The sequence below is a fragment of the Paracoccus caeni genome, from assembly GCF_016629665.1.
Lineage (GTDB): Bacteria > Pseudomonadota > Alphaproteobacteria > Rhodobacterales > Rhodobacteraceae > Paracoccus > Paracoccus caeni.
The window spans coordinates 1-54,933 of record NZ_JAEPRQ010000007.1; the positions used below are offsets into that span (position 1 = coordinate 1).

A 54,933-nucleotide genomic window follows, 5' to 3' on the forward strand; every position below is an offset into this window, starting at 1 on the left:
GGGGGCAAAGGCGCATTTCTCGTTCACGCCGGAACATGCGGTGGTGCTGGCCGATGACTGAACTGTTCCAACGCTTCGGGGGCTGGCTGGCCTCGTTTTTCATCATCCTCGTGGCGATCTGGCTGGTCGGCATGGTGGTCGCGCCGAACCTGATGACGCTGGACTATGCGCTGCGCCCGAACCTGCCGCCCGCGCAGATCGGTGGGCCGGATGACAGCTATTCGCTGTCGAACTTCGCCTATCTGGCGAATGAGGCGGTCCATCGCAGCATCTTCTTCAAAACTATCTGGGCCAGCGGGGTGGTGACGCTGACCACTTTTGTCGTCTGCTACCCGATCGCCTTCTGGATGGCCCAACGCGCCACGCGGACGCAATTGTCGCTGGCGCTGATGGCGCTGATCATTCCGTTCTTCGTGAACGAGGTGCTGCGGACCCTTGGCTGGTATATCATCCTTGCCTATCGCGGCCCGTTGAACGCGGCGCTTCTGGGCATCGGGATGATCGACCGCCCGATCCGCTGGCAGGGCGATTTTGGCGTCCTTGCGGGGATGGTCTATGCCTATATCCTGTTCATGCTGCTGCCGATCTACAACGCCATCGAAAGCCTTGAAAAAGCGCAGCTAGAGGCCGCCCGCGACCTTGGCGCGCCGGTCTGGCGAACGCATCTGCGGGTGGTGATCCCCCATGCCAAGGCCGGCATCGCCACCGGCTGCGTCTTCACCTTCATGCTGGCGGCGGGGTCTTATGTTGCGCCCGCGCTGCTTGGATCGCCCGGCAGCCGATGGTTCACCGAGATCATCTATAACTGGTTCTTCGAGGGCGGCGACTGGAACCGGGGGGCGGCCTATGCGCTGGTGCTGCTGCTGCTTTGTTTGGCGGTCGTCCTGATCACGCTGCGGCTTTTCCGCGTCAATCTGGCGGATGTGGCGAAATGAGCGGGGCGGATCGGATCTTCAAGGCGCTGTTCGTCTTCTACATCGCGGCCTTCGCCTTCTATCTCTTCGCGCCGCTGTTGATCATGAGCGCGGCCTCGTTCAACACCAGCCGCTTCCCGACCGTGGTGCCGTGGCAGGGCACGACGCTGGAATGGTTCAAGGCGATGTGGGCCGACCGGGCGATGTGGGAGGCGTTGTGGACATCCGCAGTGATCGCCTTCTTCGTCGTTCTCATCTCGGTCCCCGTCGGCACGGCGGCGGCCTTGGTGCTGACCACGCTGCATGCGCGGGCGCGCAGCTTCTTCTATGCGCTGATGGTGTCGCCCCTGTTGACGCCGGGCGTGGTCATCGGCATCGCTACGCTGATCCTGTGGCGGCAGGTCGGCGTGGGCGGCGGCCTGATTCTGGTCGTGGTGGCACAGTCGAGCTTTATCATCTGCTATGTCATGCTGATGGTGGTCGCGCGCCTGCAACGCTTCGACCGCACGCAGGAAGAGGCAGCACTTGGCCTTGGCGCATCTCGGGTGATGGTGTTCCGCCGGGTGCTGCTGCCGTTCCTGCGGCCTGCTTTGCTGGCCTCTGCCGGGCTGGCGGTGCTGCAATCTTTTGAGAATTACAACACCACCCTGTTCGTGCGGGGATTTGAAACCCCGCTGACGGTCTTCATCGCCACCAAGGTCCGCACCGGCCTGACGCCAGCGGTCAATGCGCTGGCCCTGATCATGATCGCTGCGACGATCATCGGTGCCATCGCCTATGAGATCGCCCGGCGCAGAAAGGCGAAGGCCGCGGCAGAGTGACAGCTTAAGGCGTCGCCGCCTGAATTTTCCGGGTCAGAAGGTCAACCACCGTCTGGCCCGGCAGCCGCGAGGTCATGGCGTTCGCGCTGCCGTCGTCGCCGTAGTTCGAGAACCAGCTCATCACATAGGCCTGCCCGTCGTTCCAGACGATCACCGCGTCCAGCGTCCCGGCCTGCTGACCGTCCTTGTCCTTAACATCGTAGCGTATCGTTTTTGCCGCAACGCTCGCCCAATCCGGCATTGAAGTTGTCACCTGTGATGCAGGTTCAAGGCTTAGCACGTCATTCGTCTGCAACATGAATTGCTGGGTCAGCAGTTCAAGCGAGGCTTCAATCGGGGGTTCTGTCGGGGCTGGTGATGACACCATCCAGACCAGATTGCGCACGATCTTGTCGGGCTGGTGAAGCAGATACAGTTCCTTCAAACCAGTCCGTCCGTCGAAATCGTTGAAGACCACTTCGAACGCCGTCGGCACCGGCAATTCGCTGCGCGTGCCATTGATGACCAGCGGAACCATCTCTGCCGCCTCGGCATAGCCGTCCGCCCGACCATCCGTAAAACGGATATTGCCGATGACGGGGGCAAGACGCTCGGCGGTGTCCTTTGCAAGCACCTCAAGATCATCCAGCGTCGCCTCCGCAGGGATCGGGCGCAGGAAATGCTGGGCCAGAATGGTATGGCCGCGGGTCCGGCAATCACTGAAGGCAATCTCGTTCGGCGTGCCATCCGGTCCGGGGCGAAAGGACAGGATTTGCGTATGCGTCCCGTCGGCCGCCGCATCGACCGCCCGCATCCCGTAGCCAGCGCTGGTCACGGCAAAGACACATAGCCGCTGGGCCGAGCCGGTATAGCGAAGCTCATAAGCAACAATACTGCCATCAATGACTTCGCCCGGCACCGGGATCGTATATTTGCCCGCGATGATCATTCGCCCCAGATTTTCGCTGGCGGGCTGGTCCGGCAAATGGATCGATTCCGTCGTCGCGTCTTTGGGAAGATAGGTTCGGAAGATGAGGTTTGGCGGCCCCAGATCGAACTCGACCGGCGTCCAGCGCTGCTCTGCCGCCTGCTTGTCGTTCCAGCGAACCGGCGGAACCACATCGCCCCGCAGATCCGCAAGCGCGACAGAGGCAGAGGCCGCGCAGAACAAGCCGATGACGAAGCCTGCCTTGCCAATGCCGATCATCCGCCGCCTCTTTTGCCTTGCTGCCAAAACGAGCCTAGCGGCTCGTGGGCGTCCCGTCAGTCCTTTAATGACACCGCTTCAGCCGGTGCGAAGTGTCTGCCGCAGCCAGTCCGGTGCAAAGGTCAGTTCCTGAACTCCGGCCAGTGGCATGATCCGCTGACATTCGGCCTCGATCGCCGCTTGCCGGGCTTTGCCCATGCGAACCCCCTGTTCCGGCCAGAAGGCGCGCACGGCCAGCGTGCCGCCTTCGCGTTTGACATCCATCCTGCCGATCAGACGGTCGCCCTGCATGATCGGGAAAACATAATAGCCATACTGACGTTTCGGCGCGGGCACGAAGATCTCGATGCGGTAGGTGAAGCCGAACAGCCGTTCGGCCCGTGCGCGGTCGCGCAGCGCCGGATCGAAGGGCGACAGCAGGCGAACCCGGGATGTGGGCGGCGGCAGGGTGGCCGCCTCTTCGACAAGCCCGGGGCGGGCGAAGCTGCGGCGAACTGCGCCGTCTGCCGTTTCCACATCGATCTCGATGATCCGGCCCTCGGCCAGTGCGCGGGCGCACCATGCCTTTGCCTCGTCGCGGGTGGCGATTTCAAAGAATGCCGCTAATTCGCCGCTGGTGGCAAAGCCAAGCCGGTCCAGCGCGGCATTCATCGTCCAGTCAATGATTTCGGCCTCGCTCATTCGCGTGTCGCGCCATGTGGCGGGGATCACCCTGTCGCAGAGGTCATAGTATTTGCGAAACCCCTCGCGGTGACAGATCGCCAACTCGCCCGCGCGCCACAGATATTCCAGCGCGGTTTTCGACGGATGCCAGTCCCACCATCCGGTCGAGCCACGCGGCTCGCCTTCGCCGACATCCATCGAACAGGCCGGGCCATGCGCCGCGACATGGGCGCGCACCGACTCGATTTCGGCATCCCATCCTTCGCGACGCCATGCGGGCCAGCGCTGATGCATCCGCGCCCGGTCACGGTCGAATTTCAACCGCCACATCGGATAGAACTGCATCGGCACGATGGCGGCATCATGGGTCCAATGCTCGAAAGCGGTGCGATGGCGGGCGACCAGATGTTGCAGCGCCTTGGGCCGATAGCGCCCGCGCCGCGACCACAGGATCAGGTCGTGGGATCGGGCGAGGGTGTTGACGCTGTCCACCTGAACAAAACCAAGCGCGGTCAGAACCTCCATCAGATCATCGCCCCGGCCCGCTCCTCCGCCCGGCTGCAACAGCAGGTGGCGGTCCAGAAACAGGCGGCGGGCGGCGGGGTTGGTGAGCAGGGGGCGGGTCATGTGGAAAGACTAACCGGCGGTGCGGAACTTGCAATCGGGGCCGGTGCGCGTCAGACAGGGGCGGTTCACGGTGCGGGCAGCGATGCCAATCCGCTCTTGCCCAGTGACATGTTGTCGTGATTGGCTCTGCCAACGCGAGTCTCGCGCGACGGGCAGGGAAGGAAAGTCGATGCAGAATCAGGAAGGGACCGGAAGGGTGGAGCGTCCCGAGCCGGTCCCGCGGACGCCCTATGGAAGGCTTCCCCTGATCAGCGATATCTCGGCCGCGCGCTGGCTTCTGGTCTTCGTGATCGGCGCGGCGATCTATTTCTTCCACGGCTTCCTTGTCCCGGTTCTGGCGGCGATGATCATCGCCTTTGCAAGCTGGCCGCTGTTCCGGTGGGTGCAGGAAAACACCAGTATCGGGCGGCTTGGCGCGGCCTCGCTGTTCGTTCTCGTGATCGTGATGTTTCTGGTCGTGCCGATCAGCATGGCGATGATCTTCGCCTTCGAGGAACTGCGGAACTGGATCGGCTGGGCTTTCGAGGTCAACGCCCTGGGCGCAGCGACGCCCGAATGGCTGGCCGAACTGCCCCGCATCGGCGACTGGATCGACGAGCAGTGGATGAAGTTCGTGGGCCGACCGGGTGCGATTGCCGAATTCGTGCAACTGACCAGCGGCAACACCATCGCTTCGATCTATCGCAGCATCTTTGCCGCCGGAAACATCGCGTTTCACCTGCTGCTGAACCTGCTGTTCATGCTGATCGCGCTTTTCGTCTTCTACAAGGATGGCGATAAAATCACCGCGCAGATCGATCTTGTCGGCGCCAGGATACTGCCCCTTCGGTGGGAACGGTTGTCGCGCGTGGTGCCGCTGACCATCAGCTCGACCGTGACCGGGATGACCCTGATCGCCCTTGGCGAGGGCGTCATTCTGGGCATCGCCTATTGGATCGCCGGGGTGCCGTCGCCGGTTCTTCTGGGGATCATCACCGGCTTCATGGCGCTGATTCCCGGCGGCGCACCTTTGTCCTTCACGCTGGTTTCGCTGTATCTGGTGGCCAGCGGGTCGCCGCTGAACGGGGTGCTGCTGTTCATGTGGGGCGCGATCGAGCTGTTCATTGTGGACAAGACCATCCGGCCAGTTCTGGTCGGCGGGCCGGTGAAGCTGCCGTTTCTGCCGACCTTCTTCGGGCTGGTTGGCGGGGTGAAGACCATGGGCATCGTCGGGCTGTTCGTCGGGCCGGTGCTGATGGCGCTGCTGGTCGCGATGTGGCGTGAATGGCTGCGTGAGATCCGCGAGCATCCAAGGATGCCGCGACAATAGACGCAACGCCTGCGGGCGTTGCATCGGCTGTTTTCGCAACAAAATCGCACAGGTGCGGATTGTGCCAGCAAATGCTGGGATTGCGGTTGCACAAGGCGTACACCGGCGGAGCACAGCATGTGCACAGGCTGTACACCGCTTGCGAACGGTGGGTGTTGCGTTGAGGGATTCGGTGCGTGCGGAGCACGCACCCTACCGTGGTTTTGTCGGGGGAGTGGTGGGCCGGAAGCCGGTCTATCCGCGGCCACCCATTCTTGGGGCGCCGAAGACGCGGGTTCGGGCGAAAATGTCTTCAAGCTGGTTCAGGCGCTCTTGCACCTGATCGGGAAGGTGGCCCTGAACTTGGGCCAGAAGCGCCTCGACTACGACCATCAGGGTGGCGGTGGAATCCCAAGTGGCGGGCATCTCGATCCGGCAGGGCAGGCTGTGGCGGGCATGGGCGGCAGCGGGGGAAAGCCAGCGGTCGGTGATCAGGATCACCTCGGCCCCCTGACCCGCGGCAAGTTCGGCCAGATGGACGGCGTTCGTCTCATAGCGGCGGATGTCGAAGATCACCACCACGTCGCCCGCGCGCATGTCCAGCAGCGCCTGTTGCCAGTCGGTCAGATGGTCCGCCAGATAGGTCACGTCCGGGCGGATCACCCGCAGCAGCGTTGCCATATAATCGGCATGGGCATGGGTCAGCCGCCCGCCCATCACCGCCACCTTTCGCGAAGGATCGGCCAGCATCGCCGCCGCGCCGTTGAAATCTTGCGCCGGGATTTGGCCGATGGTGGCCTCGATATTGGCGACGACCTGCGCGGCGAAGGATTGCAGCGGATGGGCCTGCGGTTCGCGGGCGCCTTCGGGCAGCGAAAGTGGCGCGACCAGCAGGCGTTCAACCTCGGCCCGCAGCGCCGCCTGATAATCCGAATAGCCGCGAAAGCCCAGCTTTTGGACCAGCCGGACGATGGTGGGTGACGACACCTCGGCGGCCCGCGCCAGTGTGGTGATGGATCCAAGCGCCGACATCGGGAAATGCGACAGGATATGGGTCGCGGCCTGACGCTCGGCCCGGGTCAGATCGCCCAGAGAGGCGCGCATCTTCTGTTCGATGTTCATGGCTGACAGCCTTCCGATTCACACAGAAACGTTTGTAACAGAAATTATTGTTCAGAAAAATTCTTGACAGAAGCGGTGAAGGAAGCCGACGCTGATCCAAAAAACAGGGAGACGAGTCGAATGATGACATCGATTGCGTCGGGGGCCTTTCCTGAGGGATCTGTCCCGCGACAAGCTCCGTTCGGACCCGTGGTGGCGCGATGAGCATGCCGCGCGCTGCCGTCGCTTTCGTTCATATCGTCGAGACGGTGAATACCCGCATCGGGCGTGTCGCCATGTATCTGATCTTCGTTCTGGCGGGCGTGCTGTTATGGTCTGTCATCAGCAAGGCGTTCTTCCGGCCTGCCTTGTGGACGCAGGAAATGGCCCAGTTCACCATGGTCGGCTATTTCGTCCTTGGCGGGGCCTATTCACTGATCCTTGGCGCGAATGTGCGGATGGACCTGCTTTACGGGCGCTGGTCGCCGAAGATGCAGGCGGCGGTCGATTGCATCACCATTTTCGCGCTGATCTTTTTTCTGGCCGTCATGCTGTGGGGCGGAATCGAAAGCACGATCTATGCCTTCGAGGTGAACGAACGCTCTCGCACCGTCTGGCGGCCCTATATGGCGCCGATCAAGATCGTGATCTGCGTCGGCGTGTTCCTGATGCTGCTGCAAAGCATCGCCTTTTTGATCCGTGACATTGCCACTTTGCGCGGGGAGCGGATCTGATGCCCTATGAATATATCGCGATTGCCATGTTCGCGGGCATGATGGCGATGCTGTTGACCGGGCAGAGGGTCTTTGCCGGGATCGGCTTTGTCGCCGTGGTCGCGGCGATCATGCTGTGGGGTGATCGAGGCGGGCATGACATCGCCTTCACCAGCACGATCAAGCTGATGAACTGGTATCCGATGCTGACCCTGCCGATGTTCGTCTGGATGGGTTACGTCATGTCGGAAACCCGGCTGGCCGACGATCTTTACCGGATGTTCCATGTCTGGTTCGGACCCGTTCCCGGCGGTCTGGCGATTGGAACGATCCTGCTGATGGTCCTGGTTTCGGCGATGAACGGGCTTTCCGTGGCGGGGCTTGCCATCGGCGCGACCATCGCCCTGCCCGAACTGTTGAAGCGCGGCTATGACAAGCGGATGGTGACGGGGATCATTCAGGGCGGCTCGTCGCTGGGCATCCTTGTGCCGCCCTCTATCGTGCTGGTGCTTTATGCGATGATCGCGCGGCAGCCGGTGGGGCAGCTTTGGCTGGCGGGGATTTTCCCCGGTCTGCTGATGGCGGGACTGTTCCTGCTTTATGTGGTGATCCGCTGCCGGATCAATCCGGCGCTTGGCCCGGCCTTGCCGAAATCGGAATTGGCCAGCATCTCTCGCGCCGAGAAATACCGGCTGCTGACGGCAGGGGTCCTGCCGGTGGTGATCTTCCTGTCGATGATGGGGCCGTTCGTTCTGGGCTATGTCAGCCTTGTCGAAAGCTCGGTCATCGGGGCGGCCATCGCCACGCTGGTTGCGCTGGTCAAGCGGCGGCTGACCCGCGAAGTCTGGGAGAAATGCATCGTCAGCACCCTTGGCGTGTCCTGCATGTTCATGTGGATCCTGCTGGCGGCGCTGGCCTTTGGTGCGGTCTTTGACGGACTGGGCGCGGTGCGAGCCATCGAGGCGTTCTTCCTTGAGGATCTGGGCCTGTCGCGGTGGGAAATCATGATCCTGATGCAGGTCTCTTTCCTGCTGATGGGGATGTTTCTGGACGATACCGCCATGCTGGTCATCGTCGCGCCGCTGTATATCCCGCTGGTCCGGGCGCTGGAGTTTGATCTGATCTGGTATGGCATCCTTTACACGATCACCTGTCAGGTCGCCTATATCACCCCGCCCTTCGGCTATAACCTGTTCCTGATGCGGGCGATGGCGCCGGATCAGGTTTCGCTGACCGATATCTACCGCTCGATCGTGCCGATCGTCGGGATCATGATCCTGACGCTGATCATCATCATGATCTTCCCGCAGATCGCGCTGTGGCTGCCCAATCAGGTTTACGGACAATGACACCATAAGGCGCGGCCCGAACCGCGCCACCACTCAACGGAGGTAACAATGACCACGACCAGACGGAAATTCCTGTCCACCGGCGCGCTTGCCGGGGCAGGGGTGCTTGCCGCCCCCGCCGTTCATGCACAAGCCGCGCCGATCAAATGGCGGATGCAGACCTATGCCGGCGCCGCCCTGGGCGAGCATGTCTGCAAGCCCGCCATCGACCAGTTCAACAAGATCGCCGCCGGGCAGATGGAGATCGAGCTTTACTATGCCGACCAGCTTGTCCCCACGTCCGAGTTGTTCCGCGCCATGCAGAACGGCACCATCGACGCGGTGCAATCGGACGACGATTCCATGCAATCCCCGACCGAGGTGACTGTCTTCGGCGGCTATTTCCCGTTTGCGTCCCGCTATAGCCTCGATGTGCCGGTGCTGTTCAACCAATACGGTCTGAAAGAGATCTGGGAACAGGAATATGGCGCGGTGGGCATTCAGCACATCTCGGCCGGGGCATGGGATCCTTGCCATTTCGCCACGAAAGACCCGATCAACAGCCTTGCCGATCTGGACGGCAAGCGCGTCTTTACCTTCCCGACTGCGGGCCGGTTCCTGGCGCAGTTCGGCGTCGTGCCGATGCAATTGCCGTGGGAGGATATTCAGGTCGCCTTGCAGACCGGCGAGCTGGACGGCATCGCATGGTCCGGCATCACCGAGGATTACACAGTCGGTTGGGCGGATGTGACCAAGTATTTCCTGACCAACAATATCTCGGGCGCGTGGATCGGGCATTTCTTTGCCAATGCCGACCGCTGGAACGAGGTGCCGGATAATCTGAAACTGCTGATGCAGGTCTGCTTCGAGCAGTCCCATTATTACCGGCAATGGTGGTATTGGGGCGGCGAGGCGGATCTGCGGGTGAACGGGCCGAAGCTGGAACTGACCTCGATCCCCGATGCCGAATGGGCGACGGTCGAAGAAAAGGCCCGCGAATTCTGGGACGAGATCGCCGCAGAATCCGAGGTCAAGGCCAAGGTGGTCGAAATCGTCAAGAAATACAATGATGTGATGGCCAAAGCCGGGCGACCCTACCGCTACGGCTGATAGCCTGCACATGCGCCTGCCGGGCCGGAAACGCCCGGCAGGCTGCCTGAACATCCATTTCAGTTGACGAGATTCACATGCCCGCAAACCTGACCCTCAAGGCGCTGCAAAAGGCCTTCGACGCCGGAGAGATCGACACCGTTCTGGTCGTCGCCCCCGACATGCAGGGTCGCCTGATCGGCAAACGCTTCCACGCCGCCTTTTTCCTCAACGGCGGGCACGAGGAAACCCATTGCTGCAACTACCTGCTGGCGCTGGATATGGAAATGAACACCGTTCCCGGCTATCGCAGCGCCGGGTGGTCGCAGGGCTATGGCGATTACGTCATGAAGCCCGATCTTTCGACCTTGCGCCTGCTGCCGTGGCTGCCGGGCACCGCGATGGTGATGTGCGATCTGCTGGATCACCACACGCATGAGGAAATCGCCATCTCGCCCCGCGCCATTCTAAAGCGTCAGGTGGCCCGCGCCCGCAAGATGGGGTTCGAGCCGATGATGGCGACCGAGCTGGAATTCTATCTGTTTGAAAATAGCTATGAAAGTTTCCGCGATCAGGGTTTTGGCAATCTGACCGCCGTATCGGCCTATAACGAGGATTACCACATCTTCCAGACCACCAAGGAAGAGGATGTGATGCGCGCGATTCGCAACGGCCTGCACGGCGCGGGCATCCCGGTCGAGAATACCAAGGGCGAAGCCGATAGCGGGCAGGCCGAGGTGAATTACCGCTATTCCGACGCGCTCGACACCGCCGACAATCACACGATCATCAAACAGGCGGTCAAGGAAATCGCCTGGGCGCGCGGCAAGTCGGTCACCTTCATGGCGAAATATGACACCGCCAAGGCCGGATCGGCGGCGCATGTCCACCAATCGCTGTGGACAGCCGACGGCAAGCCCGCCTTCCACGACCCGAAGGACGAACACGGCATGTCCGCGCTGATGAAGCATTTCGTGGCCGGGCAACTGGCGGCGGCGGCGGATATGACGGCGTTTCTGGCGCCCTATGTGAACAGCTATAAACGCTTCACCGTGGGACAATTCGCGCCGACCAAGGCGGTCTGGTCCATCGACAACCGCACCGCGGGCTACCGGGTCTGCGGCGCGGGCACCAAGGCTGTGCGCATCGAATGCCGCATCCCCGGATCGGATGCCAATCCCTATCTGGCTTGCGCCGCGCTGCTGGCGGCGGGTCTGGACGGGATCGAACGCAAGCTGGACCTGCCCGCCCCGGCGGCGGGCGACATGTATCACACCGATGGGCTGGCCGAGATTCCGCGCAATCTGCGTGACGCGGCGGCGGTCTTGAAGGCGTCCGACACCTATCGCAAAGCCTTTGGCGATGAGGTGGTTGACCATTACCACCACGCCGCCGAATGGGAGATTGCCGAGACCGACCGCGTGGTCACCGATTTCGAACTTCAGCGCCTGTTTGAACGCTCATAGGCGTTTCCCCAAGAGGATAAGATGACATCGATCAAACTGATTTCCCCCGTGGATGGCTCGGTCTATGCCGAGCGGGTTCCGCTGACCCTTGATGCGGCGCGGGCAGCGGTGGCGCGCGCCAAGGCGGCGCAACCTGCATGGGCCGCGCGCCCGCTGGACGACCGGATTGCGCTGGTCAAGGCGGGCGTGGCCAAACTGACCGCGATGCAGGACCGGATTGCCGCCGATCTGGCCGGTCAGATGGGCCGCCCGATCCGCTTCGGCAAGGGAGAGATGGGCGGCGTCAATGCCCGCACCGATTATATGGCCGGGATCGCCGCCGAAACGCTGGCCCCGAAAATGGTCGAGGACAACGATGCCTTTCGCCGCTATCTGGCGCGCGAGGCGCTTGGCGTCGTCTTTGTCATCGCGCCGTGGAATTACCCCTATCTGACCGCGATCAACACCATCGTCCCGGCCCTGATCGCCGGAAATACCGTGGTGTTGAAACATGCCAGCCAGACCCTGCTGGCCGGTGAGCATCTGGCCGAAGCCTTTCACGCGGCGGGCATCCCCGAGGATGTGTTCCAGAACGTCGTGCTGGATCATGCCACGACCGAGACCCTGATCGCCGAACGGTCCTTTGGCTTCATCAACTTCACCGGCTCTGTCACCGGCGGTCAGGCGATCGAGCGGGCGGCGGCGGGCACTTTTGTGCCACTTGGGCTGGAGCTTGGCGGCAAGGATCCGGGCTATGTCCGCGAGGATGCCAATCTGGACGCGGCGGTCGATACGCTGATGGACGGGGCGATGTTCAATTCCGGCCAATGCTGCTGCGGGATCGAGCGGATATATGTCCATGACAGCCTTTATGACGCCTTTGTCGAAAAGGCCGTGGCATGGGTCAATGCGCTGAAGCTGGGCAACCCGAATGACGAGGCGACCACGCTTGGCCCGATGGCGAATACGCGCTTTGCAAAAACCGTTCGCGATCAGGTGGCCGAGGCTCTGGCCAATGGTGCCAAACCGCTGATCGATGCGGCGGGTTTTCCTGCCGATGATGGCGGGGCCTATCTGGCACCGCAGATCCTGATCGATGTGGACCATTCGATGCGGGTGATGACCGAGGAAAGCTTTGGCCCGGTGGTCGGGATCATGAAGGTCTCGGACGACGAAGAGGCATTGCGGCTGATGAATGACAGCCCCTATGGCCTGACCGCCAGCATCTGGACCGAAGATTACGACAAGGCCGCCGAAATCGGTGCCCGGATCGAGACCGGTACCGTCTTCATGAACCGTGCCGATTATCTGGACCCGGCTTTGTGCTGGACCGGCTGCAAGGATACCGGACGCGGCGGATCGCTGTCCTATCTGGGTTTCCTGTCGGTCACCCGCCCGAAATCATATCATCTCAAGAAGGTCTGACATGAGCGACAATCACGGCGTTCCCAGCCGGAACTGGACTTACCCGACCGCGATCAAGTTCGGCGTCGGGCGTATCGCCGAACTGGCCGAACATGCACAGGCCGCCGGGCTGAAAAAGCCGCTGCTGGTCACCGACAAGGCGCTGGCCAGCCTGCCGATCACTTCGACGGCGCTGGACGTGCTGGAGGCGGCGGGGCTTGGCCGGGCGGTGTTCTCGGAGGTCGATCCGAACCCGAACGAGGCGAATATGGCGGCGGGGATCGCGGTCTATCGGGCGGGCGGGCATGACGGGGTGATCTGCTTTGGCGGCGGCTCGGCGCTTGATCTGGGCAAGATGATCGCGCTGATGGCGGGGCAGCGGGCCGATCTATCGGTCTGGGATCTGGAGGATGTGGACGATTGGTTCACCCGCGCCGATGCCGATGCGATCGCGCCGATCATCGCGGTCCCGACCACGGCAGGCACCGGGTCCGAGGTGGGGCGCGCGGGCGTTTTGACCAATTCGGACACCCACAAGAAGAAGATCATCTTCCATCCCAAACTGATGCCGGTGGTGACGATCTGCGATCCGGCGCTGACTGTCGGCATGCCGAAATTCATCACCGCAGGCACCGGCATGGACGCGCTGGCGCATTGTCTGGAGGCCTATAGCTCGCCCATCTACCACCCAATGTCGCAGGGCATCGCGCTGGAAGGGATGCGGCTGGTGTTCGAGAACCTGCCGGTCGTCTATCGCGAGCCGGACAATCTGATGGCGCGCGGCCACATGATGTCGGCGGCGGCAATGGGCGCTGTGGCGTTCCAGAAGGGACTGGGCGCGATCCATTCGCTGTCCCATCCGGTCGGTGCGGTCTATGGCACGCATCACGGCACCACCAATGCCGTGGTCATGCCGATGGTGCTGGATTTCAACCGCCCGGCCATCGAGGACCGGATCGCGGCGGCGGCAGCCTATCTGGGCATCGCCGGCGGCTTTGACGGCTTCCGCGCCCGGATCATGGATCTGCGGGCCGAGCTGTCGATCCCGTCGAACCTGACCGCGATGGGCGTCGATCCGGCACGTCTGGACGAGCTGACCGAAATGGCACTGGAAGATCCGTCCTGCGGCGGTAATCCTGTCACCATGACGCGCGAGAACACCCGCGCGCTGTTCGACGCCTGCATGTAGAGAGGCGAGGGGATAGACCGCTTGACCTTATTGCGGGGCGATGTCGCTCTCTAGGGCGGCATCGATGTCGGGCTGATCGGTGCCGCAGGTGAAATCCGCAGCCTTCGCATCGGCCAGTTCACGGGCACGCTCATTCACGTTCTGGCCGCTCAGATAGCCGATGGTGCAGGCGCCGCCCTCGGCAGGTTGGCCGACGCGATAGACGGCCAGCAGTTCCGTGGTCCACTCACCTTCGGCATCTGCCAGAAACCAGCGCTGGATGGCGGCGTAGGGACGGTCTTTCGCGCCGTTGCGATCGATCCGCCATTCGATCTTGTCGCCAGCGTAGTTGAAGCGGCTAAAGGTCGGCATGCCGCGATCATTGGCAAAGCCAACCGTCACCGTCTGCCGTCCGTCGGTATCGGTCAGGAACACCGGATAATTGCCATATCCCTTGCAGACCCGATCAGAGGTCGGGCCTTCATCGCTCTGCGCAATCACATGGCAGTCTGCGGTCGGGTCAAATGAGGTGTATTCGCTGACGATCTCTGCCTGTGCGGGCAGCGCGATAAGCGTCAGGGCGCCAACGAGAAGGGTCTTATGCATCGTATTGAGGTCCGGTTCCTGCTTCAGATCAATCCCTTAACGCATCGCCCAAGCTTGGGGTTCAGCGGTTGGGGTTTTGTTGTTCACCCGCACGCGCATGGTCAGAGACGCCCGAAATGTCACGGTACCGAATGTTAATCTTCATGAAACCGACAAACGCCAAGGGTAGGGTGTCGCCCATAAGCTCAGTGAAAGCACATTTTTAGAGCCTAATCGCCGCGCCCCTCATCGGGCGCGGTTTTTCATTCGAGTGAGCAGAGATGATCTTAGAAGAAATTTATGATTCACTTATCAGCTTTATGAAAATAAATAAAAATATGATCATGCCGCCATGTTCTCCGCCGCATCTTGCGAGTGTCAGGCCTGACCGCAGACTGCGCAGGTCCGCCCGTGCCTCGTCACTCACGGCATACGCATAAATAACATTATGATATTCATTTAATTAATTGATTATCATTATAAATATAAGAAATGCGAGCGAGGTCTCCCTCGCCCGCATCCATCTTCAAGCGCTGCAAGCCACCGCCGGGACCGCCTTCCGGCGACCCAACCAGACCAGAGCCAACCCGACCGCTGCCAGCAACCCACCGGCAACCGGCACCGCAGCATAACCAAGTCCAAGACTGATGACCGCCCCGCCGACCGCTGCACCCACAGCGTTACCCAGATTGAACGCGCCGATATTGATCGACGAGGCCAGCCCCGGCGCCTCGGACGCCGCCTGCATCACCCGCATCTGCACCGGCGGCACGATGGCGAAAGCCGCAGCGCCCCAGATCAACAGCGTCACCGCAGCGCCCACATGGCTGCCGATCAGCAATGGTGCCGCCAGCATGATCACCGCCAGCGCCGCCAGAAAGATAGCCGCGGCCCCGTCCAGTGACCAGTCAGCCACCCGACCGCCCAGCCAGTTGCCCGCCGTAAAGCCAAGGCCGATCAGCATCAGCGACAGCGTGACGAACCCGCCCGAAGCCGCCGTCAACGTCTCAAGCATCGGCGCGACATAGGTGTAGAGCGTGAACATCGCGCTTGCCCCCAGCATCGTCGTCAGCATGGCGACGACCACTTCGGGCCGGATCAGCACTTTCAGCTCGCGCCGCACATCGGGACGCTGGCCGGGCTCGCCCTTGGGCAAGGCCATCCACAGCGCGGCAATCGCCAGCAGGCCCAGAACGGCGGTCGCGGCAAAGGACATCCGCCAGCCGATCTGTTGCCCCAACCAGGTCGCGGCCGGCACGCCACCGACATTGGCGATGGTCAGGCCCATGAACATCGTCGCAACCGCACTGGCCGCCTTGTCACGCGGCACCACGCTGGCCGCCACGACCGCGCCAAGGCCAAAGAATGCGCCGTGGTTCAGACTGGTCACCAGCCGCGCCAGCAGCAGCGTCCAGTAATCTGGCGCCATCGCCGACATCAGGTTGCCGATGGTGAAAATCGCCATCAGCGCCATCAGCGCAGTCCGCTTGCCGAACCGGCTGAACAGGAGTGTCATCACGGGCGCGCCAATCATCACGCCAAGCGCATAGGCGCTGACCAGCATCCCCGCCGTCGGGATCGACACATCGACCCCGTCCGCGATCACCGGCAACAGCCCCATCGGCGAAAATTCGGTCGTGCCGATCCCGAACGCTCCGATCGCCAGCGCCAGAAGCGGCCAGCGCGATCCCTGTTTCATGTCCTGCATTGTCGTCTCTCATCTGCAACCCGTTTCACAGGCGGACAGATACGCACCGACTGCGATCTTGATAATCACTCCGAAAACCACATTATCTGTGAAGCTATTTCATCAATCGAAGGCTGCGCGATGGATAACCGGATTGGCGAGATGCAGGTCTTTCAGCGCGTCGTGGATACCGGCAGCTTTTCCGAAACGGCTCGTCAGCTTCTGATGACTCCCTCGACCGTCAGCAAACTGATCGCCCGGATCGAGGCGCGGCTGGGCGTGCGTCTTCTGGAACGGTCAACCCGGCGGCTGTCGCTGACGCAAGAGGGGCAAATCTATTACGACCGCAGCCGGGCGCTGCTGGTCGATCTGGAAGAGATCGAGCATGACCTGTCCACCGGCGCGACCAGCATCAGCGGCACCGTCCGGGTAAGCAGTTCGGTCGGCTTCGGCATCGTCGCGGTCGAGCCGCTGCTGCCCGCCTTCTGGGAGGCGCATCCGAATATCGTCATCGACCTGTCGCTGTCGGATGAGGTCATCGACCTTTACCTTGACCATACCGATGTGGCCTTCCGCGTCGGCAGATTGCCCGATTCCAGCCTGACCGCGCTGAAGCTGGGCACGGCACAGCGGCTCATGGTGGCCTCGCCCGATTATCTCGCGCGTCACGGCACGCCGCAAACCGTGGAAGATTTGGCCCATCATTCCTGCCTAGGCCTTAATTTCCGCCGCTCCGGCCCGATCTGGCCACTACAGGACAGCGGGCGGGTTCAGGATCGCAACCTCTCCGGCCCGCTGATCGCGAATAACGGTGGCACGGTGCAGCGGCTGGCGCTGGCAGGGGCGGGAATCGGGCGGATCGGTGAGTTCCACATCCGCGAGGATCTGCGGGAAGGTCGGCTGATCGAAATCCTGCCCGAGGCGACACGGGGCGATACCGAGGATATTCACGCCCTCTTCATCGGCGGCGACAATATCCCGCACCGCATCCGCGCCTTTCTGGATTTCATGGTCCCGCGCCTGCGCGCGTTCCTTGTCGCGCCCTAGCGCAGCACCTTGCGGATAAAGATGCTCAGCGCCACACGCGCGGCGTCACGGTCATGTCGACCCGGCAGCCATCGCGCCAGATCGCCGACCAGCATCTTGCTGGCAACGCCGTAAGCATAGGTGTGGGCAATCGCGACCAGCGAATGCAAATCCTCGGTTTCGGCAAGCATCTGCTTGGCCTGCGCCCGCCGCAGCAGCTTCAGCATCAGATCATGGATCGACTTTTCGTAGCGCACCAGCTTTTCGCTGCCCTCGAACTGCGTCGCGGGCATGGCGCCGATGATCCGAAACTCTCGCGGATAGGTATAGGCCCATTCGACATAGGCACAGGCCAGCGCCTCGAACTGCGCAACCGGGTCTTCGGAATCGGCCTCGACCACGATGCGGATGCACAGGTCCTGAAGCAACATCAGCGCGCTTTCGGCCATCGCGCCGATCAGATGCGTCATGTCGGGAAAAAGCTGGATCAGCTCGGTCTCGGGCACATCGATCGAGCTCGCGACTTCGCCGACCGAAGGCATCTGCCCGGTCTCTGAAATCAACGTCGTCGTAGCCTCGACGGCCTTGGAATAGATACTGCCGCCTCGGCGCTGCACGGGTGTCATCTCTACCATTGATCCACAAGTCTTGCGGCGCGCCTTCATAAATCGCGACACGAAAACCGTTAATCAGCGAGCACTTCCAATGATTAGCACGAAATCGCCGCTATTCCCAACGGCGAACCGGCCAGCCTGTCTAAAAAGACGGTTCGATGCCCGCGTTCTAATCGCGCGGGCGCTTTGGCGCGACATCACGCAGATCGCCTGAACTCAGCACCGGCGCCGCGTCGATCCCACCTGCATCCAGCATCGCAGCGACCTGTTGAAGCGAGGCCAGAAGCTGCGATTGCACCGCCTCGTCCAGCCGCTCGAACGCCCTGACATAGCGTTGCTGCAGGGCATCCGGCGCGTCCTGCACCGCCGTTTCCCCGGCAGGCGTCAGGGTCACATTGGTCTGCCGTCCGTCAAGCTCGGACCGCATCCGGCTGACCATGCCGCGCGCAACGACCCGGTCCACAAGCGCGGTGACAGTCGCCTGACTGACGCCCATCTGCAGCGCCAGCGCCTTTGGGGTGGCGCTGCCGCCCTTGGCCGCCACGATTTGCAGAACCCGCAGTTGCGAAGGGGTAAGGCCCGCCGAATGCGCCAGTTCCCGCGAATAAAGCTCTGTCGCGCGCAGAATGCGGCGTAGCGCGATCAGGCTCTGATCGGTTCGGTCGCGGGATGTTCCGGTCATGGCATAACGGTGCCACATGCGGGGGCACGCTTCAATGATGAAGCGCGGCAACGTCGCGAACGCCGTGGCTTTACTGATCCCGCAACGTCTCTTTCTGGGTAATCAGCCGGGCCGAGTTCTGCCCCGACAGGAAGCTCCACAGCCAGCTTAGCGCCACGACCAGACGTGACCGCGTGCCGATCAGGAAATAGATATGCGCCAGTCCCCAGATCCACCAGGCCAGCCGCCCCCGCAACTGGAAGCGCCCGAAATCGATCACCGCCGAGTTCGGGCCGATCGTCGCCAGATTGCCCATATGGCGATAGCGGAACGGGCCGGGCAGGGGCTTTCCTGCCAGATCGGCCCGGATCATCGCGGCCACATGCTTGCCCTGCTGCTTGGCCGCAGGCGCGACGCCCGGCACCATCTTTCCGTCGGTCTCGACATGGGCGGTGTCGCCCAGCACGAAGATATGCGGATCATCGGGCAGGGTCAGCCGGTCTGAGACCATCACCCGCCCGGCGCGGTCGGTCTCGACCCCCAGCCATGTCCCGGCGGCAGAGGCTTGCACCCCCGCAGCCCAGATCACCGTGCGGCAGGGAATGGGCTTGTCGCCAATGACAACGCCGGCCTCACCCAGATCTGTCACGGGTGAGCCTGTCTGCACCTCGACGCCCAGCCGTTCCAACGACCGGGTCGCGTGGGCTGACAGCTTTTCTGGAAACGCCGCAAGAATACGCGGACCTGCCTCGATCAGCAGAACACGCGCCTTGGTCGTGTCGATGCGGCGAAACTCTCTGGGCAGGATACGGTGCGCCAGATCCGCGATGATCCCGGCTAGTTCGACCCCGGTCGGACCGGCACCGATGACGGCGAAAGTCAGAAATGCCTCGCGCTCGGCGGGATCGTCGGACAATTCGGCCGCCTCGAAGGCCAGCAGCAGACGGCGGCGGATCGTCGTCGCATCCTCCAGCGTCTTCAAGCCGGGGGCGTCTTTTTCCCAATCGTCACGCCCGAAATAGGCATGCGTCGCGCCGGTCGCCAAAACCAGATCGTCATAGGGCACCCGCCCGCCATCCTTCAGCAGCACCTCGCGGCGCTCGCGGTCGATGCCGGTCACCGTTGCCAGCAGCGTGGTCACATCGGGACGGTTCCTCAGCAGCCGACGGATCGGCCATGCGATTTCCGAGGTCGCCAGCAGAGTGGTCGCAACCTGATACAGCAGCGGCTGAAACAGGTGATGATTGCGCTGGTCGATCAGGGTGATCTCGCAACCGGCTCCCTTCAGGTCCTGCACCACTTGCAACCCGCCGAAACCCGCGCCCACGATGACGACTTTGCGTGTCATGCCTGTCTCCTGCTTTGACGGGCCGGTCTTGGGCCCGGTGGCGGGCCATGGATGGCAGTCCGGAAGAGAAAGGTCCAGCCGTGGCGTGGATCGGCTCTATATTCCGTGGTGTCTCAAGCCCGGTAACGGCAGCAAGCCGTCACGAACAAACATGTTCCATAATCTTGCTTATGTCAGGTTTCGATATGCCGCCGATCAATGCTCATGTTCCCGCATATCCGCGCAGGCTTCAGGAGGCTCGATCTCGATGGTCGCATGGTCGATCTGGAACTGCTCGGCCAGCATCTCCTTGGCCCGTCGGGTAATGGCGAAGTAATCTTCGCCCTCGACCACCAGATGAACCGAGGCAGCGTTTCGTTTTTCATCGATCTGCCACAGATGCAGGTGATGCGCGTCGCGCACGCCCGGCACAGATTTCAGCGCGGTCATAACGCCTGCCGGATCGCTGCCCGGCGGCGCAGCCAGCATCAGCGTGCGGAAGACCGGGCCGATTTCCGTTCCGACATGCCACAGGATTACCACCGAAATCGCCAGCGTCAGCAGCGGATCGGCAAGGTTCCAGCCAAAGGCCCAGATCAGCGCGCCGCCAAGGATCACCGCGACCGAGACGCCCGCATCCGCTAGATTGTGCAGGAAGGCCGCGCGGATATTCACGCTTTCCTTGGCCAGCCGCCAGACCAGCGCTGCCGTTCCCAGATCGACGATCAGCGCGAATCCGGCCAGCAGCATCACCAGCCCGCCCGCGACCTGAGGTGGCTCACCCAGACGGCCCACCGCTTCCGCCATCAGCCAGACCGACACCGCGATCAGCGCCAGATAATTGACGAAGGCCGCGACGACCTCGACCCGGCCCCAGCCAAAGCTCCAATCCGGGGTGGCGGCGCGGCGGGCAAGACGGCGGGCACCGAAGGCCAGAACCAACGCCATCGCATCCGACAGGTTATGGATGCCGTCCGCAATCAGCGCGGTCGAATCGGCGGCGATCCCGCCGATGATCTGCACCGCCGTCAGCCCCAGATTGACGACCACCGCCCAGCCGATTGCCGCATCGCCACCAAGCCCGTGCGAATGCCCGTGACCTTGGTGGTGATGCGAATGGCTCATCAGTGTGCCTCTGCCCAGTTCATCCCCTGCCCTGCATCAACGACCAAAGGCACAGACAGTTTCACCGCAGGATCGGCCGCGTTCTCCATCACGTCGCGGGCCACGGAAATCAGCTCATCCACGGCGCCGTCTTCGACCTCGAAGACCAGTTCGTCATGGACCTGCAACAGCATTGTCGCGGGCAGATGCGCGATGGCGGCAGGCATGCGGATCATCGCCCGGCGGATGATATCCGCCGCAGCCCCCTGAATCGGCGCGTTGATCGCGGCGCGGCGGGCACCACCGGCGGCGGGACCGCTTTGATTGATACCGGGGGTGTTGATCCGGCGACCGAATAAAGTGCGGACCGAGCCTTCGGCCTTCGCATCCGCCACCGTCCGGGCCATATAGGCGCGGATTTCCGGGAAACGCTCGAAATAGGTGTCGATGAAGGCCTGCGCTTCGGCCCGCGGAATGCGCAGATTGCGCGACAGGCCAAAGCCCGAGATGCCATAGATCACCCCGAAATTGATCGCCTTGGCCCGGCGGCGGATCATCGGATCCATGCCTTCAACCGGGACGTTGAACATCTGGCTGGCGGTCATGGCGTGAATGTCGATCCCGTCGCGAAACGCCTGTTTCAACGCCGGAATATCGGCGACATGCGCCAGAATCCGCAGCTCAATCTGGCTGTAATCAAGGCTGACCAGCTTATGCCCAGGCGTGGCGATAAAGGCTTCGCGGATGCGGCGCCCCTCGTCGCTGCGCACCGGGATGTTCTGCAGGTTCGGATCGGTCGAGGCCAGACGCCCGGTCTGCGCCCCGGCAATCGAATAGCTGGTATGGACCCGCTTGGTGTCCGGATTCACATAGGTTGGCAGCGCGTCGGTATAGGTCGATTTCAGCTTCGAGACCTGCCGCCAGTCAAGGATCCGCGCCGGCAGGTCATGCCCTTCCGCCGCCAGATCCTCCAGCACATCGGCGCTGGTCGAATAGGCGCCGGTCTTGCCGGTCTTGCCACCCGCCATGCCCATCTTGTCGAACAGAATTTCCCCCAGTTGCTTCGGGCTGCCGACATTGAATTTCTCACCCGCAAGCGCGTGAATTTCATCCTCAAGCTGGGCCAGCTTCTGCGCGAAGGCGTTCGACATCCGCTTCAGCACATCGCCATCGATGCGGATGCCCGCCATCTCCATCCCGGCAAGCACCGGCACCATCGGACGCTCCAGCGTCTCGTAAACCGTGGTGACCCGCTCGGACGGCAGCATCGGTGCGAAATGCTGCCACAGGCGCAAGGTTACATCGGCATCTTCGGCGGCATAGGGCGCGGCCTTGTCGATCGGCACCTGCGCGAAGGTGATCTGCGATTTGCCGCTGCCGATCAGATCCTTGATCGGGATGGTGCGATGGCCCAGATAGCGTTCGGCCAGTTCGTCCATGCCGTGATTATGGGTGCCCGCATTCAGCGCATAGGACATCAGCATCGTATCGGCGACCGGGGCCATGCGGATGCCGTGGCGGGCAAGGATCTTCCAGTCATATTTCAGGTTCTGGCCGATCTTCAGGATCGCCGGGTCTTCCAGCACCGGCTTCAGCGCCGCCAGTACCTCGTCCATCGGCAATTGCCCGGCGACACGCTGCGTCTGCCCGAAAAGGTCGTCGCCACCCTCGACATGGCCGACCGGCACATAGCAGGCCTTGCCCGGCGCGACCGCCAGACAGATGCCCGCCAACTCGGCCTGCATTTCGTCAAGGCTGGTGGTTTCGGTGTCGATGGCGACATGGCCGGTATCACGGATCGCCGCAATCCACGCCTCAAGCGCGGCCATATCCGTCACCGTCTCATAGCTGGCAGTATCGATGGGCAGGGCGGCAGGCGCGGCGGGTGCCTCGGACGGGGGTGCCGAGACCACCGCCGGAGCCTCTGCCCCCAGACGTTCGGCAACCCGGTTGGTCAGCGTGCGGAACTCCATCTCGGCCAGGAAGGTCAGAAGCTGATCCGCCACCGGCTCCTGCATCTCAAGGCTTTCCAGCGTGAAATCCAGCGGCGTATCGCAATCCAGCGTCACCAGTTGCTTCGAGATGCGGATCTGGTCGGCATTATCGATCAGGGTCTGACGACGCTTGGGCTGCTTGATCTCGCCCGCGCGTTCCAGAAGCGTTTCCAGATCGCCATATTCGTTGATAAGCTGCGCGGCGGTCTTGATGCCGATGCCCGGCGCGCCCGGCACGTTATCGACCGAATCGCCCGCCAATGCCTGCACGTCGATCACCCGGTCGGGACCGACGCCGAATTTCTCGACCACCTCATCGGGACCGATATCCTTGCCCTTGATCGGGTCCAGCATGGTGACGCCATTGCCGATCAACTGCATCAGATCCTTGTCGCTGCTGACGATGGTGACGCGACCGCCCGCATCGCGCGCCTTGCAGGACAGGGCGGCGATGATGTCATCGGCCTCGTAACCCTCGGTTTCGATGCTGGCGATGTTGAAGGCGCGGGTGGCGTCGCGGGTCAGCGGGAATTGCGGGCGCAGATCCTCGGGCAGTTCGGGGCGGTTGGCCTTGTAGGCGGGATAGATTTCGTTGCGAAAGGTCTTGGCCGAATGGTCAAAGATCACCGCCGCATGGGTCGGCGCATCGCTGCCGCGTTCGTCGGTGACGTATTTCCACAGCATATTGCAAAAGCCCGCCACCGCGCCGATGGGCAAGCCATCCGATTTCCGCGTCAGAGGCGGCAGGGCATGATAGGCCCGGAAAATGAAGGCCGAGCCGTCGATGAGATGCAGGTGGCTGCCCTTGCCGAAGCTCATGTCATGTCCTTTCGCGCTGTCGGCCTTTGTTGTGGCAGAAACAGCGGGCGGGGGCAAAGGGGCATCTTGCAGGGGGCGGCTGCCCGCCTTGCCAGATTTGTCCCGCGACAAATCTGGCCGCGCCTGCCTGCCCTTTGGCAGGCGCGTTACCGCGCCAGCCCAGTCAGGCGCGGCCAGATTGCTGCTGTTCGGCCTTGTGGCGCGCCACTTGCCCTTCGCCTTGCGGCTCCGGGCAATCGGTCTGGGAAACTGTCCACTGGACAGTTTCCTGCCAGACCTCTGGCCTCTGCGAACCGCAGCGAGGCTATCGGAGTTTCAACGCAGTTTCAGTGATCGTCGTGCGCGTGGTCGCGGTCGATCACGAAGCGCTTGTCGCAATAGCCGCAATCGACAAAGCCGGTCTCGGGCGAGATCGCCAGCCAGACACGCGGATGGCCCAGACCGATGGCATCGTCGCCGTCGCAGGCGACCTTCCACTTGGTCACGGTGACAGTCTCGGGCGCGGGCAACCGCATCTCGGCCGGATCCTGTCCGGTGGAGAGAGAGTTCTCGGGGGTCACGATATGCGTCATGGCTGGCCTTCTTGTCGCGGCGGGCATCATCTGGTCTAACCCAATACCGCAGCGCCGCCTGCCTTCGCAAGCTCTGCCGGGAATGCAAGCTATGACAAATGCCATCGAAATCGCCGGTCTGCGCAAGACCTATGCCGCTCAGGGCCGCGCGCCCGCGAAAGAGGCGCTGAAGGGGATCGACCTCGATATCCCCGCAGGCGGCATCTTTGGCCTGCTTGGCCCGAACGGCGCGGGCAAATCGACGCTGATCAACATCATGGCCGGGCTGGTCAACAAAAGCGCGGGCAAGGTCACGATCTGGGGCTTCGATCAGGACGTGAACCCGCGCCAGTCCCGCGCCGCCATCGGCGTCATGCCACAAGAGCTGAACATGGACCCGTTCTTCACCCCCCGTGCCAGTCTTGAGGTGCAGGCGGGGCTTTACGGGGTGCCGAAATCCGAGCGCTGGACCGATGAATTGCTGGCGCTGGTCGGGCTGACCGATCAGGCCAATGCCTATGCCCGCAACCTGTCGGGCGGGATGCGCCGCCGTTTGCTGCTGGCGAAGGCGCTGGTCCACCGCCCGCAAATCCTTGTGCTGGACGAACCGACGGCGGGCGTGGACATCACGCTTCGCGAGATGCTGTGGACCAATGTGCGCAAGCTGAACGAACAGGGGATGACGATCATCCTGACCACGCATTATCTGGAAGAAGCCGAACAGATGTGCGACGAAATCGCCATCATCAACCACGGCGAACTGGTGATCCGCCAGAACACCCGTGACCTGCTGGCCGGCAAGGACGGCAAGACGCTGGTGCTGGATACCGGAGGCAGCCGCGACCTGCCCACCCTGCCCGAAGGCGCAAAGCCCGAATGGCGCGCCGACGGGCGGCTGGCGATCAGCTACCCGCCGTCACGCATCCGCGCCGATCAACTGCTGGATGCACTTCGCGGCGCGGGCGTGCCGATTCTGGACGTGGCCAGCGAACAGCCCGATCTTGAGGATGTCTTCGTCGAAATGACCCGAGGCTAGGCCAACCGCCCTGCCCGGCCAAAGCCTGAACCCTCAGTCGCGCAGCAAGACCATCGGCCCCATCATCCGCCCGCCCATGATGTGCAGGTGGTAATGAGGCACCTCTTGCACGCCATCCGGCCCGGCATTGGTGATCGCCCGGAACCCGGCATTCCCGGCATCCAGTCCAACCCCTTCCTTCGCGCAAACTTCGGCGCAAAGCCGCGAGAAACCCGCAATCTCGGCATCCGAGGCATTGGCGCTGAAATCGTCGAAGCTGACATATTTGCCCTTCGGAATCACCAGCACATGAACCGGCGCCTTGGGCGCAATATCGCGAAAGGCCAAGGCCACGTCATTTTCGGCCACGGTATTGTTCGGAATCTCGCCGCGCAGGATCTTGGCGAAAATGTTGTTGTCGTCATAGTCGAAAGCCATCGGCAGTCCCCGGTCTAGTCACTGAACAAATGCGGCGTCGCCGCAAGATCATGGGCGATTTCATCGGGAACATCCAGAAACCGCATGATCGCTGCGGTGTTCAGTCCCGGACTCGCATGTTCCGAGATGACGTGGAAATTCGCGAACTCCATATCCCGCAGCCGCTCGGCTTCATGCTCCAGATCGCTGCGCACCACAGGAATAAGCCGCCTGACCACCTCTTCCGGCATCCCCTTGCTGGACAGACCGATCCGCTGCATGTGGCCGCGCAGATAATCCTCATCAAAGCGGCTATCGACGAACAGGATTCGCGTCTGCGCCCGATCCCCGGCGAAATCGCCGATCAGCGACAGCGCCGACGGGTCAATGCACATCACCAGCTGCCGGGTCTCGAATTCCTCGAACATCAGGCGGATCAGCGCCCGCCGATGCCGCTCTCGCTTCGACAGTGACGAGGCGATGCCCCCCAGATCCGGCAGATGCGCCGCATGCTCGTTAAACAGATAATCGACCGCCGGAATCGCCGTCAGCGCCCGGATCCGCGCAGTCAGCCGCTTGGCGACATGCCATTTCTTCGCCACGATCAGACAGACCACATTCTGCCGCCCCAGACTGCCATCCGTCTCCCAGAAGCGGGCCGCAAAGCGCCGCCCGACCCGGCCACGCTCGGTCAGGAAGCGGAACAGACGCGGCCCCTCGTTCGAGATCGCAAATTCCATCCCCTCGGCCTGCCAGACCGCGCCCAGCTTGGCCCGCAATTCCTGCGCCTCGGGGCTGATCTTGCGGGCGAACAGATAATCCTGACGCAGAAGCAGATCATAGTGGTCGTTGTAGAAGGTCACCGGCATGCCGTAATCGGTGAACATCAGGAAGGTCGGAGACCGCCGCCTGATCTGTGTCTTCGGCACGACATGGCTGACCAGCGTCTGAAAGAAGGTCTCATCGGGGATCCATGTGGTGCGGAAGAACCGGACCAGCTCTGGCCGCAGATCGATCAGGTTCAGCACCGCCTCGACCGTCTGCCGCCTCAGACACCACCATTGAGAGCCGATCATCACCTGCACGCCCTTCGGCGCGGACCGGGTGATGCGCAGCCGCTTCTGCAGATCCATGCTTTGATAGAACAGCCATTTCTGGGTTCGCTCGTTGAACCAATGGCGAAAGATCAGCCGCTCTTCGCGCAGCCCGGTCTTGATCCAGTTGCCGGTATGGAAATCGACGGCCTCGACATAGTCGCAATCGTCGTTCTCCAGAAAGGCATGGGTATGTTCCGCCGATTTGATCGGCATGCAGTCGCCCGACAGCATGTAGAAATGCGTCGCCTGCGGAAAACTGCGCTCGGCCTGCCGCAATGCCTCAAGACTGGCCGCGACCAGCGACCATTCGCCCCAACCGCATTTGTAACGGCGACGGGCAAAGGTGACGCCGGGATTGTCCGACAGGGCGGCCTCGATCGTGCGATATTCCTCGTCGCGGGCGCGCCTGTCGTAATGGATCGCGACATAGTCCCCCGAAGCCGTCAGCCGCTTCGCCTGATCGATAACACCCTGGGGATCCTTGTGCGTCAGCAGGATAAAGGCGATACGGGCCATGTGGCGGGCGCTACCTCCGTTATGCAGCGGCGACATTCCGCACGGCGAGACGTTAAAAAGGCTTTCTGCTTCCTTGTTTTGTCTCTAATCATTTTTAGCGCGCGGGCAAGCAGTGACTGCTTCCGCTTGCATTGCAGGAGAGGCAAGGCATGGGTTTTCCCGGCACCTGGATGACCGAAAGTCAAAGCATGATCTACCGGGTCGTGCCAAAATGCGCCTGTTCGACAATAGGCCAGATCATGTTCTATTCCGATCATGGCCGCTTCTTTGACGGCGATATTCACGATGCCACCAGCGGACTGCACAAATGGGCGCTGGACGACAGCCAGAAGCTGATCGAAACCGCCGTGCGCGACCATGCCGCCTTGACCTTTACCTGTGTGCGCAATCCCTATGCCCGCATCCTGTCATCCTTCTTCGACAAGATCGCGGGGATTCAGCGCAACGGCAAACGCTATCGCGGCAATCTGGTGCCGCAATTGGTGCAAAGCTACGGCATCGACGTGGGCAACCCCGATGACGGGTTCGATTTCGACCAGATCGCCAGCTTTCGCCGCTTTCTGCTGTTCGCACGCGACACCATCCGCTGGCGCCGCCCGATGGAGCCGGACATCCACTGGTCCGCGATGTCGGGCCATATCTCGACCTTCATCGTCAATGGCGGCCGCTACGACCAGATTTTCTTTACCGAGACCTTCAACGACGGGATCAGCAAGGTTCTGGCCGATGTCTCGACCCCGGTTCCGGTCGATGTCGAGGACGTCCCGCGTTTCAACGAATCCGAAGGTCACGGGCCCAAGCGCGCCTTCAAGGTCAGCGATTATTTCGACGATCTGTCACGGCATCTGATCTGGGAAATCTACAAGGACGATTTCCAGCTTTTCCGCTATGATTTCGACGATCCCGACAACAAGATGCCAACCGGCGAAATCGATCTGGCAGAGGTTCACGCCAAACTGGGCCGTTGACCCCGGACCCGGATGGTGGGCGTCCAGCAGCCCACCATGCGCACCCTGTTACCTATTCCAGATGGCTTTCCAGAAACCACAAATCCTTGTCCACCGTCCGTGATGCTGCGGTGAACAGATCCGCCGTATCGGCATCCCCCGCCTCATCGACGGTATCGATGGCGGTTCTTAGCTTCTCACCATAATCCCGAATCCGCTCGCAAACTGCCTTGATATGGTCAGCGGATTTGGTCAGATCGGTCGGATAGGCCTTCAGCGTGCTGGCCTTGGCCACCGTCTCGACGGTGCCCACGGCAACGCCGTCCAGAATCTGCACCCGCTCGGCAATATCGTCCACATGGACCTGCAACCGCGCCAACACCGCATCGAACAGCTCATGCACGGCGATGAAATTCGGGCCCTTCACGTTCCAATGCGCCTGCTTCAGCGCAAGGCTCAGCGCGATACCATCGGCCAGCCGGGCATTCAGTTCCGAGATCGCGGTCTTGCGGGCATTATCGGTCAGCCCTTTGACGTTCACGGCCATTTTCCGCTCCATGTCTGATTGCTACGATCGACCAACCCACCCGCGTCACCGCCGGTTCCACAGCCCCGCCATGCGCCCCGCGCAACACCACCGTTCGCAAGCTGTGTACAGGCTGTGCATATCCGGTGCATGCGCGGTGGACGCTCTGTGCAGCCAAATTTCCAGCATTTGCTGACATATCCGACCGGCGCACCACCACGTCGCTTCTTCGTTGCACAAATACCGATAGCAACGCCCGCAGCCCGTTGCGCGACCCGCCAAAAGGAAAACGGCGCCTCCCTTGGGGAGACGCCGTTTCCTATTCCTCGCAAGGCGAGATTGCGGCTCAGACCGCGCCTTTGATGAAGCTCACCGCATCACCAACGGTCTGGATGGTCTCGGCAGCGTCGTCCGGGATTTCGATGCCGAACTCTTCTTCGAAAGCCATCACCAGCTCGACGGTGTCGAGGCTGTCGGCGCCCAGATCGTCGATGAACGAAGCGGCTTCGACCACTTTGTCCTCTTCGACGCCCAGATGCTCAACAACGATCTTCTTCACGCGATCAGCGATATCGCTCATGTCACATCCTCATTCTCGCGGGCATCCGCCCTTAGGATTTTCACGGGCACGGCCCGCTCTCGCACAGGGCGGTTCCCCTGCAGCTAAAGGCGGGGATATAGCACTGAATACGCTTCATGCAACCGCTTTTGAGCCAAGTTTTCACCGAAGCGTGACGTAAACCCCGTGTTTTCAGACCATCGCCATGCCGCCATTGACGTGCAAAGTTGCGCCGGTAACATAACCCGCCTCGGCGCTCGACAGATACAGAACCGCCGCCGCGATGTCTTCCGGCGAACCCATTTGCCCCGCAGGAATCTGGGTCAGGATTTTGCCCTTCTGCTCGTCATTCAGCTTGTCGGTCATCGCCGTCGCGATAAAGCCCGGAGCCACGCAATTCACGGTGATTCCCCGGCTGGCGACCTCATAGGCCAGCGATTTCGACATGCCGACCAGCCCAGCCTTGGCGGCGGCGTAATTGCCCTGCCCCGGATTGCCCGTCGTTCCCACGACCGAGGTGATATTTACGATCCGCCCCCACCGCGCCTTCATCATCCCGCGCAGCACCGCCCGGCTCAACCGGAATACACTGGTCAGGTTCACTTCCAGCACCTGCGCCCATTCCTCATCCGACATCCGCATGAACAGATTGTCCCGCGTGATCCCGGCATTGTTGACCAGCACATCGACCGAGCCCATCGCCTCTGCCGCATCCTTCGGCAATTGCGCCGCAGCCTCGGGGTCCGACAGATTCGCGGGCACCACAAAGGCCCGCTCGCCCAGCTTATCGGCCAGTTCGCGCAGCGGAGCCTCGCGCGTGCCGGACAGCGCGACATTCGCGCCCGCCGCATGCAGCGCCTCGGCGATGGCACCGCCGATGCCACCCGATGCGCCGGTCACCAGCGCGTTCTTGCCCGTCAGATCAAACATTTGCCTCTCCTGTCCTGCTTAGCGCCGCTTCTATCGCCGCGCGGCAATGCAATTCAACCGTGTCGAAAACCGGCACCGGAACATTGTGCTGCCCCAGCAGAAGGCCCACCTCGGTGCAGCCAAGGATCAGACAATCCGCCCCCTGCCCGGCCAGTTCCCGCGCCGCAGCCTCGAAGGCGGCACGGCTGGTGTCGCTCACCACATCCTTGCACAATTCATCGAAAATGATGCGGTGAATATCGGCTCTTGCGGCCGTGTCGGGTATCAATGGCTGCAATCCAAATGCCTGCAACCTGTCGATATAAAACGGCTTTTCCATGGTGAAGCCGGTCGCGATCAACCCCGGACGGCTCAGGCCCTGTGCCTTGATCGCCGCCCCGGTCGCATCGGCGATATGGATAAAAGGCACGCTGATCGCCGCCTCGATCTGGGGCGCGACCAGATGCATCGTGTTGGTGGCAAGGATCATCACCTCGGCACCGGCACGCTGTAGCCCCGCCGCCGCATCGGCCAGAATCGCCCCGGCCTCGTCCCACCGATCCGCCTTTTGCAGCGCCGCGATCTCGGCGAAATCCACCGAATGCAGCAGGATCGGCGCGGACGACAGCCCGCCCCCGGCCTCTGCCGCAAGCCGGTTCAGGCGGTCATAATAATGCGCGGTCGAGACCCACGACATCCCGCCAAGGACCCCGATCATCCGCATGGGTCTAGCCCCTCAGCGCGATCACATCCGAAGGCAGGCCGATATTGCGGACGGCCACCTCTTTCGCGGTGCGCTTGATCATGCCGGACAAAGTCTTGCCCGCCCCGATCTCCCAGAAATCGGTCACGCCAGCTTCGGCCATATTGGCAATCGATTCGCGCCAGCGCACGGTGCCCGTCACCTGTTCGACCAGCAGACGGCGGATCGCGCCCGGCTCGATAACCGCTTCAGCGCGGACATTGGCGATCAGCGGCACGGCAGGCGGCTGAATATCCACCCCCGCCAGCGCATCGGCCATCACCGCAGCCGCGGGCTGCATCAGCACCGAATGGAACGGCGCCGAGACCGGCAGCATCAGCGCCCGCTTGGCCCCCGCCTCTTTCAGCGCGGCAGCGGCGCGTTCGACTGCTTCCTTATGCCCCGAGATCACCACCTGCGAGGGGTCATTGTCGTTCGCGGCCTGCACAACCTCGTCCTGCGCCACTTCGCGGACGATCCGGTCCACCGTCTCGTAATCAAGCCCAAGGATCGCGGCCATCGCACCCTGCCCGACCGGCACCGCCTCTTGCATGGCCTGCCCGCGCAGGCGCAGAAGGCGCGCGGTATCCTCAAGGCTCAGCGCCCCGGCGGCACAAAGCGCCGAATACTCGCCCAGCGAGTGACCGGCGACGAAATTGGCGTCCTGAATATTGATGCCCTCGGATTCCAGCGCCCGAAACGCCGCCATCGAGGTCGCCATCAGCGCGGGCTGCGCGTTCTGTGTCAGCGTCAGCGTGTCGATATCGCCGTTCCAGATCAGGTCGGACAGGTTTTCGCCCAGAGCTTCATCGACCTGATCGAAAACATCCTTCGCAGCCGGATAAGCCTCGGCCAATTCGCGGCCCATGCCGATGGTCTGCGCCCCCTGCCCCGGAAAAACGAATGCCCGCATCACTTACCCCTGTTGATTTATCGCTATCAAAGGGGATAGCGCGGCGGCGCGCATATCGCAACTGAACCTGACAAACCGTCAACTGTCAGGAAAGCCCAGCCAAGGCTCGATATCTTCCCAGGTCACGTTCATCGGCCATGCGGCACTGACCCAGGGAATGCCGACATGACCGTAAAGCAGCGACAGATGCCATTCGGCAGCCTCTTCGCCGCCACCCGCAATCCCCGCGATATAAAGGGCCGAAGCAAGGCCCGTCCGATCGGCACCGCCCTGACAATGGATCAGCATCGGTTTTGGGGCATTCCGCATCACCTCCAGCAGGGTCTGTACCTCGTCGAAGGTCAGTTCCTTGCTGGCAGACATGCGAAAATCCAGATGATCGATGCCCAGCCGGTCGGCAACGCCGCGTTCGGTCTCGTACCAATCGGCGCCGGTATTATCGCCTCGCAGGTTGAGAATGCTGGCAATGCCGTATTCGCGCTTCCATCGGGCCAGCTTCTGCCCGTCCATCTGCGCGGCCCGATAGACCTGCCCCGGCACGACGGCGTGGAAATTTCCCGACAGATGCAGATATCCGAGATAGAGGACAACCGCCCCGAACATCACGCCAAGTATCAGCAAGAACCGCTTGAAACCGAAACGCATTGGATGCTCCAAGGCAGCTAACCTTGGTTTATCTAGCCAATCCCCGATCGTGCGGCGACAATAAACTTCAGCGCCGCGCCATCAACACAGGCTTGTGACGACGGATGCTTCGGATACGAAAAAGGGGGCCGCTGAGGCCCCCTTTTCCACGTCATTTCAAAACGTCTCAGCCGACCAGTTCGAGGCCCGAGAAGAAGAAGGCGATCTCGCGCGCTGCGGCTTCCGGGCTGTCCGAGCCGTGGACCGAGTTTTCGCCGACCGACAGGGCGAATTCCTTGCGGATCGTGCCTTCGTCGGCATTTGCCGGGTTGGTCGCGCCCATCACTTCGCGGTTTTTCAGGATGGCGCCTTCGCCTTCCAGAACCTGCACCACGACCGGCTCCGAGGTCATGAATTCGGTCAATTCGCCATAGAAGGGGCGCTCTTTATGCTCGGCATAGAACTGACCTGCCTGATCCAGCGTCAGTTGGATGCGCTTTTGCGCGACGATGCGCAGACCGGCATCTTCGAACTTGGCGTTGATCTTGCCGGTCAGGTTGCGCTTGGTCGCGTCGGGTTTGATGATCGAGAGCGTGCGTTCGGTAGCCATGGGCGTTCCCTTGTCTGTGTCCTGCGGGCCGCGCCCGCCTTGTGAAATCAAATCCGCGCCCGGTTAGCAGGCTTGGCTTTCGCGGGCAAGGCGCGCAACGCAGACTGGCGATTGCGTGAAAACCTGTTAGGTCTTTCTGCGACGACAGGAAACGGACACCGACGATGCCCAGCACGCCTCCGCCCGCCAGCCCGCCACGGGTTCCGATCGCCACCATTGCAACCGTCCTTGCCATCGGGCTGGTCGTCGCCGCGATCTGGCAATGGTCGGCGGTCCTGCTGATGGGCTTCGGCGCCATCCTGATCGCCATCGCCCTGCGCGGCGGGTCAAAACTGCTGAACCGTCATGCGGGAATACCGTTCAAGCCCGGCGTGCTTTTGTGCGCGCTGTTCGTGGTGCTGGTGGTCAGCGCCGTTATCTCTTACGCGGGACCGGCGATCTCGGGGCAGTTCCGGCAACTGATCGCAAGCCTGCCCGCCGCGTGGGAGCAGGTAAACACCTGGCTGCGGGAAAGCTCGATGGGTCAATTCGTCGAAAGGCGAATGCAGAATGCCAGTCAAAGCGGGCCAACCCCTTCGGCAACCGACAGCCTGCCATGGATATTCGGCTATGTGACCGGCACGCTGAATATCGTCATCGGCAGCGTCGCCAATTTCATGCTGCTGGCCGTCGTCGGCATCTTCCTTGCGCTGGACGCACCGCTGTATCGCGGAGGGGCATTGCGCCTTGTGCCGCTGTCCTATCGCGACCGTGCCGCCCAGATCGCGGATGAGCTTGCCCGCTCGCTTGGCCGCTGGATGGCCGGGCAGGCGCTGGATATGGCGCTGGTCGCCGTGGCCACATTCCTTGGGCTCTGGGCGCTTGGGGTGCCGCTGGCTTTGGTGCTTGGGATCATCGCCGGGCTTACCAACTTCATCCCCTTCGTCGGCCCGTTCATGTCGGGCATTCCCGCCGTGCTTTTCGCACTGACGCAGGGCTTCGACATGGCCATCTATGTCGCGCTTCTGTTCATCGTGATCCAGCAGGTCGAGGGCAACCTTCTGATGCCGATGATTCAGCGCTTTGCCGCCGACCTGCCGCCCGCACTGACTATCTTGGCGATTCTGGCATTCGGCAGCCTGTTCGGCTTTGCAGGCATCGTTCTGGCAACGCCCCTGCTGTTGGTCAGCATCATCCTGATCAAGCGCTGCTATGTCGAGGATGTGCTGGGCGATCGCGACGACGCCCACTGAACGACTTGCGGGCATCGCGGCAGATTTCCTGTCGCTTGCCCCCTTGTTCGTTCGCGAAATCGTCACAAGATGTTAGTATGTAAGGCGGCGTCAGGCTTGGGGATGCATCATGCAGCCATTCCGCAGAGGTCGATATCAGGTCCGGCTGGCCGCCACGCCAGAGGACGTGCGTGCTGCGCAACGATTGCGCTGGCTGTGCTTCATCGCCCGCAACGGCGATGTGGATGACGGCACCAATGTCGATGCCGACGACATGGACACTGATTGCCAGCATATGATGGTCGAGATCGCTGAGACCGGCCAGGTTCTCTGCTGCTTCCGCTTCCAGCATTTCGCCAACGGGTCCGAGATTTCGCACAGCTATTCGGCGCAGTTCTACAACCTCGCGGCCTTGCAGGGCTTCGACGCACCGATGCTGGAAATGGGCCGGTTCTGTGTTCATCCCGAATTCCGCGATCCCGACATCATCCGCTCGGCCTGGATGGCTGTGTCACGCTATGTCCAGGAAAACGGCATCGAGATGCTGTTCGGCTGTTCCAGCTTCATCGGGACCGAGCCTGAACAGCATGCCGATGCCTTCGCCATGCTGCGCGCCCGCCATCTGGGTCCGCGGCGCTGGCTGCCTCGGGTCAAGGCACCGAATGTCTTCCGATTCGCGCGCAAGCTGCGACTGATGACGCCCGATCAGAAACGCGCCATGGCCGCGATGCCGCCGCTGCTGCGCAGCTATCTGGCGATGGGCGGGTGGGTCAGCGATCATGCGGTCGTCGATCCGGCAATGCGGACCATGCATGTGTTCACCGGGGTCGAAATCCGCGCGATTCCCCCTGGTCGCAAACGCCTGCTGCAATCCTCGGGCGACTGACACCAGCGTATCGCAAGTGATGAACGCGCGGGCATATCTGCCGTCCCGCGTCTCATTTCCGCCCGTTATCGCGCCATCGCGCCTGTAAAATGTGCAGCCATTCCCCCGGTGCTTGATCGATAGGCAGCTTCCTATCGGTGGCTGATTGACCTTCTGTCAGCGCAAACGCCCTCTCAGGGTATGTTCGACGCAATCGCCCCTTCCATGTCCATGCAGCGCAGCAAAGGCCGCGCGCATGTGGTCATGGGCCCGCGCGGCGTGGTCGATCTGGCGCAGTCCGGTTCGGCCAAGGCGATGCTGCCGCGCGTCAATTCGGGACTGCCCGAAATCGTCTTTCTGAACACGTCCGGCGGGCTGGCCTCGGGCGATCGGCTGGCGTTTTCGGTGGAACTGCTGCCCGGCTCGCGGGCGCTTGCCACCACCCAGACGGCCGAGCGCGCCTATCGTGCCGAGGACATCCCGGCCGAGGCTACTGTCTCGCTGAAGGTAGGCGCTGGCGCGTGGCTCGACTGGCTGCCGCAGGAAACGATCCTCTTCAATGGCGCGCAGCTTCATCGCCTGACCGAGATCGAGCTGGCCGAGGGCGCCGGTTGTCTGATCCTTGAAATCGTGGTGCTGGGCCGTCTGGCGATGGGCGAAGAGCTGCACCGGCTGCATCTGCGCGACCGCCGCATTGTCCGGCAAAACGGGCGGATCATCTATCACGACGCGCTTGCACTGGACGATCCTGCGCTTCCCCGACTTTCCAATCCGGCACTGACAGGCGGCGGGCGGGCGATGGCAACGCTTGCCATCATCGCGCCGCACGCGCCGGATCTGCTCTCCACCGCCCGGTCGGTCCTCCTCGAACCGGGTGTCACCGTGGCGGCCAGCGCTCCCCCCGGTCGCATGATCATGCGATTGCTGGCCGCCGATGGATGGCCCTTGCGGCGACAGGTGAACCGCCTGCTGACCGCTTTGCGCCCCGATCCCCTTCCCCGAATCTGGCAGGTCTGACATGAACCTCACCCCCCGCGAACGCGAGAAACTGCTGGTCTCGGTCGCCGCCATGGTGGCACGCAACCGGCTGGAACGCGGCGTGAAGCTGAACCACCCGGAAGCCATCGCATTGATCACCGATTTCGTGGTCGAGGGCGCGCGTGATGGCCGCTCGGTCGCCGATCTGATGCAGGCGGGCGCGCATGTGATCAGCGCCGAGCAATGCATGGCAGGCGTGCCCGAGATGATCGAATCGGTGCAGGTCGAGGCCACCTTTCCCGACGGGACCAAGCTGGTCACCGTCCACCACCCGATCCGCCAGACCTATGAGGCTTTGACATGAAGAAACTGACCGCACTTACCGGGGCGGCGCTGCTGCTGCCGCAACTGGCGCTGGCCCATCCGGGTCATGACGAGAACGGCTTCGTCAGCGGGATGAGTCACCCTGTCGGCGGTGCCGATCACCTGCTGGCGATGGTCGCACTTGGGCTTCTTGCGGCGCAGATCGGCGGCAGGGCATTGTGGGCGCTGCCCTGTACCTTCGTCGGCGCGATGATCCTTGGCGGTTTTGCCGGGTTTGCGGGCCTGCCCTTTCCGGGGGTAGAGCCGATGATCCTCGCCTCGGTCGTCATCCTTGGCGTGCTGGTGGCGATGGCGGTGCGGTTGCCGTTGACGATGTTGGGCCCGGCGGTGGCGATCTTCGGCTTTGCCCATGGCTGGGTTCATGGGGCGGAAGGTCCGGCGCATGGGCTGGCGGTCTATGCGATAGGCTTTGCGATTGCGACCATGGCGCTGCATCTGGCCGGAATCGGGATTGGCAAACTACTAAACAGCGGCGTCCTGCTGCGCGGACTTGGCGGTGGCACGGCTTTGGCCGGGTTGGTTCTGGCGATCGGGGGCTGAAGATGAACCCCGGCGAAATCCTTCCCGCCGCTGGTCAGATCGTGCTGAACGAGGGCCGTGACGAGGTGACGGTGATGGTCGCGAATACCGGCGACCGGCCCATTCAGGTGGGCAGCCACTATCATTTCGCGGAAACCAATCCGGCGCTGGATTTCGACCGGGTGGCGGCGCGAGGGATGCGGCTGTCGATCCCCGCAGGTACCGCCGTCCGCTTCGAGCCGGGCCAATCCCGCGAGGTGCGGCTGGTCCCCTTCGCAGGCGGCCGCGTCGTGCAGGGCTTCCGCAAAGATGTGATGGGGGCGCTGTGATGGATCAGAACCAGCCATGGTACTTGCCGATCAAAGCAACTGCGAAGGAAGTGTAGCCAATGAGTTGGAGTATAAACTCGGTTTCTGACACGGCATGCCTTGTGAGGTTATATTTTCTGCAGGCATCATACGAATCACGCGACAATCGATATATGCCGGGGGCGATATAGATGCCCCTGACACTCTCCCGCGCCGATTATGCCGCGCTTTACGGCCCGACCACCGGCGACCGCATCCGGCTTGCCGATACCGAACTGCTGATCGAGGTCGAACAGGATCTGACCATCGCCGGTGAAGAGGTCAAATTCGGCGGCGGCAAGGTCGTCCGTGACGGTATGGGCCAGTCGCAGGTGACCCGCGCCGACGGCGCCATGGATACCGTCATCACCGGCGTCGTCGTCTTTGACCATCGTGGCATCACCAAGGCGGACGTTGGCCTCAGGGACGGCCGCATCGCAGGCGTCGGCAAGGCCGGGAACCCCGACACGCAGCCCGGCGTCACCCTGATCATCGGGCCGGGGACTGAGATCATCGCGGGCGAAGGCCGCATCCTGACCCCGGGCGGCTTCGACTGCCACATTCACTATATCTGCCCGCAACAGGTCGATCACGCGCTGCATTCCGGCGTCACCACGCTGCTGGGCGGCGGCACCGGCCCGGCGCATGGCACGCTTGCCACCACCTGCACCCCCGGTCCCTGGCATATCGCCCGGATGATGGAGGCCTGCGCCGAACTGCCGGTGAATATCGGTATCGCGGGCAAGGGCAACGCCTCGGTTCCGGCACCGCTGGAGGAACAAATCCGTGCCGGGGCTTGCGCGCTGAAGCTGCACGAGGACTGGGGCACCACCCCCGCCGCCATCGACAACTGCCTGAATGTCGCCGACCGAATGGACATCCAAGTGATGATCCACACCGACACGCTGAACGAATCCGGCTTTGTCGAGGATACGATGGCGGCCATCGCAGGCCGCACCATCCACGCCTATCACACCGAAGGCGCAGGCGGCGGCCATGCCCCCGACATCATCCGCATGGTCGGCATGGCGAATGTCCTGCCCTCTTCCACCAACCCGACGCGGCCCTATACGCAGAACACCATCGAGGAACATCTCGATATGCTGATGGTCTGCCACCACCTCGACCGCCGTGTCCCCGAGGATGTCTCTTTCGCGGAATCCCGTATCCGTCGCGAGACCATCGCCGCCGAGGATATCATGCACGACCTTGGCGCGTTCAGCGTGATCTCATCCGACAGTCAGGCGATGGGCCGGATCGGCGAGGTGATCATCCGCACATGGCAGACCGCCGATAAAATGCGCCGTCAGCGCGGCAGGCTGGAGGGCGAGACAGGCGACAACGACAACCTGCGCGCCCGCCGCTATATCGCGAAGTACACCATCAACCCGGCCATCGCGCATGGTGTCAGCGGCCATATCGGCTCGATCGAGCCGGGAAAGCGCGCCGATCTGGTCCTGTGGTCGCCCGCCTTTTTCGGGGTGAAGCCGGAAATGGTTCTGGTCGGCGGGCAGATATCCGTCGCGCAGATGGGCGACCCGAATGGCTCGATCCCGGTGCAACCGATCTTCTCGCGCCCGATGTGGGGCCATACCGGGCGTGCCTCGGCACTGTTCATCAGCAGGGCAGGGCTTGAGGCGGGCGCAGGCAGCGGGCTGCACAAAAACCTGATCGCGGTCGAAAACACCCGCGATATCGGCAAAAGCGACATGAAACTGAATGATTCCATGCCAGTGATCCATGTGGACCCCGAAACCTACGAAGTGCGCGCCGATGATACTTTGTTAACTTGCGCCCCCGCCACGGAACTGCCGATGGCACAACGCTATTTCCTCTACTGAGGGAGGAACACGCCATGATTACCTGCACCACAGTTATCCGCAACGCACCCGGGCCGTTCGATGGAGAAATCTCGCTTGATTACGAAGGCCGTCTGCTGCGCAGAAAACGGCTGGGCTTTGTGGGGGGCGATTTTCTTCTGGACCTGCCCGAAGTGACCAGCGTCGAGGATGGCGATGCGTTCGAACTGTCGGACGGTCGCCTCATCGCCATGCGCGCCAAGCCCGAGCCGGTGATGGTCATCCGCGGCCATCTTGCGCGGCTGGCCTGGCATATCGGCAACCGCCACACGCCGTGCCGGATAGAGGCTGACCGGCTGATCATCCGTCAGGATCATGTGCTGGAAGCGATGCTGCGCAATCTGGGTGCCGACATCACCCATAAGGAACTGCCATTCCGGCCCGAAGGTGGCGCCTATGGGCACGGCCGCACCTTCGGCCATGATCACGGACACGGGCATGACCACGATCACAGCCATGGCGGCGATCACGACCATAGCCATGGTCACGATCACCACGACCACCTGCACGCCCATAACCACAAGCTGTCGCCGGTCCCGGCTGTCGCGCCGTTGCAGATGATGCGCAAGGTTGCCAATGGCTCGCGACACGATGATCGCCCCTGACGCGGCCCGCCTGCGGCTGATGCAACTGCTATCGCCCGCCTTTCCGGTGGGCGGTTTTGCATGGTCGCAGGGGCTGGAATGGGTCATCGATCAGGGCATCGTCACCCGTAAGGCGCTGCCGCAATGGCTGGCCAACTGGCTGGACCACGGCGCAGGTTGGACCGATGCGGTGCTGTTGTCTCTGGCGCTGCGTGAGGACGCGGACCATGCCGCGCTGGACGATCTGGCCCGCGCGGCCTGCCTGACCTCGGAACGGCTGACCGAGACGGTCGAACAGGGCACCGCCTTTGCCGCAAATATCACCGCCTTGCATAGCGAGCCGGTCCCGCCGCGCGCGTTGCCGGTGGCCTTCGGCGAAACCTGCGCCGCCTTGCCGTTGCCGCCGTCCGAGATCATCGCCGCCTATCTACAGGCTCAGGCCGCGACGCTGATTTCTGCCGCCGTGCGCTTCATGCCGCTTGGCCCGGTCGAGGGGCAGGCAATGCTGTTCGATCTGCAGCCAAGACTGCTGGACGTGGCTGCGCGGGCGGCTGGCGCCAGCGAATCCGATCTTGCCAGCGCCGCGTGGGGCGCGGACATTGCGGCAATGAAGCACGAGACCATGACCACAAGGATTTTCCGCTCATGAGCCAGAACGGCCCTCTGCGTGTCGGCATCGGCGGTCCCGTCGGTGCGGGCAAAACCACGCTGACCGAGCAACTGGCCCGCGCCTTCGCGCCGCGCCTGTCGATGGCGGTGATCACCAACGACATCTATACCCGCGAGGATGCCGAGGCGCTGATGCGCGCGCAGGTGCTGCCGCAGGAGCGCATCCGGGGGGTCGAAACCGGCGGCTGCCCACATACCGCGATCCGCGAGGATGCCAGCATCAACCTTGCTGCCATCGCCGATCTGACCGAGGCATTTCCCGATCTGGAACTGGTGTTGATCGAATCCGGCGGCGACAATCTGGCGGCGACCTTTTCGCCGGAACTGGCCGATCTGACGATCTATGTGATCGATACGGCGGCCGGGCAGGACATTCCGCGCAAGCGTGGTCCGGGGCTGGCGAGGTCCGATCTGCTGGTGGTGAACAAGACCGACCTTGCGCCGCATGTTGGTGTCGATGCAGCGCTGCTAGAGGCGGATGCCCGCGCCTCTCGCAACGGGCTGCCCGTGGTAATGGCGCAGCTTCGGCATGGGGGCGGCGTGGACGAAATCGTGGAGTTTCTGATCCATCAGGGCGGGCTGCTGACGCAGGACGCCTGAAGGGGTCGCCTCAGCGGGCGTCAGCCCGAGGCCGGACAAGACCGGCCTCGGTAATAGTGGTGATCAGTGCGAATACATCGTGATCTGCTTGTCGTCCGTTCCCGCCTGCGCGCGGCGCACGATCAGACGGTTCAGCGCGCCGACATAGGCTTTGACCGAGGCAAGGATCGTGTCGGTATCCGCCGCCTGTCCGGTGACGATCCGGCCATCCTCTTCCATGCGCACAGTCACGGTGGCCTGCGCATCTGTGCCTTCGGTCACGGCATGCACTTGATAAAGCTGCAAAACTGCGCTGTGCGGGAAGATCTGCTGGACCGCATTGAAGCAGGCATCGACCGGGCCGTCGCCGGTGGTCTCGGCGGTCTGTTCCTCGCCATCGACAACCATGGTCAACGCAGCAGATTGCCCGTCACTGCCGCAGACGACGCGCAGATGTTTGACCTGCAAATGATCGCTGTCGGTATTGGCGGCGCTGTCCTGCATCAGCGCGACGATGTCCTCGTCATAGACCTCTTTCTTGCGGTCGGCCAAAGCCTTGAAGCGCACGAAGATGTCTTTGAGCTGGTTATCCCCGACCTCAAAACCCAGATCGGCCAGCTTGGCGCGCAGGGCGGCGCGGCCCGAATGCTTGCCCATGGCGATGTTGTTTTCGTTCAGACCGATATCGGCGGGGCGCATGATCTCGAACGTCTCGACATTCTTCAGCACACCATCCTGATGGATACCGGATTCGTGCAGGAAAGCGTTCTTGCCGACGATGGCCTTGTTTGGCTGCACCACGAAGCCCGAAACCTGAGACACGCGGCGCGACAGGTTCATGATCTTGGTCGTGTCGATGCCGGTGGTGAAGGGCATGATATCGTGGCGCACCTTCATCGCCATGACCACTTCCTCCAGCGCGGTATTGCCTGCGCGTTCACCCAAGCCATTGATCGTGCATTCGATTTGGCGTGCACCAGCCTCGACCGCGGCCAGCGAATTGGCGGTCGCCATGCCAAGGTCGTTGTGGCAATGGGTGGCGAAGATGATGTTGTCGGCGCCCGGCACCCGCTCCAGCAACATGCGGATCAGGGCAGCGGATTCGCGGGGCGCGGTATAGCCGACGGTATCGGGAATGTTGATCGTGGTGGCGCCGCATTTGATGGCGATTTCCACGACCCGGCACAGGTAATCATGTTCGGTCCGCGTCGCATCCATCGGCGACCATTGCACGTTGTCGCAAAGGTTGCGGGCGTGGGTGACGGTCTGTTCGATGCGTTCGGCCATCTGGTCCATGTCCAGATTGGGGATGGCACGATGCAACGGTGAGGTACCGATAAACGTATGGATTCGCGGCTGTTTCGCGTGTTTCACCGCTTCCCAGCAGCGGTCGATATCGGGCAGTTGCGCGCGGGCGAGGCCGCAGATGACACTGTTCTGGGCACGTCTTGCGATCTCTGACACGGCGGCGAAATCGCCTTCCGAGGCGATCGGGAAACCGGCCTCGATGATGTCCACGCCCATTTCGTCCAGAAGCTGGGCGATCTCCAGTTTCTCGGCATGGCTCATGGTGGCGCCGGGCGATTGCTCGCCGTCGCGGAGGGTAGTGTCAAAGATGACGACGCGGTTCTTGTCGGACATTTCCTTGGTCTTTCTTACACTTGGTCTGGGAATGCCGGGTGCGGGACGCAGCCGGGATAGGCCGGGCACTGACCAGACTGAGCGGCGGCCCGGAAGACCCGCTCAGCGCAGCGTAAGAAGCAGTAGACCACGGAGCTGCACAGCAATCCGCGCGCCGAAAGGCGCGGTCGAGGCTGTGGAAATCTGGTGCATCCGAGTCATGGCGGCGACTATGCCGTCAGGCGCGTGGGTTGGAAAGAGGAAATTTTCCGTAGACGGGCGCAACGGGTTGCGGGCGTTGCAATCGGTATTTGTGCAACGGAGAAATGGCGGATGCGGGAGCGCCAGCAAATGCTGGGGATTTGGCTGCACAGCGCGTGCACCGCGTATGCACAGGACGTGCACAGCCTGTACACAGCTTGCGAACGGTGGTGTTGCGCGGTGCGGGAACCCTGTGGGCGCGGCAGGACGTTGAGATGGCAGGACGATGCGTTTCGGACGGAGGCCGATCCGATGTTGAGCTATTGGCAACTGGATTTCGACAAGGATATCGAACTGGCCAATCTGAAGGCCGATCTTGCGACATCGCGCGGGCGGCTCGATTCGGCTTTGTTCAAGCATCTGGCGATGCTGGCGCCGGTCGCGGTGGGCGGTATGGGAATGTTCGTGCGCGCAGGCGGCAGCGAGCATCTGGGGCTGCCCGCGATTGCGATGATCACGGTGCCTGCGGTCATTCTGGTGGTCAGTGTGATGTTATCGGCGCTGTCGCTGGCGATTGCGCCGACCAATGTGGTCAAGACCATCGCCCCGGACGGCAAGGCGATTCTGCGGACGCGCGATGAATGGGTCGATGTGCTGCGTCACGGCGTCGGTTACACCAACTGGCATCGCGGGTTCGAGGATAATGTCCAGTTCTACGGCTTCTCGCTGGCCGCTTTCACCTTTCTTCTGGGCGGGATCTGGTTTCTGATAGGCTGACCCGCCCTCGCGATGTCAGGCGCGGCGGCGCGGCTGTTCGGGGACCATCTGCTGCACAGCCCCCGCCACGGTCAGCCAGATCGAGCTGATCACCAGCCCCCAGATGGCCCAGCTTGCCGGGTGGAAATCGACCCATGCGGCCCAGCCTGCGAAGATCACCCATGCAATCGTCATCGGCAGGGTGATCGCGCGCCAGCGTTTGGTGCGGACCGGGTGGACGAATTTGATATTGCGGAACATCGCGATGGTCAGGATCACGACGATGAAAAGGATCACCGTCCAGTGCGGTCGGGTGGCGAACAGGACCAGCACCACCATGTTCCAGCAGCCCGGAAATCCTGAGAAGGAATTATCCTTCGTTTTCATTCCGGTATCGGCGAAATATAAGACGCTGCCGTAAACGATTACGAAGATCGCGAACCAGCCGGTCCAGCCCGAAAGCAGCCCCGATTTGAACAGCGCGAAGGCCGGGATGAACACATAGGTCAGATAGTCGATGATCAGGTCCATGATCACGCCGTCATAGCGCGGCGAGTTGTCCTTGACCGAGTATCGTCGCGCCAGCGGTCCGTCGATGCCATCGACCACGAAGGCCACGACCAGCCAGAGGAACATCATCTCCCAATCGCCATCGACGGCTGCCAACATGGCGAGCATCGACAGGACCGCCCCTGTAGCGGTCAGCAGATGGACGGACAGGGCTTTGTGTCGCAAGATCATCGGCACGTTCTGACAGTTTGACGGCAGTCACGCAACAGATCGCTGAGGATTCAGCGCAGAATTGGCGGGCCTTTGGGTCTTGCCGGTTCTTCCGGCACAGGTTGCGGCGTCAGATCGAACAGCAGCGCGCCGGGCGGCATTGCCCCCGCCTCGAAGCTGATATCGACGCCGCCGGGCTGTGGCGGCAGGAAGGCCAGCGCCTCGGCCAGAGCCTTGGCGAGGGCGGGCTGACGGTCGGGCTCGGCCCCGGCAATCAGCAGCAGATGCGAGGACGGACCGTCGCGCCCGGCCACGCCAACCAGAGCAGCGCCGGTGATCAGCCCGCGCATATCGGCCAGCCGCTGCGCCAACGGGGTCTGCAACGCCTCGACCACGGCGGCATCGGGGACGGTCAGGCGCAGCCGCGCCTCGGCCGCTTCGGGGGCAGCTTCCAGCGCGCCGGTCAGCCAGTCCAGCATCGCGGCATCCAGCAACATCTCGGACGGGTGGCCGGGATTGACCAAGAGGCCCGCCCCCGCAGATTTCAGCAGCCCCGCAAGGATGCGCCCCGGCATCGCCGCATAGGCGACGGGGCCGCCGAAGAAACCGGCCAGCCGATCCTCGCTGTCGCAGGCCAAAGCCACGCGGGCATCATCGAGCGGGAAGATCCGCAGTTCCACCTCATCGCCTTTTGGCTCGGCGGTCAGGGCCACCGACAATTCGGTATCGGCCAGCCGCGACAGCATCCGGGCGCGCAGTGGCGCATCGGCATCGTGAAAGGGGATCGAGGCAAGCTCGTCCAGCGCGGTCATGGCGGCACCCTCCGTGGAAACAGGGCATGCCCTGCCCCAGAACCAGCGGATGTTCAAGTGTTCGGGGGAAGCGGCCAGTGCCGCCGATGGGCCAACCTTTGCCGCCGGTCTGCCGACCGCCTTGAAAATAAGGGGGAAACAGCGCCAGATACTCGCATGAGCGCCTCCACACGCCGATCCTTGCTGAACCGGGTTCTGCCCCGCACGCTTGCAGCGGCGGGATTGGCGGCGGCTATCGGCGTCAGCTGGTGGATGCGGGTCGAGGCGGCGCGTGCGCCGGACGATCCCCCTCAGGTCGCCATGGGTGAGGCCGTCGATCTTGGCAGGGTCTCGCTGACGCCGTTGGCCCTGACGCTGCTGCCTGACGGCGATCAGGCCGCGCTGACCCTGCATGCGACCGCCGAGAATATCACCGGCGAGACGCAATCCGGCCTCTTCGGGTTTCCGCCGCATCCGCCACAGATCGAGGTTTCCGGCGTCGAGCTTGCCGAGCCCGAGGTGATCCTTCACCGCGACGGTGAGGCGCTGCAGCAGTTGCAACCGCGCCTTGTCGAGCGGGTCTCGATCACTTGGCAGGTGCCACAGGATTTCCGGGCCGACAACCTGTCGCTGACCTTTTTCCGCCAAAGTTTCAAACTGCGCGACAATCTTTATGGCAAATCAAGCTGGCTTGGCTTCAGCCCAAGCGCGCGGCTGGATGCCACGGTCGAAATGCGGGCGGGCGGCGGCTTATGATGCGGCGGATCGCGAACCTTGTCGTGTTGCTGATCGGCGGCGGTCTGCTGGCGGGGATGCTGGCGACGGTGCCCGACTATAACAGCGCGGTTCAGCCCTTCACGACGCGCGTCGCAGCAGGTGAGGTGGCGGCAGGGCGGTTGTTCAGCGCGCGGTTTCTGGATGCGCGCACGGCGACTGAGATCGCGTTCGAGCGCTATGGCCAGACGGTGCTGCGCGAGACTGGCGGGCTGTTCCTGATCGCGGATTTCGAGGTCTCAGATGTCCGCCGCTCGACCCGGATCGAGGCCAGATGGCAGGGCAGCAGCGGGCGAGAATACAGCGCGTCGAAGCGGTTCAACTGGGCGCCCGGCGATCTGGAAACGCGCTGGTTTCAGCCGGGGCTGACCGACCGCGCCCGTGCAATCTTCGAGCTGCCCGAGGATGAGATCGCGGGCGGCAGGCTGATCCTTTCGACCCCGGCGAAACCCGTTCTGGATAGTGCGCTTTACTTGGACGGCGTGCCGGTCTCGGCCACCCTGCCCCGGCTGAGGCTTGAGCAATGAGGCATCTGCTGTGGATCATTCTTGCCCTGCTGTTGCTGTCGGCGACCGCGCTGATTGCGGCCAAGACCAGCCTGCTGGATCTTCGCAGAGATCGGGAATGGCGGCCGACCGAGATCGCGACCGATAGCGGTCTGCTGGATGGGGTCGAAGTCAGGCTGCAATCGACGCGCGCGGTGACCACGCCCGCGCAAGAGGGGCGCGCGCTGCTGCATCTGCGGCTGGCGGTGACCGGACCGCTGCAGGCGAGAGAGGGGTGGATCAACTGCCGGGTGACGCTGACCGATCCGCAGGGCCGCGTCTGGGCGCCGGTGGAGACAGAGCTGACAGACGGCGCAGTCCGCACTCTTGCGGCGGACGGGCAGAACAACGGGCGCTGCAATCCCTTGCCCTATGACGCGCCGGGGGATGGTGAAGCGATCCTGTCGGATAGCGTCTTTGTGGTGCCGGTCGAGGTGCTGACACAATTGCGGCTGAATGTCTCGGGCTTCGGCACCCGTCCCCGCGCCCTGTCGATGCCCATCAGACCGGCGCTGATGACGCTTCAATAGACGGGGCGCTGCGGTCCTTGCCGGCGCGGCCTGCAAGCTCCAGCCCGGCGGCAAGAATGCAAAATTGGACGACACTGACGATCAGCCCGTCCTGTGGTTGTCCCGGCGCTCCGAACAGCAGGCTCAGCGGGGTTGCCAGAACCTGCCAGACAAGCTGATCCTGCGGGCCGATCAGTTCGGCCACCCCCATCCACGCCCAGCGGCCCAGCCAGTCGGCCAGCCGCCACAGCACGATCACCGATACCGACAAAGCGACCCCGGCAGAGGCAGCCAGCAGCACACCGTTGACCACCGCATGCCAGCGCTTCACCAGCCCGGCCCAGAAATGCCCGATGAAATCCGCGACCGGCTTTGGCAAAGCCTGCCACCGATTGAGCGCGCCACCGGCAATGCTGCGCGTCCTGTCGCTGAGCATGTTCAGGTCATGCCCATAGACGATGGCACCCAGATTGAACCAGATCAGCGGCAGCACCGCATACCAGAAGAGCGTTTTCACCCACGGCCAAAGCTCGAATGGCGGCGGCCAATCGACCGGGCGGACCTGGGCGGCGGCAACCTCTTCTGCCCATGCGGCGCCGATCAGCCCCTGCAACCATTCGCCGGGCGGCGGCAGCTTTGCCAGCCACTCGACTACCTGCCCTTCCCAACCCGAAATGACGTAAAGGCCCAGCAACACCCAGCTTGCCTCGCAGGCGACGACCAGAAGCGGCCAGAGCGCTGCCTTGCTGCGCTTGTCCAGCGCTTTGGCGATGCGCCGGATCGCCCAGATCGCCACGACGGCGATCACGACCCAGATCGTGCTGCCGACCTCAAGCGCGGACGGACCCATGGCCGAGGGATCGGTGAAATCGATCCGCTCCATCTGTGCCGACAGGAAGGCCTGTGAATAGCTGCGCAACGTATCGCCCAGCAGACCCCAACCGGCGTAATAGGCGTAGAACGGGATCAGCACCGCCAGAAGTGCGCCCGCGAACATCCGCCCCTGTCCATCATCGCCGCCTGCCGTGGCGGCCACTGCGGGATCGGTCGCCTCTCTCATCCGCCTGCGCCAGCGATGCAGGCGGATATTCGGCAAGCCGTTCCTCAGGATCACGAACATCGACACAAAGACCAGCAATTGCAGCAGGATGACCGGCACCAGCGCGATCATCCCGGCGATGCGGCTTTGCAATCCGATCTCGACGGCAAGCCGCGTCAGCAACAGTCCGGCAAGCGCACCCGCCGCCCATAGCGCAGCCAGTGCCGCGCCATAGCGACGCAGCAGGTCAGCGCTTAGCGCGAGATGCGTTCCGATCAACCGCCAGGGCTCAAGCATGACCGCAGCATGGCGCGAGGGTTTGCGCCGGACAAGTCCGCGCTTTTGCATGCGGCACCTTCGCGCCTAGCCTGTGGAGCGGAGCCTGCATTCTTCGCGAAGGGCCAAATGCTTCAAATGGTTGCGGATCTCTGCCGCGATCTGGTGATTTGCCATCATAGGATTACACAAAAAAGCGCGGCCATTTCTGACCGCGCTGTTTATTCTTGTAAGTGGGATCGGATCAGAACGGGCTGTCCGGGTAGAAGAAGTTCTCTGCATTCTCCGGCGTGATCAACTGGCTGCCGATGATGAAGCGGCCGGTCATCGGTGCGTTCGAGACAAAGTTCAGTGCCGTCATCTCGATGGCCGAGGAAATCAGCGCCGGCGGATAGGTGACGTTCACCGGCAGTTGCGGGTCTTTGTCCATGATGCGCTGGACGATCTCTTTCATCCCGGCGCCGCCGATCACCCACATTTCCTCGTTGCGGCCCGCTGCCGAGATGGCTTCCAGAACGCCAATCGCCATATCGTCATCGGCCGCCCAGACGGCGTCGATTTCCGGGTATTTCGACAGGTAGTCCTGCATCACGGTGAAGGCGTCGTCGCGGTTCCAGTTGCCGTGCTGCATGTCGAGGATCTCGACATCCGAACCTTCCAGCGCGGCCTGGAATGCCTCGACCCGCTCATTGTCCAGCGTGGTCGGAATGCCGCGGAGCACGACGATCTTCGATCCGGCCTCAAGATTGTCGCGGAAATACTGGCCTGCGACGCGACCGAACGCGGCGTTGTCGCCTGCGACGTAAAGGTCTTCGATGCCTTCCTGCGACAGGCCGCGATCCACCACCGTCACGAATTTCCCGGCATCCTTCACGGCTGCGACCGGCGCGGTCAGCGGCTCGGATTCAAAGGGCAGCACCACGAGGCCATCGATATTGCGGGTGGCCATCATGTCTTCGATATCGTTGACCTGTTTGGCGGCATCGCCTGCGGTGGACAGCACGAATTCGATATTCGGATAGGCTTCGCCCAGACGGGTGATCGTATCCTGCGCGTGCCAGTTCAACCCGCCCATGAAGCCATGCGTGGCCGAGGGGATCGAAACCCCGATCACCACCTTGTCGTCCTGAGCCAGTGCTGCGCCCGAAACCATGCCAAGTGACAGGGCCAGCGCTGTGGCTTTCATCAGGGTTCTGCGTTTCATTCTTTCCTCCCCAAGAGTTACCGCTCTTCGGCGGTGCGTTTTTCCCGCTGCAAGACAACAGCAAGAACAATGATGACCCCCTGGATCGCCCCGTTCAGATAGGGGCTGACCAGATCGGCCAGATTCAGAATATTGTCGATCAGTGACAGGATCAGGACACCGATCACCGTGCCCCAGACACGCCCGCGTCCACCCTTCAGCGCGGTGCCGCCAATGATCACGGCGGCAATCGCCTCCAGCTCCCACAGCACGCCGGTTGATCCCGACGCAGAGCCAAGCCGCGGCACGTAAAGCACCGTCGCCAGCCCGACAAGCAGGCCCAGCAGCAGATAGGTCAGCAGCTTCACCCGGTTCACGTCGATGGCCGAATAGCGCGCCACGCGGTCGTTCGAGCCGATCGCCTCGACATGGCGGCCAAAGCGGGAATGGCGCATGGTCCATTCACCAAGGATCGCGACGATGGCGAAGACGATGATCGGCCAAGTGATCCAGCCGATGCCGCCATAATAGACCGGGCGGTAAAGCGTCCGCAGCCCGTATTCGAGGCTCAGCGTGCCGCCATCGGCCAGCCATGTCACCAGCGAGCGGAAGATGCCCATGGTGCCAAGGGTGACGATAAACGGCTCAATCCTGGCCTTGGTTATGAGAAGCCCGTTCACGGTCCCGGCGATGATGCCGCCAAGGATGGCGACGCCCATACCGATCAGGATCGTGCCCCAGTTCTCGCCCACGCCGGGCAGGGCCGCGTTCATGGCGATAATGGTGACGCCGGCAAGGAATGCCGCCATCGAGCCGACGGACAGGTCCAGCCCGCCCGCCGTGATCACAAAGGTCATGCCGACGGCGATGATGCCGATGAAGGCCGACCGCGCCAGAACGTTGGTGATATTGGCCGGGGCCAGAAAGGCGCTGTTCAGCAGCGCGCCAAGGATCACCAGCGCGATCAGCGCGACCAGTGGTCCAAGAAGATGAAGGTCGATACGTTTCATGCAGCCTTTCCGCCGTCACTTCCGACGCCCATGGCAAGGCGCACGATATTGTCTTCGGTCATGGCATCGCCCGTCACTTCACCGGCCAGCCGCCCCTCGCGCATGACCAGCACGCGGTCGGCAAGGCCGATCACCTCGGTCATTTCGCTGCTGATCACGATCAGACTGCGCCCCTCGGAGGCCAGCTTGCGGATGAAGGCGTAGATTTGCCGCTTGGTGCCCACGTCGATGCCGCGAGTGGGTTCGTCGATGATGATGATGTCGGGATCGGGCAGCATGGTTTTCGCCAGCAACAACTTTTGCTGGTTCCCGCCCGACAGCTTCCCCGCCAGCATGTTGCGATCCTTGGCGCGGATGTCGAAATCCTCGGTCGCGCGGTCCAGCGCCTTGTCTTCGGCGCGGGTGTCGATGCGCCATTTGCCGAACCGCTCCAGCGTCGCCAGCGTCAGATTGACCCGCAAACCCTTCTCCAGAAGCAGCCCGGCTTCCTTGCGGTCTTCGGTCAGATAGGCCAGCCCCGCCGCGAAGGCATGGCGTAGATCACTGATCCGCACCGGCTTGCCGTTCACCTGAATGTCGCCGGTCGATGATCGCAGGCCGACCAGCCCTTCGGCCAGTTCCGTACGACCCGAGCCGACCAGACCAGAGATGCCCAGCACCTCACCCTTGCGCAGCGCAAAGCTGACATCATGCACGCGCCCCGGAACGGTCAAGCCTCTGACCTGCAAGGCAATCTCAGCGGAGGGATCGCCTTTCGGCGGATAGAAATCCTCCAACTCGCGCCCGACCATCGCGGTCGCCATGCCGTCCTCGGTTAGCTCGCCGCGCATGGCCTGCCGGACCACGCGGCCGTCGCGCAAGACGGTGATCCGGTCGGCCAGATGCGCCACCTCGTCCAGACGGTGCGAGCAATAGAGGATCGCCACCCCTTCGGCGCGCAGCCGGTCGATCTGTTCGTAAAGGGTGCCGACCTCGCGATGCGTCAGAACGGCGCTAGGCTCGTCCATGATCAGCACGCGGGCGTTGCGGGACAGGGCTTTTGCGATCTCGACCATCTGCCGGTCGGGAACCGAAAGGTTGCCGATCTTCGCATCGGGCGAAATCGTGGTGTTCAGCCGTTTCAGCAACGCCGCCGTTTCCTCGCGCATTGCGGCGTGGTTCAGGCGGAAGCCACCCAGTTCGCGGCCCAGAAACACATTCGCCGCAACCGTCAGGTCCGAGGCGAGGTTGAATTCCTGATGGATGACGATGATGCCCTGCGCCTCGGCCTCCGGGCCGCTGGCAAAGCGGGCGGGCTTGCCGTCCAGCAGGATTTGCCCCTCGGTCGGGTCCAGAAACCCGCCAAGTATCTTCATGATCGTGGATTTCCCCGCCCCGTTCTCGCCGATTAGCGCGTGAACCTCGCCCGGCTCCAGCGCCAGATCGACGCCGTGCAGCACCTGAATGGGGCCGAAGCTTTTAGAGACGTTTTGCAGGGCAAGCACGGTCATGGCGAAACCTGCGTCCATGCGCCGTCCTTGGCAGATGAGGCCTGCGTGGCGGCGATGAAGGCCATACCCGACAGACCGGCCTGAATACCGGGAATGCGGTCCAGATGGGTCGTATCGCCCCGGATCACATCGGCCACGTCGCTGTAAAGATTGGCGAAACCTTCCAGATATCCCTCGGGGTGTCCGGGCGGGGTGCGGTAGCTTTGGCTGCGATCCTGCGCGCGGGTCAGGATGCGGGCGGGGCCGTCCTTCGGCGTGAAGATCAGCTCTTCGGACCGTTGCAGCCGCCATTCCAGAGCAGCATCCGAGCCGAAAATCCGCAGCGACAGCCCGTTTTCCTGTCCGACGGCAACCTGCGACACCCAGATCCCGCCTTTCGCGCCGGAGGCATAGCGCAGCGCGATGCGTGCATCGTCATCGATGCTTCGCCCCGGCACGATGCTGGACAGTTCAGCGGACAAAGAGGCGGGCGTCTGACCCGTCACATATTCGGCCAATTGCCACGCATGGGTGCCGATATCTCCAATCGCACCCGCACCGGCGCGCGTGGGATCGGCACGCCATTCGGCCTGCTTGCTGTCGGAATGATCGGCAAGCCAACCCTGAATATATTCGGCCTGAACCAGCCGGACCGTGCCAAGCGCACCGTCGGAGATCAAGGCTCGTGCCTCGCGGATCATCGGCAGGGCGGAATAATTATGCGTCAGGAAAAACCGCGCCTTGCTGGCCGCGACAGCATCGGCCAATTCGCGCGCCTGTTCCGGCGTGGCGGTCAGGGGTTTGTCGCAGATGACGTGGATGCCCGCGTTCAGAAAGGCAATCGCGGGGGCCGCGTGCATGTGATTGGGCGTCACGATGCTGACGGCCTCGATCCCGTCGTCGCGGGCAGCCTCGGCCACCGCCATTTCGTTGAAGTCAGAATAGCCGCGAATGCCAAGCTCCGCCGCACTTGCCTGCGCCCGTTCGGGGTTCGAGGACAATGCCCCCGCAACCAGCGCATAACGCCCGTCCATCCGCGCCGCGATGCGATGGATCGCGCCGATGAATGCGCCGTTGCCGCCGCCAACCATGCCAAGCCGAACCGGGTTCATATTCCAAGCATCTCCTTCAGTGCCGCTTCGTCCACGCTGCTTGCGGCGAAATCGTCGAAAGCATGCGGGGTCACGCGAATGATGTGGTCGCGGACGAAAGCCGCACCTTCGCGGGCACCGTCCTCGGGGTGTTTCAGAGCGCATTCCCACTCGACAACAGCCCAGCCGTCAAACCCATATTGCGTGAGTTTCGAAAAGACGCCGCCGAAATCCACCTGCCCGTCGCCGGGGCTGCGGAAACGGCCGGCACGATCGACCCATGACTGGAAGCCGCCATAGACGCCCTGCCGCCCGGTCGGATTGAACTCTGCATCCTTGACGTGGAACATGCGGATGCGGTCGTGGTAGATGTCGATATGCTGCAGATAATCAAGCTGTTGCAGAACGTAATGCGACGGATCGTAAAGCATGTTCGCGCGGGCATGACCGTTCACCCGGTCAAGGAACATCTCGAAGGTGACGCCGTCATGCAGATCCTCGCCCGGATGGATCTCGTAGCAGATATCGACGCCCTGATCTTCGGCCAGATCCAGAAGCGGACGCCAGCGGGCGGCAAGCGTGTCAAAGGCGGCTTCGACCAGACCGGGCGCGCGTTGCGGCCATGGGTAAAGATAGGGCCATGCAAGCGCGCCGGAAAACGTCGCCATCCGGTCAAGACCCATGAGACGGCTGACGCGAATCGCCTTGGCCACCTGATCGACCGCCCATTCCTGCCGCGCCTTGGGATTACCGCGCAGCGATTCGGGGGCAAAGGCATCGAAACCCACGTCATAGGCGGGGTGGACGGCGACAAGCTGGCCCTGAATATGGGTCGAAAGCTCTGTCACCTCGATGCCGTTCTGCAGCGCGGTTCCCAGAAACTCGTCCCGGTAATCCTGCGATTCCAACGCGCGATCCAGATCCAGCATGCGCGGATCGCCGGTCGGCACCTGCACACCAACATAACCGCAACCCGCAGCCCAGCCGGTAATACCGTCCCAGGTATCGAACGGAGAAGCGCCCCCGATGAACTGTGCCAGAAATAGCGCAGGGCCTTTGATCGTCTGCATATGGTCCTCCCAACGGGGCTAACCTGCACTGGACTGCAATCGATTGCAAACATTTTCTTGTCGAGATCGAAACATCCGCATAATGTTCGCCAATGCAGAAGATGGCCTCCACGCCCGGACGGGCAAAATTGTTGGACGTTGCGCGGGTTGCGGGGGTTTCCGCATCCACGGTAAGTCGCGTCCTGTCCAATCCGGGGCTTGTGGCCGAAGTCACTCGCGAAGCGGTGATGAAAGCCGTGGCCGAGACCGGCTATCGGATGAACCACGCGGCCCGAAATCTACGGATGCAGCGCACAGGCAGCGTGGTGGCGCTGGTGCCGAATCTGGGTAATCCGTTCTTCGCCAAGATCCTTGACGGGATGGGCCGCGAACTGGCGGCGGCGGGCTATGACCTTCTGGTCTCCGATACGCAGGACGGAACCGGAAAGCATGTCGGGCTGCACCGCTTTCTTGATCCCTCGCGCGCCGACGGGATCATCCTTCTGGACGGTCTGGTCCCGCAATCCGGGCTAGAGATCGCCAATGCACCGCCTGTGATCACGGCGTGTGAATGGATTGAGGGCACCAGTCTGCCACGGGTCATGTTGGACAATCATGAAGGCGGGCGCATGGCGGTTGCCCATCTGCGAGAGCTGGGCCATCGCCGGATCGGCTTTATCGGCGGCCCGCCCGACAACGTGCTGCACAAGGCCCGGCTTGCCGGCGCATTGGAAGCTGCGGGCGACGAGCCGTTGATCAGCTTCAACGGCGATTTCACGTTGCAGGCGGGTGCCGCCGCAGCGCAGGAATGGATAGCGATGTCCGCCGCAAAACGTCCCTCTGCCGTCTTTGCCTTTTCCGACGAGATGGCCTGTGCCTTCACTGCCGGATTACAGCGCGCCGGACTGCAGGTGC

Annotated in this window: 56 protein-coding genes (1 of these 56 only partly in view); 27 read left to right on the forward strand and 29 right to left on the reverse strand. The window is 62.7% G+C overall.

The window, feature by feature from the left end; all coding sequences use genetic code 11:
• Window positions 1-53 precede the first annotated feature (53 nt).
• Entirely contained in the window at window positions 54-935 is an 882-nt protein-coding gene (locus JJJ17_RS15725) for an ABC transporter permease (protein ID WP_200688092.1), read from the forward strand.
• Complete coding sequence (locus tag JJJ17_RS15730) at window positions 932-1,735, forward strand: ABC transporter permease (RefSeq protein ID WP_200688093.1); 804 nt, start codon at window positions 932-934, stop codon at window positions 1,733-1,735. Before JJJ17_RS15725 ends, JJJ17_RS15730 begins: the two co-directional genes overlap by 4 nt.
• Window positions 1,736-1,739: 4 nt before the next feature.
• Here the strand turns inward: JJJ17_RS15730 and JJJ17_RS15735 are convergent, their stop codons facing one another.
• Window positions 1,740-2,921, reverse strand: a complete 1,182-nt coding sequence (locus JJJ17_RS15735) for a hypothetical protein (protein WP_200688095.1) — start codon at window positions 2,919-2,921, stop codon at window positions 1,740-1,742.
• 78 nt (window positions 2,922-2,999) lie between these two features.
• Entirely contained in the window at window positions 3,000-4,211 is a 1,212-nt protein-coding gene (locus JJJ17_RS15740; RefSeq protein WP_200688097.1) for a winged helix-turn-helix domain-containing protein, read from the reverse strand.
• Between the two features lie 169 nt (window positions 4,212-4,380).
• Between JJJ17_RS15740 and JJJ17_RS15745 the strand changes: the two genes are divergently transcribed.
• Window positions 4,381-5,520 carry an AI-2E family transporter gene (locus tag JJJ17_RS15745; RefSeq protein ID WP_200688099.1) on the forward strand — a complete coding sequence of 380 codons (1,140 nt, stop codon included), beginning with the start codon at window positions 4,381-4,383 and terminating at the stop codon, window positions 5,518-5,520.
• A gap of 234 nt (window positions 5,521-5,754) precedes the next feature.
• On the opposite strand, the gene JJJ17_RS15750 is transcribed toward JJJ17_RS15745, so the two are convergent.
• Window positions 5,755-6,621 carry a MurR/RpiR family transcriptional regulator gene (locus tag JJJ17_RS15750; protein ID WP_234464147.1) on the reverse strand — a complete coding sequence of 289 codons (867 nt, stop codon included), beginning with the start codon at window positions 6,619-6,621 and terminating at the stop codon, window positions 5,755-5,757.
• Between the two features lie 206 nt (window positions 6,622-6,827).
• Between JJJ17_RS15750 and JJJ17_RS15755 the strand changes: the two genes are divergently transcribed.
• The 6 genes from JJJ17_RS15755 to JJJ17_RS15780 all read left to right on the forward strand — a co-directional run bounded on the left by JJJ17_RS15755 (window position 6,828) and on the right by JJJ17_RS15780 (window position 13,768).
• The gene (locus JJJ17_RS15755; RefSeq protein ID WP_200688398.1) at window positions 6,828-7,334 is read left to right on the forward strand and encodes a TRAP transporter small permease subunit; all 507 of its coding nucleotides are present in this window, start codon (window positions 6,828-6,830) and stop codon (window positions 7,332-7,334) included.
• On the forward strand, window positions 7,334-8,662 hold the full coding sequence (locus JJJ17_RS15760; protein ID WP_200688101.1) for a TRAP transporter large permease: 1,329 nt from the start codon (window positions 7,334-7,336) through the stop codon (window positions 8,660-8,662). The genes JJJ17_RS15755 and JJJ17_RS15760 overlap by 1 nt, the downstream gene beginning before the upstream one ends.
• 48 nt (window positions 8,663-8,710) lie before the next feature.
• Window positions 8,711-9,751 carry a TRAP transporter substrate-binding protein gene (locus tag JJJ17_RS15765; protein WP_200688103.1) on the forward strand — a complete coding sequence of 347 codons (1,041 nt, stop codon included), beginning with the start codon at window positions 8,711-8,713 and terminating at the stop codon, window positions 9,749-9,751.
• A gap of 77 nt (window positions 9,752-9,828) precedes the next feature.
• Window positions 9,829-11,196, forward strand: coding sequence for a glutamine synthetase family protein (locus tag JJJ17_RS15770; RefSeq protein ID WP_200688105.1), 1,368 nt, complete (start codon window positions 9,829-9,831; stop codon window positions 11,194-11,196).
• A 21-nt stretch (window positions 11,197-11,217) separates the two neighbouring features.
• A complete protein-coding gene (locus JJJ17_RS15775; protein ID WP_200688107.1) occupies window positions 11,218-12,600 on the forward strand; it encodes an aldehyde dehydrogenase family protein in 1,383 nt (460 codons plus the stop codon).
• 1 nt (window position 12,601) lies between these two features.
• Entirely contained in the window at window positions 12,602-13,768 is a 1,167-nt protein-coding gene (locus tag JJJ17_RS15780) for an iron-containing alcohol dehydrogenase (protein WP_200688109.1), read from the forward strand.
• Window positions 13,769-13,795: 27 nt separating this feature from the next.
• Here JJJ17_RS15780 and JJJ17_RS15785 read toward each other — a convergent pair whose 3' ends face one another.
• A complete protein-coding gene (locus JJJ17_RS15785; RefSeq protein WP_200688111.1) occupies window positions 13,796-14,353 on the reverse strand; it encodes a hypothetical protein in 558 nt (185 codons plus the stop codon).
• Between the two features lie 505 nt (window positions 14,354-14,858).
• Window positions 14,859-16,040, reverse strand: coding sequence for an MFS transporter (locus tag JJJ17_RS15790; protein ID WP_234464148.1), 1,182 nt, complete (start codon window positions 16,038-16,040; stop codon window positions 14,859-14,861).
• Between the two features lie 120 nt (window positions 16,041-16,160).
• Between JJJ17_RS15790 and JJJ17_RS15795 the strand changes: the two genes are divergently transcribed.
• Window positions 16,161-17,066: a LysR family transcriptional regulator gene (locus JJJ17_RS15795; protein WP_200688113.1), complete on the forward strand. Its 906-nt coding sequence runs from the start codon at window positions 16,161-16,163 to the stop codon at window positions 17,064-17,066.
• Here the strand turns inward: JJJ17_RS15795 and JJJ17_RS15800 are convergent.
• From JJJ17_RS15800 to JJJ17_RS15825, 6 genes are all read right to left on the reverse strand, one after another.
• Window positions 17,063-17,671, reverse strand: a complete 609-nt coding sequence (locus JJJ17_RS15800) for a WHG domain-containing protein (protein ID WP_200688115.1) — start codon at window positions 17,669-17,671, stop codon at window positions 17,063-17,065. The genes JJJ17_RS15795 and JJJ17_RS15800 overlap by 4 nt on opposite strands.
• Before the next feature lie 157 nt (window positions 17,672-17,828).
• Window positions 17,829-18,341: a MarR family winged helix-turn-helix transcriptional regulator gene (locus JJJ17_RS15805; protein WP_200688117.1), complete on the reverse strand. Its 513-nt coding sequence runs from the start codon at window positions 18,339-18,341 to the stop codon at window positions 17,829-17,831.
• A 70-nt stretch (window positions 18,342-18,411) separates the two neighbouring features.
• Complete coding sequence (locus tag JJJ17_RS15810) at window positions 18,412-19,668, reverse strand: NAD(P)/FAD-dependent oxidoreductase (protein ID WP_200688119.1); 1,257 nt, start codon at window positions 19,666-19,668, stop codon at window positions 18,412-18,414.
• Between the two features lie 195 nt (window positions 19,669-19,863).
• The gene (locus tag JJJ17_RS15815; protein WP_200688121.1) at window positions 19,864-20,772 is read right to left on the reverse strand and encodes a cation diffusion facilitator family transporter; all 909 of its coding nucleotides are present in this window, start codon (window positions 20,770-20,772) and stop codon (window positions 19,864-19,866) included.
• Window positions 20,772-23,564: a DNA polymerase I gene (gene polA, locus JJJ17_RS15820; protein WP_200688123.1), complete on the reverse strand. Its 2,793-nt coding sequence runs from the start codon at window positions 23,562-23,564 to the stop codon at window positions 20,772-20,774. The genes JJJ17_RS15815 and polA overlap by 1 nt, the downstream gene beginning before the upstream one ends.
• A gap of 326 nt (window positions 23,565-23,890) precedes the next feature.
• Window positions 23,891-24,079 carry a zinc-finger domain-containing protein gene (locus JJJ17_RS15825; RefSeq protein WP_200688402.1) on the reverse strand — a complete coding sequence of 63 codons (189 nt, stop codon included), beginning with the start codon at window positions 24,077-24,079 and terminating at the stop codon, window positions 23,891-23,893.
• Between the two features lie 148 nt (window positions 24,080-24,227).
• On the opposite strand from JJJ17_RS15825, the gene JJJ17_RS15830 reads away from it, so the two are divergent.
• The gene (locus tag JJJ17_RS15830) at window positions 24,228-25,151 is read left to right on the forward strand and encodes an ABC transporter ATP-binding protein (protein WP_200688125.1); all 924 of its coding nucleotides are present in this window, start codon (window positions 24,228-24,230) and stop codon (window positions 25,149-25,151) included.
• A gap of 33 nt (window positions 25,152-25,184) precedes the next feature.
• On the opposite strand, the gene JJJ17_RS15835 is transcribed toward JJJ17_RS15830, so the two are convergent.
• The gene (locus tag JJJ17_RS15835) at window positions 25,185-25,568 is read right to left on the reverse strand and encodes a histidine triad nucleotide-binding protein (protein WP_200688127.1); all 384 of its coding nucleotides are present in this window, start codon (window positions 25,566-25,568) and stop codon (window positions 25,185-25,187) included.
• 14 nt (window positions 25,569-25,582) lie between these two features.
• Window positions 25,583-27,160: a DUF5928 domain-containing protein gene (locus JJJ17_RS15840; protein ID WP_200688129.1), complete on the reverse strand. Its 1,578-nt coding sequence runs from the start codon at window positions 27,158-27,160 to the stop codon at window positions 25,583-25,585.
• A 149-nt stretch (window positions 27,161-27,309) separates the two neighbouring features.
• Between JJJ17_RS15840 and JJJ17_RS15845 the strand changes: the two genes are divergently transcribed.
• Window positions 27,310-28,128 carry a sulfotransferase family protein gene (locus tag JJJ17_RS15845; protein WP_200688131.1) on the forward strand — a complete coding sequence of 273 codons (819 nt, stop codon included), beginning with the start codon at window positions 27,310-27,312 and terminating at the stop codon, window positions 28,126-28,128.
• Window positions 28,129-28,180: 52 nt separating this feature from the next.
• Here JJJ17_RS15845 and dps read toward each other — a convergent pair whose 3' ends face one another.
• From dps to ndk, 7 genes are all read right to left on the reverse strand, one after another.
• Window positions 28,181-28,654: a DNA starvation/stationary phase protection protein Dps gene (gene dps, locus JJJ17_RS15850; protein ID WP_200688133.1), complete on the reverse strand. Its 474-nt coding sequence runs from the start codon at window positions 28,652-28,654 to the stop codon at window positions 28,181-28,183.
• A gap of 325 nt (window positions 28,655-28,979) precedes the next feature.
• Window positions 28,980-29,213 (reverse strand): acyl carrier protein, encoded by a 234-nt coding sequence (locus JJJ17_RS15855; protein WP_200688136.1) that lies wholly within the window; start codon window positions 29,211-29,213, stop codon window positions 28,980-28,982.
• 171 nt (window positions 29,214-29,384) lie between these two features.
• On the reverse strand, window positions 29,385-30,122 hold the full coding sequence (fabG, locus tag JJJ17_RS15860; RefSeq protein ID WP_200688138.1) for a 3-oxoacyl-ACP reductase FabG: 738 nt from the start codon (window positions 30,120-30,122) through the stop codon (window positions 29,385-29,387).
• On the reverse strand, window positions 30,115-30,825 hold the full coding sequence (locus JJJ17_RS15865) for an aspartate/glutamate racemase family protein (RefSeq protein ID WP_200688139.1): 711 nt from the start codon (window positions 30,823-30,825) through the stop codon (window positions 30,115-30,117). The genes fabG and JJJ17_RS15865 overlap by 8 nt, the downstream gene beginning before the upstream one ends.
• Window positions 30,826-30,829: 4 nt before the next feature.
• Window positions 30,830-31,756, reverse strand: coding sequence for an ACP S-malonyltransferase (gene fabD, locus JJJ17_RS15870; RefSeq protein ID WP_200688141.1), 927 nt, complete (start codon window positions 31,754-31,756; stop codon window positions 30,830-30,832).
• Between the two features lie 78 nt (window positions 31,757-31,834).
• A complete protein-coding gene (locus JJJ17_RS15875; RefSeq protein ID WP_200688143.1) occupies window positions 31,835-32,401 on the reverse strand; it encodes a tyrosine-protein phosphatase in 567 nt (188 codons plus the stop codon).
• A 166-nt stretch (window positions 32,402-32,567) separates the two neighbouring features.
• Window positions 32,568-32,990, reverse strand: coding sequence for a nucleoside-diphosphate kinase (gene ndk, locus JJJ17_RS15880; RefSeq protein ID WP_200688145.1), 423 nt, complete (start codon window positions 32,988-32,990; stop codon window positions 32,568-32,570).
• 164 nt (window positions 32,991-33,154) lie between these two features.
• On the opposite strand from ndk, the gene JJJ17_RS15885 reads away from it, so the two are divergent.
• The 10 genes from JJJ17_RS15885 (at window position 33,155) to ureG (ending at window position 41,006) form a co-directional block, all read left to right on the forward strand.
• Window positions 33,155-34,222, forward strand: coding sequence for an AI-2E family transporter (locus JJJ17_RS15885; protein WP_200688147.1), 1,068 nt, complete (start codon window positions 33,155-33,157; stop codon window positions 34,220-34,222).
• Between the two features lie 109 nt (window positions 34,223-34,331).
• Window positions 34,332-35,087, forward strand: a complete 756-nt coding sequence (locus JJJ17_RS15890) for a GNAT family N-acetyltransferase (RefSeq protein ID WP_200688149.1) — start codon at window positions 34,332-34,334, stop codon at window positions 35,085-35,087.
• A 180-nt stretch (window positions 35,088-35,267) separates the two neighbouring features.
• Window positions 35,268-36,083, forward strand: a complete 816-nt coding sequence (locus JJJ17_RS15895; RefSeq protein WP_200688151.1) for an urease accessory protein UreD — start codon at window positions 35,268-35,270, stop codon at window positions 36,081-36,083.
• 1 nt (window position 36,084) lies between these two features.
• Window positions 36,085-36,408, forward strand: a complete 324-nt coding sequence (locus tag JJJ17_RS15900; RefSeq protein WP_200688153.1) for an urease subunit gamma — start codon at window positions 36,085-36,087, stop codon at window positions 36,406-36,408.
• Window positions 36,405-36,968: a HupE/UreJ family protein gene (locus JJJ17_RS15905; protein WP_200688155.1), complete on the forward strand. Its 564-nt coding sequence runs from the start codon at window positions 36,405-36,407 to the stop codon at window positions 36,966-36,968. Before JJJ17_RS15900 ends, JJJ17_RS15905 begins: the two co-directional genes overlap by 4 nt.
• Window positions 36,969-36,970: 2 nt before the next feature.
• Window positions 36,971-37,276, forward strand: a complete 306-nt coding sequence (locus tag JJJ17_RS15910; protein WP_200688157.1) for an urease subunit beta — start codon at window positions 36,971-36,973, stop codon at window positions 37,274-37,276.
• Window positions 37,277-37,446: 170 nt separating this feature from the next.
• Window positions 37,447-39,135, forward strand: a complete 1,689-nt coding sequence (gene ureC, locus JJJ17_RS15915) for an urease subunit alpha (RefSeq protein ID WP_200688159.1) — start codon at window positions 37,447-37,449, stop codon at window positions 39,133-39,135.
• 14 nt (window positions 39,136-39,149) lie between these two features.
• Entirely contained in the window at window positions 39,150-39,758 is a 609-nt protein-coding gene (locus JJJ17_RS15920; RefSeq protein ID WP_200688161.1) for an urease accessory protein UreE, read from the forward strand.
• Entirely contained in the window at window positions 39,730-40,386 is a 657-nt protein-coding gene (locus JJJ17_RS15925) for an urease accessory protein UreF (protein WP_234464149.1), read from the forward strand. Before JJJ17_RS15920 ends, JJJ17_RS15925 begins: the two co-directional genes overlap by 29 nt.
• Entirely contained in the window at window positions 40,383-41,006 is a 624-nt protein-coding gene (gene ureG, locus JJJ17_RS15930) for an urease accessory protein UreG (RefSeq protein WP_200688163.1), read from the forward strand. Before JJJ17_RS15925 ends, ureG begins: the two co-directional genes overlap by 4 nt.
• A gap of 63 nt (window positions 41,007-41,069) precedes the next feature.
• Here the strand turns inward: ureG and JJJ17_RS15935 are convergent, their stop codons facing one another.
• On the reverse strand, window positions 41,070-42,626 hold the full coding sequence (locus JJJ17_RS15935) for a 2-isopropylmalate synthase (RefSeq protein WP_200688165.1): 1,557 nt from the start codon (window positions 42,624-42,626) through the stop codon (window positions 41,070-41,072).
• Between the two features lie 492 nt (window positions 42,627-43,118).
• Between JJJ17_RS15935 and JJJ17_RS15940 the strand changes: the two genes are divergently transcribed.
• A complete protein-coding gene (locus tag JJJ17_RS15940; RefSeq protein ID WP_200688167.1) occupies window positions 43,119-43,583 on the forward strand; it encodes a hypothetical protein in 465 nt (154 codons plus the stop codon).
• Window positions 43,584-43,598: 15 nt separating this feature from the next.
• Here the strand turns inward: JJJ17_RS15940 and JJJ17_RS15945 are convergent, their stop codons facing one another.
• Both JJJ17_RS15945 and JJJ17_RS15950 read right to left on the reverse strand, forming a co-directional pair.
• Window positions 43,599-44,303 (reverse strand): CDP-alcohol phosphatidyltransferase family protein, encoded by a 705-nt coding sequence (locus tag JJJ17_RS15945; RefSeq protein ID WP_200688169.1) that lies wholly within the window; start codon window positions 44,301-44,303, stop codon window positions 43,599-43,601.
• A gap of 50 nt (window positions 44,304-44,353) precedes the next feature.
• The gene (locus tag JJJ17_RS15950; RefSeq protein WP_200688171.1) at window positions 44,354-45,094 is read right to left on the reverse strand and encodes an SseB family protein; all 741 of its coding nucleotides are present in this window, start codon (window positions 45,092-45,094) and stop codon (window positions 44,354-44,356) included.
• A gap of 156 nt (window positions 45,095-45,250) precedes the next feature.
• Between JJJ17_RS15950 and JJJ17_RS15955 the strand changes: the two genes are divergently transcribed.
• The 3 genes from JJJ17_RS15955 to JJJ17_RS15965 are packed head-to-tail and all read left to right on the forward strand — an operon-like array spanning window position 45,251 to window position 46,922.
• Complete coding sequence (locus JJJ17_RS15955) at window positions 45,251-45,829, forward strand: hypothetical protein (protein WP_200688173.1); 579 nt, start codon at window positions 45,251-45,253, stop codon at window positions 45,827-45,829.
• Window positions 45,826-46,374, forward strand: a complete 549-nt coding sequence (locus JJJ17_RS15960) for a hypothetical protein (protein WP_200688175.1) — start codon at window positions 45,826-45,828, stop codon at window positions 46,372-46,374. The genes JJJ17_RS15955 and JJJ17_RS15960 overlap by 4 nt, the downstream gene beginning before the upstream one ends.
• Window positions 46,371-46,922, forward strand: coding sequence for a hypothetical protein (locus JJJ17_RS15965; RefSeq protein ID WP_200688177.1), 552 nt, complete (start codon window positions 46,371-46,373; stop codon window positions 46,920-46,922). The genes JJJ17_RS15960 and JJJ17_RS15965 overlap by 4 nt, the downstream gene beginning before the upstream one ends.
• On the opposite strand, the gene JJJ17_RS15970 is transcribed toward JJJ17_RS15965, so the two are convergent.
• The 6 genes from JJJ17_RS15970 to JJJ17_RS15995 all read right to left on the reverse strand — a co-directional run bounded on the left by JJJ17_RS15970 (window position 46,894) and on the right by JJJ17_RS15995 (window position 54,039).
• Window positions 46,894-48,288 carry a hypothetical protein gene (locus JJJ17_RS15970; RefSeq protein WP_234464150.1) on the reverse strand — a complete coding sequence of 465 codons (1,395 nt, stop codon included), beginning with the start codon at window positions 48,286-48,288 and terminating at the stop codon, window positions 46,894-46,896. The genes JJJ17_RS15965 and JJJ17_RS15970 overlap by 29 nt on opposite strands.
• A 172-nt stretch (window positions 48,289-48,460) precedes the next feature.
• Window positions 48,461-49,420 (reverse strand): ABC transporter substrate-binding protein, encoded by a 960-nt coding sequence (locus tag JJJ17_RS15975; protein ID WP_200688179.1) that lies wholly within the window; start codon window positions 49,418-49,420, stop codon window positions 48,461-48,463.
• Between the two features lie 17 nt (window positions 49,421-49,437).
• Window positions 49,438-50,409, reverse strand: coding sequence for an ABC transporter permease (locus tag JJJ17_RS15980; protein ID WP_200688181.1), 972 nt, complete (start codon window positions 50,407-50,409; stop codon window positions 49,438-49,440).
• Complete coding sequence (locus JJJ17_RS15985) at window positions 50,406-51,899, reverse strand: sugar ABC transporter ATP-binding protein (protein ID WP_200688409.1); 1,494 nt, start codon at window positions 51,897-51,899, stop codon at window positions 50,406-50,408. The genes JJJ17_RS15980 and JJJ17_RS15985 overlap by 4 nt, the downstream gene beginning before the upstream one ends.
• Window positions 51,896-52,990, reverse strand: coding sequence for a Gfo/Idh/MocA family protein (locus JJJ17_RS15990; RefSeq protein WP_200688184.1), 1,095 nt, complete (start codon window positions 52,988-52,990; stop codon window positions 51,896-51,898). Before JJJ17_RS15990 ends, JJJ17_RS15985 begins: the two co-directional genes overlap by 4 nt.
• A complete protein-coding gene (locus tag JJJ17_RS15995) occupies window positions 52,987-54,039 on the reverse strand; it encodes a sugar phosphate isomerase/epimerase family protein (protein WP_200688186.1) in 1,053 nt (350 codons plus the stop codon). The genes JJJ17_RS15990 and JJJ17_RS15995 overlap by 4 nt, the downstream gene beginning before the upstream one ends.
• Before the next feature lie 92 nt (window positions 54,040-54,131).
• Between JJJ17_RS15995 and JJJ17_RS16000 the strand changes: the two genes are divergently transcribed.
• Window positions 54,132-54,933, forward strand: partial view of a LacI family DNA-binding transcriptional regulator gene (locus JJJ17_RS16000; protein ID WP_200688188.1) — the 5' portion only. The gene runs 212 nt beyond the window's last position; 802 of the gene's 1,014 nt are visible here — the first part of the coding sequence; its start codon is at window positions 54,132-54,134; the stop codon falls past the right edge of the window.

Excerpts from the sequence above, each read along its gene's own strand:
- JJJ17_RS15725 (WP_200688092.1), top strand. The coding sequence starts at position 54 with ATGACTGAACTGTTCCAACGCTTCGGGGGCTGGCTGGCCTCGTTTTTC.
- JJJ17_RS15730 (WP_200688093.1), top strand. The coding sequence starts at position 932 with ATGAGCGGGGCGGATCGGATCTTCAAGGCGCTGTTCGTCTTCTACATC.
- JJJ17_RS15735 (WP_200688095.1), bottom strand. The coding sequence starts at position 2,921 with ATGATCGGCATTGGCAAGGCAGGCTTCGTCATCGGCTTGTTCTGCGCG.
- JJJ17_RS15740 (WP_200688097.1), bottom strand. The coding sequence starts at position 4,211 with ATGACCCGCCCCCTGCTCACCAACCCCGCCGCCCGCCGCCTGTTTCTG.
- JJJ17_RS15745 (WP_200688099.1), top strand. The coding sequence starts at position 4,381 with ATGCAGAATCAGGAAGGGACCGGAAGGGTGGAGCGTCCCGAGCCGGTC.
- JJJ17_RS15750 (WP_234464147.1), bottom strand. The coding sequence starts at position 6,621 with ATGAACATCGAACAGAAGATGCGCGCCTCTCTGGGCGATCTGACCCGG.
- JJJ17_RS15755 (WP_200688398.1), top strand. The coding sequence starts at position 6,828 with ATGCCGCGCGCTGCCGTCGCTTTCGTTCATATCGTCGAGACGGTGAAT.
- JJJ17_RS15760 (WP_200688101.1), top strand. The coding sequence starts at position 7,334 with ATGCCCTATGAATATATCGCGATTGCCATGTTCGCGGGCATGATGGCG.
- JJJ17_RS15765 (WP_200688103.1), top strand. The coding sequence starts at position 8,711 with ATGACCACGACCAGACGGAAATTCCTGTCCACCGGCGCGCTTGCCGGG.
- JJJ17_RS15770 (WP_200688105.1), top strand. The coding sequence starts at position 9,829 with ATGCCCGCAAACCTGACCCTCAAGGCGCTGCAAAAGGCCTTCGACGCC.
- JJJ17_RS15775 (WP_200688107.1), top strand. The coding sequence starts at position 11,218 with ATGACATCGATCAAACTGATTTCCCCCGTGGATGGCTCGGTCTATGCC.
- JJJ17_RS15780 (WP_200688109.1), top strand. The coding sequence starts at position 12,602 with ATGAGCGACAATCACGGCGTTCCCAGCCGGAACTGGACTTACCCGACC.
- JJJ17_RS15785 (WP_200688111.1), bottom strand. The coding sequence starts at position 14,353 with ATGCATAAGACCCTTCTCGTTGGCGCCCTGACGCTTATCGCGCTGCCC.
- JJJ17_RS15790 (WP_234464148.1), bottom strand. The coding sequence starts at position 16,040 with ATGCAGGACATGAAACAGGGATCGCGCTGGCCGCTTCTGGCGCTGGCG.
- JJJ17_RS15795 (WP_200688113.1), top strand. The coding sequence starts at position 16,161 with ATGGATAACCGGATTGGCGAGATGCAGGTCTTTCAGCGCGTCGTGGAT.
- JJJ17_RS15800 (WP_200688115.1), bottom strand. The coding sequence starts at position 17,671 with ATGACACCCGTGCAGCGCCGAGGCGGCAGTATCTATTCCAAGGCCGTC.
- JJJ17_RS15805 (WP_200688117.1), bottom strand. The coding sequence starts at position 18,341 with ATGACCGGAACATCCCGCGACCGAACCGATCAGAGCCTGATCGCGCTA.
- JJJ17_RS15810 (WP_200688119.1), bottom strand. The coding sequence starts at position 19,668 with ATGACACGCAAAGTCGTCATCGTGGGCGCGGGTTTCGGCGGGTTGCAA.
- JJJ17_RS15815 (WP_200688121.1), bottom strand. The coding sequence starts at position 20,772 with ATGAGCCATTCGCATCACCACCAAGGTCACGGGCATTCGCACGGGCTT.
- polA (WP_200688123.1), bottom strand. The coding sequence starts at position 23,564 with ATGAGCTTCGGCAAGGGCAGCCACCTGCATCTCATCGACGGCTCGGCC.
- JJJ17_RS15825 (WP_200688402.1), bottom strand. The coding sequence starts at position 24,079 with ATGCGGTTGCCCGCGCCCGAGACTGTCACCGTGACCAAGTGGAAGGTC.
- JJJ17_RS15830 (WP_200688125.1), top strand. The coding sequence starts at position 24,228 with ATGACAAATGCCATCGAAATCGCCGGTCTGCGCAAGACCTATGCCGCT.
- JJJ17_RS15835 (WP_200688127.1), bottom strand. The coding sequence starts at position 25,568 with ATGGCTTTCGACTATGACGACAACAACATTTTCGCCAAGATCCTGCGC.
- JJJ17_RS15840 (WP_200688129.1), bottom strand. The coding sequence starts at position 27,160 with ATGGCCCGTATCGCCTTTATCCTGCTGACGCACAAGGATCCCCAGGGT.
- JJJ17_RS15845 (WP_200688131.1), top strand. The coding sequence starts at position 27,310 with ATGGGTTTTCCCGGCACCTGGATGACCGAAAGTCAAAGCATGATCTAC.
- dps (WP_200688133.1), bottom strand. The coding sequence starts at position 28,654 with ATGGCCGTGAACGTCAAAGGGCTGACCGATAATGCCCGCAAGACCGCG.
- JJJ17_RS15855 (WP_200688136.1), bottom strand. The coding sequence starts at position 29,213 with ATGAGCGATATCGCTGATCGCGTGAAGAAGATCGTTGTTGAGCATCTG.
- fabG (WP_200688138.1), bottom strand. The coding sequence starts at position 30,122 with ATGTTTGATCTGACGGGCAAGAACGCGCTGGTGACCGGCGCATCGGGT.
- JJJ17_RS15865 (WP_200688139.1), bottom strand. The coding sequence starts at position 30,825 with ATGCGGATGATCGGGGTCCTTGGCGGGATGTCGTGGGTCTCGACCGCG.
- fabD (WP_200688141.1), bottom strand. The coding sequence starts at position 31,756 with ATGCGGGCATTCGTTTTTCCGGGGCAGGGGGCGCAGACCATCGGCATG.
- JJJ17_RS15875 (WP_200688143.1), bottom strand. The coding sequence starts at position 32,401 with ATGCGTTTCGGTTTCAAGCGGTTCTTGCTGATACTTGGCGTGATGTTC.
- ndk (WP_200688145.1), bottom strand. The coding sequence starts at position 32,990 with ATGGCTACCGAACGCACGCTCTCGATCATCAAACCCGACGCGACCAAG.
- JJJ17_RS15885 (WP_200688147.1), top strand. The coding sequence starts at position 33,155 with ATGCCCAGCACGCCTCCGCCCGCCAGCCCGCCACGGGTTCCGATCGCC.
- JJJ17_RS15890 (WP_200688149.1), top strand. The coding sequence starts at position 34,332 with ATGCAGCCATTCCGCAGAGGTCGATATCAGGTCCGGCTGGCCGCCACG.
- JJJ17_RS15895 (WP_200688151.1), top strand. The coding sequence starts at position 35,268 with ATGTTCGACGCAATCGCCCCTTCCATGTCCATGCAGCGCAGCAAAGGC.
- JJJ17_RS15900 (WP_200688153.1), top strand. The coding sequence starts at position 36,085 with ATGAACCTCACCCCCCGCGAACGCGAGAAACTGCTGGTCTCGGTCGCC.
- JJJ17_RS15905 (WP_200688155.1), top strand. The coding sequence starts at position 36,405 with ATGAAGAAACTGACCGCACTTACCGGGGCGGCGCTGCTGCTGCCGCAA.
- JJJ17_RS15910 (WP_200688157.1), top strand. The coding sequence starts at position 36,971 with ATGAACCCCGGCGAAATCCTTCCCGCCGCTGGTCAGATCGTGCTGAAC.
- ureC (WP_200688159.1), top strand. The coding sequence starts at position 37,447 with ATGCCCCTGACACTCTCCCGCGCCGATTATGCCGCGCTTTACGGCCCG.
- JJJ17_RS15920 (WP_200688161.1), top strand. The coding sequence starts at position 39,150 with ATGATTACCTGCACCACAGTTATCCGCAACGCACCCGGGCCGTTCGAT.
- JJJ17_RS15925 (WP_234464149.1), top strand. The coding sequence starts at position 39,730 with ATGGCTCGCGACACGATGATCGCCCCTGACGCGGCCCGCCTGCGGCTG.
- ureG (WP_200688163.1), top strand. The coding sequence starts at position 40,383 with ATGAGCCAGAACGGCCCTCTGCGTGTCGGCATCGGCGGTCCCGTCGGT.
- JJJ17_RS15935 (WP_200688165.1), bottom strand. The coding sequence starts at position 42,626 with ATGTCCGACAAGAACCGCGTCGTCATCTTTGACACTACCCTCCGCGAC.
- JJJ17_RS15940 (WP_200688167.1), top strand. The coding sequence starts at position 43,119 with ATGTTGAGCTATTGGCAACTGGATTTCGACAAGGATATCGAACTGGCC.
- JJJ17_RS15945 (WP_200688169.1), bottom strand. The coding sequence starts at position 44,303 with ATGATCTTGCGACACAAAGCCCTGTCCGTCCATCTGCTGACCGCTACA.
- JJJ17_RS15950 (WP_200688171.1), bottom strand. The coding sequence starts at position 45,094 with ATGACCGCGCTGGACGAGCTTGCCTCGATCCCCTTTCACGATGCCGAT.
- JJJ17_RS15955 (WP_200688173.1), top strand. The coding sequence starts at position 45,251 with ATGAGCGCCTCCACACGCCGATCCTTGCTGAACCGGGTTCTGCCCCGC.
- JJJ17_RS15960 (WP_200688175.1), top strand. The coding sequence starts at position 45,826 with ATGATGCGGCGGATCGCGAACCTTGTCGTGTTGCTGATCGGCGGCGGT.
- JJJ17_RS15965 (WP_200688177.1), top strand. The coding sequence starts at position 46,371 with ATGAGGCATCTGCTGTGGATCATTCTTGCCCTGCTGTTGCTGTCGGCG.
- JJJ17_RS15970 (WP_234464150.1), bottom strand. The coding sequence starts at position 48,288 with ATGCAAAAGCGCGGACTTGTCCGGCGCAAACCCTCGCGCCATGCTGCG.
- JJJ17_RS15975 (WP_200688179.1), bottom strand. The coding sequence starts at position 49,420 with ATGAAACGCAGAACCCTGATGAAAGCCACAGCGCTGGCCCTGTCACTT.
- JJJ17_RS15980 (WP_200688181.1), bottom strand. The coding sequence starts at position 50,409 with ATGAAACGTATCGACCTTCATCTTCTTGGACCACTGGTCGCGCTGATC.
- JJJ17_RS15985 (WP_200688409.1), bottom strand. The coding sequence starts at position 51,899 with ATGACCGTGCTTGCCCTGCAAAACGTCTCTAAAAGCTTCGGCCCCATT.
- JJJ17_RS15990 (WP_200688184.1), bottom strand. The coding sequence starts at position 52,990 with ATGAACCCGGTTCGGCTTGGCATGGTTGGCGGCGGCAACGGCGCATTC.
- JJJ17_RS15995 (WP_200688186.1), bottom strand. The coding sequence starts at position 54,039 with ATGCAGACGATCAAAGGCCCTGCGCTATTTCTGGCACAGTTCATCGGG.